A 52,818-nucleotide genomic window follows, 5' to 3' on the forward strand; every position below is an offset into this window, starting at 1 on the left:
CTCCGGGTAATCGTCTGGAGGCACTCAAAGGCAAACGCAAAGGCCAGCATTCGGTCCGCGTCAATGATCAGTGGCGTATCTTTTTTGTGTGGAGCGAGGGAGGTGCGAATGAAGTTGCCATCGTCGACTACCACGACTGACCGCCTGACTAATCCAACGCCCGGAGAAATTCTGGCAGAGGAGTTCCTGAAGCCTATGGGTCTCAGCCAGAATGCGCTGGCACGCGCGCTTGGCGTGCCGCCCCGGCGCATCAATGAGATCGTGCTTGGCAAGCGTGCCGTTAGCGCTGATACCGATCTGAGGCTTGCCCGCTATTTCGGTTTGTCAGACGGTTTTTTTCTTGGTCTTCAGGCTGATTACGATCTGATGGAGCAGCGGCGAAAGATCGGTCCGCAATTGCAGCATATCGTACCGCGCGCGGCCTGAACCCGCCTGCCGCTCACTTTCCGTTCTTGGCAAGCCAGGCCTTCATAAAGGCAATCTCGCTGTCCTGTGCCGCAATCACGGCTTCTGCCAGTTTGCGCAGCTCAGGGTCCTTGCCATAGGTGAGGACGATTTTCGCCATGTCGATGGCGCCTTGATGGTGGGGGATCATGCCGCGTGCAAAATCGACATCCGCATTGCCAGTCAATGGCACGTTCATCTCGGCATGCATCTTGTCGTTGGCTTGGCGGAAGGCTTTGCTTGCGGGTGAATTGTCGGGCGCCGCCGCCCCATGGCCGGCATGCGGGTTTGCGGCAGGAGCCGTCTGGTGGCCGCTGTGCTGGGCGCTCGCCAGACCCGAAAGACCGAGTATGGCGACGATGGCAAGAGTCAGGGGCAATTTCATGGTCCGCGTTCCTTTTTGAATCTCAGGTCATGGGGTACTTCTACCCCTTCTCCCCTTGCGGGAGAAGATGCCGCGCGACAGCGAGGCGGATGAGGGGTAACTGAAGATTATGGCTGGAAGCCGCCCCTCACCCGGCGCTTTGCGCCACCCTCTCCCGCAAGGGGAGAGGGAACGGGGGGTGGTCAATTCACCAGCGAGCCGCCGGAGCTTGACGGGCAGCAGCCTCCCCCCGCATCGTGACCCCTCGCGCTGCGGGGATTCCCATGATCAAGACGCCTGACCACAACACGCTGTTTTATGGCGATAATCTGACAATCCTGCGCGAGCATATCGCCGATGAGAGCGTTGATCTCATCTATCTTGATCCGCCGTTCAACTCCAACGCCTCCTATAATGTGCTGTTCAAGGCGCCGGGCGGCGAACAATCGCAAAGCCAGATCGAGGCGTTTGACGATACGTGGGAATGGGGCGAGGTGGCCGAGCGCGCGTTTGATGAGGTGATGATTTCGGGCAATACGGATGCGGCTGAAATGCTGCGCGCCATGCGCGGTTTCCTGAAGGAAAACGCCATGATGGCCTATCTTGCCATGATGGCGGTGCGCCTCATCGAGCTGCACCGGGTGCTGAAGCCCACGGGGTCGCTTTATTTGCACTGCGATCCGACCGCCAGCCATTATCTCAAGATTTTGCTGGATGCAGTGTTTGGGCCGGTGCACTTTTCAAGCGAGATCATCTGGCGACGAACATCAAGCCACAATTCGGCCAAGCGCTGGGGGCCGGTGCATGACACTATTCTCGCCTATTCAAAATCAGAGCATTTTATCTGGAATGATGTCTTTCAAACGTATGATGATTCTTATCTTGATCGCTTTTATCGATTTGAAGATGAAAAAGGGCGTTTCCGAATCGGCGATTTAACGGGTGCTGGCACAAGAACGGGCGATTCAGGCAAACCTTGGCGTGATATCGATCCAACAGATGCCGGGCGCCACTGGGCAGTTCCAACGGCCATTATTGCCAGGCTAGGTCTCAACGGGACATTTGATCAGCTCTCTGTCCAAAGTAAACTGGATCGCTTGAACGAACTTGGCCTGATCTATTGGCCTCCCAAAGGCAGAGTGCCGCAGTTCAAGCGTTATCTTGAAGCGGATCGTGGTGTCCGCATTCAGGATATGGTCACAGATATTGCTCCGATTTCCTCCCAAGCCCAAGAACGCCTCGGCTATCCCACCCAAAAACCCCTTGCTTTGCTTGAGCGCATCATCGCTGCCTCATCCAATCCGGGCGATGTGGTCCTCGACCCGTTCTGCGGTTGCGGCACGACGGTGCATGCGGCGCAGAAAATGGAGCGGCGCTGGATCGGCATTGACGTCACCCATCTGGCGATCGGCCTCGTCAAGCGCCGCCTGATCGATGCCTTTCCAACCGCGCAGTTCGACATCGTTGGCGTACCTAAGGATTTAGGTGCAGCCGAAGCCCTGGCGGAGGCCGACAAGCATCAGTTCCAGCTCTGGGCGTTGTCGGTCGTCGAGGCGCAGCCTTACAAGGGCGGGCGCAAGGGGGCCGATGGCGGGGTTGACGGCTACATCTATTTCAAGCCCGACGGCAAGACGACCGAGAAGGCGGTGGTCTCGATCAAGGGCGGCAAGAATGTCGGCGTCACCATGATCCGCGATCTCATCGCCACAATCGAGCGCGACAAGGCCAAAGTCGGCATTATGCTGAGCCTTGCTGAACCAACGCGCGAGATGAAAAAGGAAGCCGCCGCTGCCGGTCTTTATAAAACCGGCATGCACGGCGATTTTCCGCGCATCCAGATCCTCACCATCGCCGATCTGTTCGATGGCGACCGCCCGCGCCTGCCCTGGGTTGATGCAAGCGTCTTCAGGAAGGCCAAGCGCGAGAATATTCGCGGCGAGAACAAGACCGATCAGGGCGATCTGGAACTGTGAGACTGGGTTTGCAGCCACCCCTCACCCGGCGCTATCGCGCCACCATCTCCCGCAAGGGGAGAGGGAAGGGGCGCGTGGCGGGGTGATACGGTAATACAATGCGTGGGCGGAAACGTGTGGTGGCCGAACCGCCTCTCTCTTCTTCCTTCTCCCCTTGCGGGAGAAGATGCGGCGCAGCCGGCGGATGAGGGATAACTTATACTACCACCGCTCCGCCGCCTCATCGTCTTCGGTTTTCGCCGCGATCCAGCGCCTCTCTCCGCCTGCCGCCTCCTCGGCCTTCCAGAAGGGGGCGCGCGTTTTCAGGTAATCCATGAGAAAGCTGGCGGCCTCAAACGCGGCATGGCGATGGGCGGAAGCGCAGATGACGAGGACGATATTGTCGCCTGGCTGCAGGCGCCCATGGCGATGGATGATGGTCGAGCCCTGAAGCGGCCAGCGCTGCCGCGCTTCCGCCTCCAGGCGTGATAATTCGGCCAGCGCCATCTCCTCATAGGTCTCAAGCGTCAGGGCGCAGACATCGCGCCCGTCATCTTGCCCGCGACAGATACCGGTGAAGGTGACGACAGCGCCGATATCTGTGCGGCCTGCGGTGAGCGCAGCGATCTCGGCGGCCATGTCGAAATCTCCGGTCCGGACGCTGACCGCCATCGCCTCAGCCGCCGGTCATGGGCGGAAAGAAGGCGATCTCGCGCGCCCCGCCAATGGCGGCATCGAGCGGGGCGTGGCGCTTGTCGAGGGCTGCCCTGACGACGCCCTCGGTTGCAAAGGCGTGATCATATTCCTCGCCCTGGCGCCGGAGATGGGCGATGAGATCAGTCAGAGTGTTGACGCCCGCCGGCAGGATCATGTCTTCCTCAGCCTTGCCCACGCGCTCGCGCAACCAGGCGAAATATTTGATGGTGACGCTCATCCGCTGTCATCCTCGAAGAGGTGGCGTCCGCCAGCGCGGAAATAATCCCAGCCGGTGTAGAGCGTCAGGAGGGCCGCAAGCCAAAGCAACACCAGGCCGATAAATGTGCAGCCGGGCAAGACCCGCTCACCGGCGGGTCCGGCGAGCAAAAAGCCGATAGCGGTGAGCTGCGCCGTCGTTTTCCATTTGGCGAGTTTGGTGACCGGCACCGAGACACGCAACTCGGCCAGAAATTCGCGCAGCCCCGAGACGAGAATTTCACGGCACAGAATGATGACCGCAGCCCACAGGCTCCAGCCGGCAATCGTCGAATCAGCGGCAAGCAGCAGCAGGCAGGCTGCCACCAGAAGCTTGTCGGCGATGGGGTCCAGCATGCGGCCGAGCGCGGTTGCCTGGCTGTAGGTGCGCGCCACCCAGCCATCGGCATAGTCGGTAATCGCTGCAATTGTAAAAATTCCCAGTGAAAACCAGCGCGCCGCGTGGTCATTTGCCGAGAATTCGCCATCCCAGAAGAAACAGGCGACGACGGCCGGCACCGCCGCGCAGCGGCCATAGGTCAACAGGTTCGCGGCATTAAGTGCGCGAGTGACACGACGTGGTCTTTCCATGGGCACCATGGGGGGAGAAAACATGAGGGAGGGGGAAGCGTCAACTGGTGCGATGACTTAAGAGGAAGCGTTGAAATGATTCCAGATCAGCCGGGCGATCACCTCGCTGATGCCAGGAGCCTGCAGCAGATCCTCTAAACTGGCGCGAGAAACGGCTTTCGCCGTGCCGAAATGATGGAGAAGCGCCCGCTTGCGCGAGGGTCCGATGCCTGCAATCTCGTCGAGCGTGCTGATGCCAATCGCCTTCGAGCGCTTCTGGCGGTGGGCACCGATGGCGAAGCGATGGGCTTCATCGCGCAGGCGCTGGACGAAATAGAGCACGGGATCGCGCGGCTCCAATTGTAGCGGCGGGCGCTCACGGCGATGAAAACGCTCGCGTCCGGCATCGCGGTCCGGCCCCTTGGAAATGCCGATCAGGGTAACTTCTTCGGCGATTCCAAGTTCGCTCAGCACCGCGTGGACGGCGTCAAGCTGGCCGCGTCCGCCATCGACAAGCACCAGATCAGGCCAGGCGGGCGGATCATCGCTTGCCGGGGTGTCCTCGCTCTCCTCGCGCCGGCCCTCATCCTTCAAAAGCCTGGCGAAGCGCCTGGTGAAAACCTCGCGCATCATGGCATAGTCATCGCCGGGCGTGAGCGTGCCGGGCGTCATGTTCCATTTGCGATACTGTCCCTTGATGAAGCCCTCCGGGCCGGCGACGATCATGGCGCCAACCGCATGGGCGCCCGCTATATGCGAGTTGTCATAGACCTCGATGCGGCGCGGCGGGGCTGGCAGATTGAAGGTCGTGGCAAGGCTTGCGAGCAGGCGCGACTGCGAGTTGGATTCGGCAAGCCGGCGCCCCAGCGCCTCGCGCGCATTGACCAGCGCGTGGTCGACCAGGTCCTTTTTTTCACCACGTTGAGGAATGGTGACATCGACCTTGAAGCCCTGGCGCAGCGTCAGCGCCTGGGCAAGCAAATCCATGTCCTCAACCGCTTCTGACAACAGGACGAGGCGGGGGCAGGGTTTGTCGTCATAAAACTGGGCGAGGAAGGCTTCCAGCACTTCGCTGCCGGTGAGGGATTTGTCGGCGCGCGGATAATAGGCGCGGTTGCCCCAGTTCTGATAGGTGCGGAAGAAGAAGACCTCGATGCAGGTCTGCCCGCCTTCCTGATGGACGGCAAAGACATCCGCCTCCTCAACCGTTTGCGGATTGATGCCTTGCGTTCCGGTGACGGCGGCAAAGGCGGAGATGCGGTCGCGATAGACGGCGGCCAGTTCGAAATCGAGACGGTCGGAGGCTGCTTCCATCTTGGCGGCCAGGTCCTGGCGGACGGCGGCGCTTTTGCCCGACAAGAAGGCGCGGCCTTCCTGAGCGAGATCGCCATAGGTCTCGAGATCAACGACGCCGGTGCACGGGGCAGCACACCGTTTGATCTGATGAAGCAGGCAGGGCCGGGTGCGACTGTCATAGACCGAATCAGAGCAGGAGCGCAGGAGGAAGGCTTTCTGCAGCGCATTGATTGTGCGGTTGACGGCGCCAGCATTGGCGAAGGGACCGTAATAATCACCCTTGCGGTCGCGGGCGCCACGATGCTTGAGGATGGCGGGAGCGGCATGGTCTTTGGTGATCAGGATATAGGGAAATGATTTGTCATCGCGCATCAGCACGTTGAAGCGCGGGCGCAGGCGCTTGATGAGATTGGCTTCAAGCAGCAGGGCTTCGGTTTCGGTTTCGGTGGTGACAAATTCCATCGCTGCGGTTTCCGCCACCATGCGGGCGATGCGGTGGGGCAATCCGCTGGTGCGGGCGTAGGAGGCGACACGCTTCTTCAGGCTGCGCGCCTTGCCGACATAGAGGACTTCGCTGGCCGCATTCACCATGCGGTAGACACCGGGGCGGTCGGGCAGGCGCTTCAGATAATCGGCGATGACGGCGGCGCCGCGCAACACGCTGACGGGCGCTGACACACTATCTTCGTCGGATCGGGCCTGTGACATCGATGCTTCGCTCATGACAAACCGCAACTATCACAATTCAACTACGCCGGGCACGATTCAATCTGGTGATGTTGCATTGCAGCAACAAACCGAAACCGGTCGTAGCAGAGTGACACACGACGCGTCGTAAACAGCGGTATTTTCATAAAATTCATCGAATTCGGCGAGTTCCGGCGAATGTGGGGCGCCTGATCGTTTTCATGATGGGGCAAGTGGTGTGTCAGCATTGCGGCAACAACACCTTTGAGGCGACGCGCCACAGGTTGGAACCAAAATCGCCGCACTTCGTTTCACTTCCCGACACATTCCAATCGGATACCCCGATCCTACGTTCAACTGGAGAGTTTATCATGTTCAACAAGGGTGTTTTCGCAGTGGTCGCAATTGTTGGTCTGTCGACCGCAGCTCATGCCGCCGATTTGCCAACCACGGTTCCCGCCTCGATCCCGGCGCCAGCCTATTACAACTGGAGCGGGTTTTATATCGGCGCCCAGGTCGGTGGTGCCATCGCCGGCGATAACAGCATTCGCCAGTTTGCCGCACTTGGCGGCGCGACCATCGGCAATCGCAACGCTGATCTGACGGGTGTGATCGGCGGCGTTCATGCCGGCTACAATTTTCAGGTCCATAACTGGGTCTACGGCGTGGAGGCTGATTTTGAAGGCTCCGATGCCAGCTCAGGCCTGCAGACGCTGCAGTCAGGTGATCGCGCCGGCGCGCGTCTTAACTGGCTGGGCTCGGTGCGCGGTCGTCTGGGCTATGCGGTTGACCAATTGCTGATCTACGGCACAGGCGGTCTGGCTTACGGTGAATTCGATAACCGTGTCGTCAACGGTGTGACGGGTGTCGGCCAGACATTTACCGGAACGCGTCTTGGCTGGACGGCAGGAGCCGGGCTTGAATACGCCTTCCAGCCAAACTGGACGGCGCGGATAGAATATCGCTACACCGAATTTGATCGCGCCGGGTTCAACCCGACGGTTGGAACCAGTGTTGTCGGTTCGAGCTTCCGCGATGATCCGAGCTTCCATGCGGTGCGTGCCGGGATCAGCTACAAGTTCTGACATCATCCATCGCGATCAGCGCCATCAGGGCATGTCGGTCAAGGCCGGCATGCCCTTTTTGCTGAAATGCCTTGCACCGGCGACTTATTCGACGAGGCCTGTATTGTCGGCTGTCTGCCAGATCAGGTGTTGACCACCGTCAAGCGCGATCATCTGCCCGGTGAGGGAGCGGGTGGCAACGAGGAAGCGCAGGGCGGCGCTGAAGTCCTCGAGATCAGGTCCCCGCCGCAGGATGGTCGCCTGCTGCTGGCGCAAAAAATCGTCATCGGGCTGGCGGCTGCCTTTGAGTGTCGGGCCGGGCGCGATGGCATTGACGCGGATGCGGGGTGCGAACGCCTGAGCCATTGTTCGGGTCGCCGTCCACAGTGCCGCTTTTGACAGGGTGTAGGAAAAGAATTGCGGTGTCAGTTTCAGCACCCGCTGGTCGATCAGGTTGACGATCAACCCCTCATGTTCAACCGGCAATGCCTTCACCATGGCCTGGGCCAGAAAGAGAGGGGTCGTGAGATTGACCGCCATCTGGCGTTCGTAGTGGGCGCGCGACATGTCGGCAGCCTCGTCTGGCTCGAACTGCGAGGCATTGTTGACGAGCAATCCAAGCGGCCCCAGCCTGGCGACCGCCTGCGGCACTAGCTGGTCGACAGCGGATGCGTCGCCAAGGTCAGCCTGCAGGACGATCGCCGTGCCGCCTCGGCCGGCAATCTCGGCGGCCAGTATCTCGGCATCGCTGCGGGAGCGGTTGCAGTGAATGGCAATCGCAAAACCGTCTTCAGCAAGTCCCAGCGCCAGACGGCGACCGATGCGTTGGGCGGCGCCAGTTATCAAAGCGGTGCGTGGCATCGTGACGGGTGATGGTGCGGGAGAATGATCCATGCGCCTAGCCATGCCAAAGGATGGCGAACCTGTCGAGCCTCCGCCCGATCGCGTGGCCGCCGCAGGCGATGCGCGCAGCGTGATATGCAGTTTAGACGACATGGTAAATATTATATAAATTTAAACATCAGTAATCATAAAATATAGAATTCTGTTATTGCTAAATAAATACGATTAAATTTTTTGAAAATACGATATATATAGACGCAATGCAGATGATAAGTCGGTTTCCAGACTTTTGTCTGGAAAGTTGCGTAAGTGCTGGAGTTTATGATGTCTCTACGGAATTTGCGTGCGGCCGCGATCACCCTTTTTGCGGTGATGAATGCCGGATGCCTGTCAGCGGCGGACCTCTCCTATGGCCAGCAGCCAGCCTATCAGCAGCCGCTTAATCGCGTGGCGTCCGCGTGGCAGGGCTTCTATGTGGGTGCGCATGCCGGCTATAGCTGGGGCAATTTTGATGGCACGCTCAATCCGGGCCCGACGAATCTGGGTTTCAACGGATCGAGCATTTCAGGTGGTCTTTTCACCGGCCTCAACTTTCAGCTGACACCGCAATATCTCGCAGGTGTCGAAGGTGACATCAGCTTTCTTAACCCGCGCAGCGAGCGGACCATTAATGGCGCCCTCTTTCAGGATCGCGCCGATTGGCAGGGGACGGTACGTGTTCGTGGCGGCCTCACGTTTGACAATTATTTTGCCTATCTGACTGGCGGGCTGGCGATCACGGACGTCGAATTGCGTGGCCCGGTTGATCGCCAGAGCCGCACCAAGGTCGGATGGGCCATCGGCGGCGGCCTTGAGGGGCGGCTCAACGATCATGTGTTTACCCGCGGCGAGTATATCTACACCAATTTTGGTAGCGATGATTACGCGTTGGGCGCTCAGCGTATCAATGGCGGGCTTGATACTCATACGCTGCGCCTGGGTATTGGCTATCGCTTCTAGTTTGCGAACGCTCTGCCACCTTATCGCAGAGCGATTGGCGTACTTTAAAATGCCCGGAGCAAACCGGGTGCATTGACCATCCCAGAGTGACCTCCGCGGATGTCCTGGAGCCCGGCCACGTGTCGGGCTCTTTTTTACAAAAATCTCTAATTTACTGATTTTAAATGATAATCTTTTCAAAATCATACAGCAATTAGCCCCATAATTTGTAAAGTATGTTGATGGGGAGAGGGGCATGGCCATGTCAGCCAGACGATTGCCGGGTCGGTTGCTGTTGATCGTGTTGCTGGTGTTGAGCGCTGACGCAGCGAGCCGACGTGCCCTGGCGCAATTCACCACATCCGAGGGGCAGTTCAGCCCGCGCGTACCCATCCTGACCGATTGGAACGGGCCCTATTTTGGCGTGGCGGCGGGCCTGTCGGCAGCGAGTGTCAGCGGCATCAGCTCGCTTGCCAGCATCACCAATACCCAGTCGCGCAATGGTGTGCAGGGCAGCGTGATCGCCGGCGCCAATCTGCAGCTTGGACCGGTCGTCGTCGGCGCCGAGGGTGATGTGACGCTGCAGGACATCAGGAGTGTTCGCAATGAAATCGCCGGCGTTTTTGCCACCAAGGTCGACTGGTCGGCGACGCTGCGCGGGCGGCTTGGTATTCCGTTCGGCAATTTTCTTGCCTATGGGACGGCAGGTTTGGCGCTGACGAATATCGGTGTGCGCTATCAGGGTGTCGGCAATGACAGCCAGCTGCTCAAAGGTTGGGTCGCCGGTGTTGGTCTTGAAGCGGCAATATTCGGCGGATGGCGCCTTCGTGGCGAATATCTGTTCAGCCAGGCCGATTCCAATCGTTTCAGTTTCGGTAGCGGGCCAACCTACAACGCTGATTCCGGCACGCACACGCTGCGCGCCGCTCTCGTCGTGCGCTTCGGCAATTGAGTAAAAGGCGGCTCAAGCCGGGGGTGGTGTGAATTTGGTCGCAGCGAAGGCTGGAACCCTGGCGGCGAAACCATCGAGCCAGGCAACCAGCTTCGGGTATGACGCGCGCCAATCGCCGTTAAAGCGCAGATCCTGGTAGCCAAGGGCGCAGGCGACCGCGGTCCCGCCAATGGAGTGATCGTCAACGGCGGGCGGATGGCGTTCCAGCTCATCAAGGCCGCGCTTGACCTTGTCGGTCTGGTAGTCGGCCCATTTGGCGCTGCGCTCGTTTTCGGCACGAAACCGCAGCTCGTAGACCCGCAGGATGGATGCATCCATGATGCCATCAGCGAGAGCCTGAAGCACGAGTGCCGGATAGCGCGCGGCTCCGGCGGGGATGATCTTGCCGCCACCGGCGAGCTGGTCGAGGTATTCGATGATCACCCGGCTGTCATAGATCGCCATGCCTTCAGCGGTGATGAGGACAGGGATCTTGCCCAGCGGATTTTGCTGGCGCAGCGTGTCGCTTGAATCGTTGGTGTCGGCGGCGACAATGTTGATACGCTGCGACAAACCAAGCAGATCAGCGGCAATCCTGACCTTGCGGCCGAAGGGCGAGGCTGGAGCGTTACGAAGGATCATCATGTCAGGTCTTCCTGCTGGAGCGGGAGTAGGCGTTAAAATGACCGCAGAAACCGTACATTAGCAGCATCTGTGCTCGGGTACAGGTGCCTTGTGGCGCCATTTTGCAGGCGTGAGTTTGAGGCGAGGGCGCGGGTCTGGCGGGCGCGGGTGTTCAGCGGAGCGGTCCGAGATGGAAGCTGCCTTGGTGGTCGCCTGCCAATGTCGAGGCCAGAAACGGCAGCAGCGTCTGCATCTGGGTCTCCAGCAGATGGGGCTGATTGATCACAAGGAGGCCGCAGCCCGTCAGCCCTTCCGCCCCGCTCGGGTGCAGCATCAGTTCAATCCGCAGCGTCTTTGGCAGATCGAGGTCGCGGATCGCTGCCAGAAAGCCGTCCACCGGGGCGCGTAAAGCGGTCACGGGATACCAGACAAGATACACGCCATTGGCAAAACGGCGCAGGGCCTTTTCGAGAGCGGCGGTGAGAATGGAATATTCGTTTGTTGCTTCATAGGGCGGATCAATCAGGATCAGACCGCGACGTTCGGGGGGCGGCAGGCATCGCGACAACTCGCCATAACCATCGCCTTCGATGACGCGCACCCGGCCGTCGCCGGCACAATGCTGACGCAGTCTTGCTGCCTCCTCGCGGTGCGCTTCACAGAATATCGCCCGGTCATGGGGGCGCAGCAGGCCACGCAGAATGGCGGATGACCCCGGATAGGTGCGCAGGTCGTTGCCCTTGTTGAAGCCTGCTAGCAATGCGCGATAAGGCTGCAAAACGATATCCGCGTCCGCGCCGGGACCCGGCGTCTGGATGCGCCCGACGCCCTCTCGCCATTCACCGGTTTTCTGCGCATCTCGCCCCGCAAGATCGTAAACTGCGCGCCCCGCATGGGTATCGAGGAAAAAAAGCGCTGCCTCCTTGCGCTGAAGATATGTGATCACGAGCGCCAGAACACTGTGTTTCAGCACATCAGCGAAATTTCCGGCGTGGAAAGAATGTCGATAATTCATGAGCTTGTGAGCATAGGGCCAAAAAAGATCAAATTCAAATCTATCTCGAAAGTATTGATTCAGACCTGCTGGTTAAGGTGCTTACCACAGAGGCGAATCCGCGCCAAAGAGTTGGATGATGCTGCGGTTGCTGTTCATTACGATGTGCATGTATTGCTGGGGGTCGACAGGCTTTGACGCCTGGCGCCCGTCGATGCTTGAGCGCCCGCTGACACGTTTTACAAATGATGTGAATGTCGTTGCCAACAAGGGCATCGAACTGGCGCGCTATCTGCCCCATTCACCGGTTGCTCGCCAGGCCGTCGTCTACCGCCAGCAGGCGAGCGAGCTGATCTACACCTACTTCAACAAATAAGGTCAGCGCGCGGCTGCGCCCGGTATATCGATGACGCCGGCACGGCAGGCCTGGCGGTCAACCTCTGCGCAACGACGCGGCTGTAATGTCCGTGACAGACAGATCCGCACCTCCTCCAGCCGGCCTCTGGCGCAGGTGACGGCGATACCCTCGCGCGACAGCGCGGGATTTACCTTGAGAAAGGCCTGCTCAATATCGTCCGGCGAGGCGCTGCCGGCAGCCTTGGCGGTGCGCAGCGCCTCGGGAATGGTGATTTGCGAAAACGCGCGGCGGGCGGTGTCGAAATAGCTCTGCGGGTCAAGCCCGGAACAGGTGCCGTGAGTGCGCCATTCATGAATGACCAGACCACGCGAAGGCATGATATCGAGCATGCGCGCGATCGTGCCGTCCGGGACGCGCGGCGGCGATGTGCCGCCGCACGAGCGGGGATAGCCACGCTCATATTGCGGCCACAGCCCATGAAGAACGAAGGCGCGCGGGCGCGAAGACGAACATTGCGCATCGCCGCGATCATTGCCGGTCAACGCGCAAAAGGTTGGCGACCAGGACAGGGCAAGGACATAAAAATCAAAATCAGCTGCGCGCTGCGCCGCTGCCGGGCGGCTGACCATACAAAAGCCCGCGACCAGCAGCAGGGCGAGAGCGCAGCCTCCCCGCATCAGAAAGTCCGCTTCTGGAGACCGGCACAATCGCGCCCATAAACAGAGCCGCGATCAAGCCCGACGATGCAATAGGCAAGGCTGTAGGACAGCCCCAGCCACTCGGCGTTGGAGGCCAGTTCAACCACCAGGCGGCGACGCGAGCCATCGGCGAAGACGGCGGTCCCTGAGCACCAGCGCCGGGCGATCTTGTCGTTCTCACGCTCGCGCGAGGCCTTCTCGGCCAGCCCTTCGACGCTTTGAAGATTATGGAAGCCGCCCCAGTAGACGAATTCGGTCTGATTGAAGCGCCCCAGAAGGTTTGAGACCAGACCAGGATCACCGCAAGACGGAATGCCTTTGAGCGCGCCGACATCCTGTTGATCGGCCAGCGGATACCAGGGAAGCCAGGGGAACGAACCCGACGCGCCGGCCGGCTGCGCCAATACCAGCAGAGACAAGAAAGTGATGGCCGAACATAGCGTACGCAGCATGGCAAACCTCGTTATGAGCTGGTCGCACCATCGCGCCGGTGATCGGCGAAGGCAAGTGAGTTTTGGCGATAATTTAACGCTGATTTATGGGGTGACAGGCAAATTCACGCGCAGATGGCTTGCCGCCATCAATGAACATCGCCAAGGTGCCGGCAATGAATGGGCTGCTCCGACAATTTGCGTCTTTTTTCGGCGTTGGCGTGATCGCGGCTGTCGTCCACTATGGTTTTCTGATCGCGCTTGTCGAATTGTTCCAGATCGGCGCGGTTATCGCCACGCTCATCGGTTATGTCGGCGGTGGTATTGTCTCCTATGTCCTCAACGAGCGGCACACCTATAGCCGCGCCCGCAGCCATGCCGCGGCTGGCTGGCGCTTTGCCCTCGTGGCGGCGGTGGGCTTCGGGCTGACATACGGGCTGATGACGCTGTTCGTCGAGCGCTGGATGATCCCCTATTTGCTTGCCCAGCTCATCACCACCGCTATCGTCCTGGTGTGGAGCTTCTTTGCTCACAAGATCTTCTCGTTTGGCGAAAGGCGCAGTCAGGCCGGTTGAGCGATCAGTGTCATGCGCGCCTGATTATGCCCGAGATTGCGCGTGGCGCGGGTGGCGGCGAAGCCAAAGCGGGAGAGCCTTGCCAGCAGCTCGGCTTCGCGGTGCATGGACAGGCCCAGATTCTTGCGCAGCCGCGCATAGGGTGAGAGCGCGGTGCGCATCAGGCCGAGGAGAGCGGCAGGGAAAAAGCCGTGACGCCAGGCAAGCGACAATAGCGCGCCGATATCGGCCAATGGCGATACATCCGGCTGGACGATATCGGCGAGGACTAGCCTGCCGCCTGCCTTCAGCTTGGTGCGCCACAGAGCAAGAGAAGCATCAAGCTCGTCTGACGACAGGTATTGCAGGACGGAATTGGCAACGACGAGATCAAGGCTGCTGTCGGCGATGGCAGTTGCGTCCTCCGGCGACAGGACCGCGACGCCCGGAAAGGACCCCAGACGCGCCGATAGTTTGGCGCGCACACTTGGCGCTGCGTCAACCAGATAAAGGCGGCCGCAGGCAGATGCCACCCGCTCGGCCTCGAGCGCTTCTCCGCAGCCATGATCGAGGAGTGCGGGTGCGGTTTCTCCCGCCAGGGCGATCAGTTCGTCAGCGATGAGGCGGTAATGAACGATGCGATGGCGCTCGCTGACATAGATGGCGTTGGGCTGGTCCCAGAAGCTTTTCCAGTCCATGCCGGGCGCCCGCTTTCAGGCCGCGCGGTTGCGGCGCGCATCGATGAGCGCGGCAAAGCGATCGAAGAGGTAATGGCTGTCGCGCGGGCCGGGTGAGGCTTCGGGGTGGTACTGGACCGAAAAGACCGGCCGGCTCTTCGAGCGGATGCCGGTGTTTGAGCCGTCAAACAGCGACACATGCGTTTCCTCAATGTCGCCCGGCAGGCTAGAACTGTCCACCGCAAAGCCGTGGTTCATCGACGTGATCTCGACCTTGCCTGTCGTCAGATCCTTGACCGGATGATTGGCGCCGTGGTGGCCCTGCGCCATCTTGACGGTGGTGCCGCCAAGGGCCAGCGCCAGCATCTGATGACCGAGGCAGATGCCGAAAATCGGCACATTCCTGTCGATCAGCGCCTTGATGACGGGCACGGCATAAACGCCGGTGGCGGCCGGGTCGCCAGGGCCGTTTGACAGAAAAACGCCATCGGGCTTGAGCGCCATGATGTCGTCCAGGGATGCGGTGGCCGGCACCACGCTGACGCGATTTCCAGCCCGCACCAGCTGGCGCAGGATGTTGCGCTTGACGCCGTAATCAATGGCAACGATGTGCCGCCCGTGATGGTCCTGCCGGCGATAGCCTTCGCCCCAGCGCCATTCGCTCTCATCCCAGCTATAGCGCTGGGTAGCGGTCACGTCAGGCACCAGATCCATGCCAACGAGGCCCGGCCAGTCGCGCGCCTGCTTCTTCAGTGCCTCATAGTCGAATGTGCCGTCAGGATGATGGGCAATCACGCCGTTTGGCATGCTATGGTCGCGGATGAAGGCGGTCAGAGCGCGTGTATCGATCCCTGACAGGGCGATGATGCCGCGTGATTTCAACCAGTCGGAGAGGTGGCGCGTGGCGCGGTAATTGGAGGGATGGGTGACGTCGGCGCGCAGGATCGCCCCGCGCACGCCGGCACTTGCTGCGAGGTTCACCGTCTCGATGTCTTCCTCATTCGTCCCGACATTGCCGATATGGGGGAAGGTGAAGGTAATGATCTGTCCGGCGTAGGAGGGATCGGTCAGGATTTCCTGATAGCCGGTCATCGCAGTGTTGAAGCACACTTCACCCACCGCCTCGCCTTCGCCGCCCAGGCCGATACCATGGAAGATGGTGCCATCCGCCAGAACCAGACAGGCGGTGGCGCGCATTTCATCGGCGTCGAAGGACGGGGTTGCTTGCATCATCGCCTTGTCCCTTGTATCCGGCACCAGGGCTTGGTGGTTCAGGACTAAGTCCTGAGGTCCGCCAGCGCTGCGGGCGCCCGTTCACGATCGGTACCGGGAGGCGACAGGTAAAGGCGCGATCTGGGGCCGTCAACCCCGCGCGGTGCCGATGAAAAGGAATGCAGACATGCGCGAACAGCTGAAGCTTGATCTCAATGCGGCGATGAAAGCGCGCGACGCGTTGAAGGTGGCGACCCTTCGTCTGGTCAACGACGCGGTCAAGAACAAGGATATCGAGGCGCGCGGACTGGGCAAGGGGCCGTTGAGCGATGAGGATATCCTCAACGTACTGCAAAAGCTGATCAAGCAGCGCCAGGAAAGCGCCGAGATTTACGAAAAGGCCGGGCGACAGGAGCTGGCAGCGCAGGAGCGTGGCGAAATCGCCATTATCGCTGCCTATCTGCCGCAACAGGTGACGGATGACGACATGCGCACCATCATTGCCCGGATGATTGGCGAGACGCAGGCCGCCGGCCTCAAGGATATGGGAAAAGTAATGAGCGCCTTGCGCGCCGGCTATGCCGGCAAGATGGATTTTGCCAAAGCCAGCGCCGCCCTCAAGGACATGCTCAAGGGTTGATTCCGGCAGGCCTGCTACATGGCGGATGATTTCGCTCTTGCCGAATCAAGGCTGAAAGCGCCGCCGCCGGCAACCGCGAGATAAAGAAACACAAAGCAGAACAGAATGGCGAGGTTGCCGCCGTTAGTGAGCGGAACGAACCCGCGGGGAAAATGCGACATGAAATAACCAATCGCCATTTCACCGCTGCACAGGAACGCGACCAGTCGCGTGCCGAAGCCCACGGTGATCAGTGCGCCACCGATCAGTTCCATCATGCCGGCAAACCAGATGAGCGATAAAAAGGCCGGTTGACCGCTAGGCCAGGGCAGAATGCCGAGGATCTTGGCGCAGCCGAACTGGAGGAACAGCAGCCCGGTCATGATGCGCAGCAAGCCAAGCACTTGCGGTTGATAGGCCTGCAGGCGGTCGAAAAATCCCAACATCAGCGCTACTCCCGAGGCAAAAACGTTTGCCAAAAAACGTGGCACGACAACGTAGTTGGGCGGTGGATCGACTTGAAATCACGGAATCGTGATTGATTGTGCGTGAAGGTACCTCGGCTTGCAAGCGCAGCGTGAGGGACCAGCGGGCCGGTGGTGCGGGTGCTGCCGCCAAAGTCTTGCCGGGATCGGTCAAACCTCTGCTATAAGATGCCATGCGTTTCCCGCCCGACTTCCTTGACGATATCCGTGCCCGGCTGCCGCTTTCGGCGGTTGTCGCGCGGCGCGTCAAGTTGAAGAAGCAGGGGCGCGAATGGCGCGGCCTGTCGCCGTTCAACGCCGAGAAGACGCCGTCTTTTTACGTCAACGATCAAAAGGGCTTCTACCATTGCTTTTCTTCGGGAAAGCATGGCGACCAGTTCTCCTTCATCATGGAGACGGAAGGGTTGAGCTTTCCCGAAGCCGTCGAGCGGCTTGCCGGCGAGGCGGGTCTCAAGATGCCAGCGGTATCGGCACAAGCGTCGGACGCCAGCGACAAGCGGCGGGGCCTTTATGATGTCCTTGAACTCGCGGCGCGGTTTTTTGCAGAAAATCTTCAAGGCAGACAGGGTGCGGCAGCAAGAGGTTATGTGGCTGACCGGGGCTTGAGTGACGAAACCATTGCCGAGTTCCGCATCGGCTACGCCTCTTCCTCGCGCGAAGCGTTGCGCCAGCACTTGATCGCCAAGGGAGTGTCGCTCGAGGACATGATTGCGGGCGGTCTGCTCATTCACGGCGAGGATATTCCTGTTGCCTACGACCGGTTCCGCGAACGTGTGATGTTTCCGATCGAAGACCATCGCGGGCGGGTCGTGGCCTTTGGCGGACGGGCGTTGGCAGCCGATGCGCCGGCCAAATACCTGAATTCGCCCGAGACCGCGCTCTTCCACAAGGGGTCGATCGTCTTCAACGCAGCGCGGGCGCGCAAGGCCGCCCATCAGACCGGACGGCTTGTGGTGGTGGAAGGTTATGTCGATGCCATCATGCTCACCCAGGCCGGGATCGGGGAAACGGTGGCGCCGCTCGGCACCGCGCTCACCGAGGATCAGCTGGGATTATGCTGGCGGATGGCCGATGAGCCGATTCTGTGTTTTGACGGAGACAAGGCGGGTCTGCGTGCCGCTTATCGGGCGATCGAACTGGCGTTGCCGCGCATCAGTGCCGAAAAAACCATCAGATTCGCTTTGCTGCCCGCTGGCCTTGACCCTGACGATCTCGTTCGACAGCGCGGCCGTGCGGCCATGGAGGACGTGCTGAACAGCGCCCGTCCGCTGGTTGACATGCTGTGGGAGCGGGAAACGGCAGCCATCGACATCACGACGCCGGAGCGCCGTGCCGGGCTCGAGCGCCGGGTCGGTGCGCTCGCCGCGAGTATTGCCGATGCAAGCGTGCGCCGCCATTACGAGGATGAATTGCGCCGGCGCATGCGACGGCTTCTGGGGCAGGACGGGGAGAGTGGGCAGCGTGCTCCGCGCGGGTCTTACCGACGCACGGGCCAAGGGCAGGCCGACTGGCAGGCCGGGCGTGCGGGCAAGGGCGGGCGGCGCCGAGCACCGGCTGAGGCCGGCCCCATCGTCGTATCGGAAGCCCTGCGGCGCAGCCCGCTGCTGCGCGGGCAAAACAGTGACTGGCCGCAGCGCGAGGCCCTGCTGATGGTGGGCGCGCTCAATCACCCGCTTCTTGTATCGCGGCATGCGGAAATGTTCTCCCAGCTTGAATTTTCCGATGCCGTTCTGACGCGCCTGCAGAAGGCGCTCGCCGCGCAGGTGGTGAATGAGGGCATTGACACGTCCGATGCCCTGTCATCGGCGTTGACGGGGCTCGGATTTTCCCGCGAGTTGCAGCGCCTTGGCGTTTTCATGCGCCAGGGTGGCCTGTGGTTTGTCAGTGTCGAGGCTGATATCAGCGATGCGGAGACGAGTTGGCTGCAGATGGCGGCCTTGCATCGGCGCGCACGCAACATACATAGGGAATTGAAGCTCGCAGAAGCGGCGTTCGCTGCTGAGCCCAATGCAGAAAACGACCGTCGTCTGATGTCACTGTGGCGCGAATTCTCGCTGCTTGATGGGGCGGAAGCGTTGGTTGAGGGGTATGGGGAGCTTTCGGGCCGCGTCGAGAGGAATGTATAAGCTGGCAAAACGCTGTAATCTGGCTGCCACGACTTGCAGACAGGGCAGGGATTGCGGCATTCTGGTGTGGATTATTTGTTGGAACCGGACCCGCATTTCAAGTGTGGTTAACGGGACGTATACTGTTTCCGGGCTAGCGCATAGAATGAAGACAGGCCTTGGTGGCGGTTTTTTGGCGCCCGCCCGTGGTCTTTAGGGGTCGGAGGAGCCATGGCGCGCAAGGAATTGGTCGAAAAACCCATGGCCCAGAAAATGTCAGGCAGCAAGAAGCCGGTTGGCAAAGACAGCCCCCGTACTGCCGCATCCGCTCGCAGCGAAACCCTACGGTCAAAGGCGCAGAATATGGGTAAATCAGCAACACATGCGCCATCCAAAGCAAAAACGCCTGTGAAATCAACAGCCGCCAAGGGCGGATCAGCGCCTCAATCGGTTAAAGCCAAGGCTGTGCCGGCATCCGCTGCGGCGCCGGGCAAGCGGGCGGAGAAAAAAACAGGGTTGCCAAAAAGCGAAACATCAAAGACGAAGGCGCCGGAGCGCGATGGCGCGCTTGAGACGAAAAAATCTCCGCCTGCCGCCAGCCGATCAGCTTCTGCTGCCGCAGCCCCGGGCGGAGCGAAGGCTTCCGGCAAGCTTGCGGCCTCGGACAAGGCCGCGACGATAGCAAAAAAAGCCACCAAGGGTAGCGCCCGCGACGAATTACTTCGCAAGGAATCGAGTTTAAACGGCATGGCAAAAGCGGCGACCGCGACCAAGGATGAAGCACAAGTCGAGGAAAAAGAGGGCCCCGATGGTCCCCTGCTCGATCTGACGGATGCTTCTGTTCGCAAGATGATCAAGCTCGCCAAGAAGCGCGGCTTTGTCACTTATGAAGAACTGAACGAGGTGCTGACGGCGGAAGCAATCGATTCCGAGCGGATCGAGGACGTTCTGGCAATGCTCAACGAGATGGGCATCAACGTTGTCGAGGCGGAAGAGGCGGAAGCGGGCGAGGGCGAGGCTGCCGCCGAAACGGCGGAAGAAGAGGAAGAGGGCGGCGAGCTTGTCGAGGCAACGCCGCGCGCCATCGTCAAATCCGAGACGACGAAAGAGCCGAGCGAGCGGACCGATGACCCGGTGCGCATGTATCTTCGCGAGATGGGGTCTGTCGAGCTGTTGTCGCGCGAGGGCGAAATCGCCATTGCCAAGCGCATCGAGGCCGGCCGTGAGGCGATGATCGCCGGCCTGTGCGAGAGCCCGCTGACCTTCCAGGCCATCATCATCTGGCACGATGAATTATTGCAGGGGAAAATCCTGCTGCGCGACATCATCGATCTTGAAGCGACCTATGCCGGACCCGATGCCAAATTACCGCCAGCACCCGACATGGTGATGGGCGAAGGCGGCATTCCGGTGGCGGTCATGCCGGGAGCCCCGGTGGCGGCGCCTGTCGCGCCGGCTGCTGCGGCGCCTGCCGCCCGCGCGCCGGGTGAGGTTGATCCGGAGACCGGCGAGTTCGTCCCGCCCACCGGCGAGGATGACAGTGATTTCGACGATGATGAAAACGCCCTGTCGCTGGCTGCCATGGAAGCGGAGCTGAAGCCGCGCGTCATCGAAACCTTCGAGATGGTGGCGTCATCCTACAAGAAGCTGCGCCGCCTGCAGGATCAGGATATTCAGGGGCAGTTGTCCAATGAGCGCCTGTCGCGCCCGCAGGAGCGGCGCTACAAGAAGCTCAAGGACGAGATCGTCGCTGAAGTGAAATTGCTGCGCCTCAATAATGCGCGCATCGAATCGCTCATCGATCAGCTTTACGAGATCAACCGCCGCCTCATCGGCTCGGAGGGGCGCCTGATGCGCCTTGCCGAGAGCTACGGCGTGACGCGCGAGGATTTTCTCAAGCAGTATCAGGGCGCGGAACTTGATCCCAACTGGATCCGCCGTATCGCCAATCTCTCCTCGCGCGGCTGGAAGGTGTTCGTCGGCCACGACAAGGACACGATCAAGCAGATACGGGGCGATATCCAGATGCTGGCCCATGAGACCGGGCTCGACATTCCGGAATTCCGCCGCATCGTCCAGCTCGTCCAGAAGGGCGAGAAGGAAGCCCGCCAGGCGAAGAAGGAGATGGTGGAAGCCAATCTCCGCCTCGTCATCTCGATTGCCAAGAAATACACCAATCGCGGGCTGCAATTCCTCGATCTCATCCAGGAAGGCAATATCGGCCTGATGAAGGCGGTCGACAAATTCGAATATCGCCGCGGCTATAAATTCTCCACCTACGCGACGTGGTGGATCAGGCAGGCGATCACCCGCTCGATTGCTGACCAGGCGCGCACCATCCGCATTCCCGTGCACATGATCGAGACGATCAACAAGATCGTGCGCACCTCACGCCAGATGCTGCATGAGATCGGCCGCGAGCCGACGCCGGAAGAACTCGCCGAAAAGCTCGGCATGCCGCTCGAGAAAGTGCGCAAGGTTCTGAAAATCGCCAAGGAGCCGATCTCGCTCGAGACGCCGATTGGTGACGAGGAAGATTCGCATCTGGGCGATTTCATCGAGGACAAGAACGCGATTCTTCCCATCGATGCGGCGATCCAGTCCAATCTGCGCGAGACAACGACGCGGGTTCTCGCCTCGCTCACCCCGCGTGAGGAGCGCGTCTTGCGCATGCGCTTTGGCATCGGCATGAACACCGATCACACCCTGGAAGAAGTCGGCCAGCAATTCTCGGTGACGCGCGAGCGCATCCGCCAGATCGAGGCGAAGGCGCTCAGGAAACTCAAGCACCCGTCGCGCTCAAGGAAGCTCAGGAGCTTCCTCGATAATTGATCTGTGCTGCTTGACGTTCGCTCTTTGTTCTGATACTGGTTTGCCAGTTCGGAGAGGCTTGAGATGGCGTTGATGAGTTCGGAAGTCTATGACGCGTTTGTCTCTGCCGGTACGCCGGAAGACAAGGCCCGCAAGGCTGCCGAGGCCATAGCCAATTTCGACAATCGCTTCACGAAGATTGATGGCGAGATCGCTGTCCTCAAATGGATGACCGGCTTTGGCCTTGCGGTAAGCTTGGCGATCCTGACCAAGCTTTTCACGGGCTGAGTGGGCTTTACGTCCCTCACCCCTCCACCACCATCCCGACAATGCGCCGCACCAGCGGCAGGACAAGGATCAGCGTGGGGAAGGCCACCATCCAGGAGAGCGCCCAGGCCTGCATCCACAGGCGAAGAAAATCGGGCGTCAGGCCAACGCCGCGCAGCGTTGAGACGCCCGAGATGATGAAGGTCATGATGATGGAGAGCACCAGCGGCATGACGAAGCGGGCGTAGCGGGCGGGCAGTTTGCGGCGTGTCATCGTCGGTGTCGTCCTGCCGAGGCTTTCGCAAGGTGATAGACAGGAACGTTGTCGTAAATGACTCGCGGCGCGATGGCGAGACGGGTCTCACCACTCCTTCGCCACCTCCACCAATTGGTCCAGCGCTGTTCCCCAGCCCTGATGGAAGCCCATCGCCTCGTGGCGCTCGCGGTCGGCCTCGCTCTTATGTAGAACGACGGCGCGGTAGCGTGTGCCGGCGCCCATGGGTGAGAGCAGGAGGCAGCCGGTCATGGCGATGAAGCCGCCATCGCCTGGACGGTAATCGGGCCCGAGCATGCTCGTCCAGATGAGGCGCCGGTTTTTGACGATCTCCAGATAGCAGCCCTCGCCCTCATGGCTCTCGCCGTCTGGTCCTTCCATGCGGGTGAAGAAGCGCCCGCCGGGGCGCAGATCAATATCGCATTCGCTGACGCGCCATGGGCGGGGGCAGAACCATTTCCTGAGGTCGACGGGTTTTGTCCAGGCGCGCCAGACGAGGGCTGGCGGCACATCGACGACGCGCTCCAGCATGAGGTCGAAACGCGGGTTGAAGGGGGTTGGCAAGTCGCTGGTCACGGGCTCTCCTGTCCTCGGCGCAAGACGGGCGGCGATGATTTGCTGGCGGCCGGCAGGCGATACAGCGCCCGGCGCCGCGAGCCTCGCTGATCCGGCCAGGATATGCCTGAACTCGTGGTTGAGGCAAAAAATCGGCCGCACCTCAGTGCGGCCGATTGCGTGGTGCCCAGATCACGGGGAGGCGCGGCTCAGCCTGCCTTGAGATGCTTGAACATGACGGCGCGGGCTTCATCATCGACCTCGGCCTTGAAAGCGAACGTGTCTTTCAGCGCCAGCGCCTTCTGGGCTGCCGGGCGGGCCATGATCTCGTCATGCAGGCGCTTGACGTTCGGCAGCTCGGCCCAGGCTTCCTCGCCGAGGATGAAGGGGATCATGCGGGCCCAGCCCCAGACATCCATGTCGATGATCGAATAGGTTTCGCCCACCATGTATTTATGCTTGGCGAGATGGGCATCGAGGATCTTGAAATGGCGCATGGATTCATACTGGTAGCGCGTGTGGGCGTACGGCACTTTCTCAGGCGAGAAATGCTTGAAATGAACCGCCTGGCCGGAGAAGGGGCCGACGCCGGTTGCAACAAACATCAGCCATGACAGCATCTCACCGCGCACCGGGCTGCCGATCTTCTCGGCGCCGGGCGGCAGGAACTTGCCGGACTTCTCGGCGAGGAAAAGGAGGATGGCGTTTGAATCGAACATCACCACATCGCCATCGACGATGGCCGGCACCTTGCCATTGGGGTTAACGGCGAGGAAGGACGGCTCGAACTGGTGGCCGCGGCGGGTGTCGATGGGCATACCTTCATAGGCAATGCCGGCTTCTTCCAGCAGGAGTGCTACCTTCGACGGGTTCGGAGATGCATTGAAGTAGAATTTCAACATGGTAAGTCCTCTTTGTTGGCGTCACCTGCGATCCGGTCTTGCAAAACCGGGCGCAATCCGGACACTCTTTAGTGAATCATCGGCTTCGACGCGATAGGACGCGTGGGTGTTTCGTATCACAATCAAATGACGGTGCGTTCGGAATTGGCACTGGCCAGCCTTCCTTGATTTGTATAATGAATTCAAAATCGGGCGTCGGAGATCAATCGGCGCCTCGTCGCTGTCTAGGGAGATATCTATATGACTGGACCACTCAACATTCTGATCCTCGGCGCGTCCTACGGATCGCTGCTGGGCACCAAGATCCTGATGGGCGGGCATAATGTCCATCTCATCTGTCTGCCGGCGGAAGCTGAGCTCTTCAACAGCGACGGGGCGATCGTCCGCACGCCGATCAAGGGCCGGGACGGTCTGGTCGAGATCCGCAGCAAGGATTTGCCCGGCAAGCTGACTGCGTCGGGACCAGGTGACGTCGATCCCGCCACATTCGATCTTATTGCGCTTGCCATGCAGGAGCCGCAATACCGCTCCGACGGGGTGCGGCAGCTTCTGGAGAAAGTAGCCAAAAGCGGCAAGCCCTGCATGTCGATCATGAACATGCCGCCGCTGCCTTATCTGGCGCGCATTCCCGGCCTTGATGTCGCCGGCCTGCGTGGCTGCTTCACCGACGCCACGGTGTGGGACAGCTTCGATATCGAAAAAATGACGCTGTGCAGCCCTGATCCGCAAGCCTTCCGTCCGCCGGAGGAAACGCTCAACGTTCTTCAGGTGCGCCTGCCCACCAATTTCAAGGCCGCGCGTTTCAAATCCGATGCCGATACGGCGATCATGAAGCGTCTTGAGGTCGATATCGAAGCAGCGCGTTTTGCCGTTGGCAGCGAAGCCCTGCAAATCCCGGTGAAGCTCAAGGTTTATGACTCGATTTTTGTGCCGATGGCCAAATGGGCGATGCTGATTGCCGGCAATTATCGCTGCGTGAAGCGTGACGGCATTGTCGCGACAAGGGATGCGGTGCACGCGAATATCGAGGAGTCGCGGGAAATCTATGAGTGGGTGGAACAGTTGTGCATTTCACTTGGTGCTGATCCCTCCGACATGGTGCCGTTCGAGAAATACGCCAATGCGGCGCTGTCGCTGCTCACACCAGCCTCGGCGGCGCGCGCGCTGGCCAATGGCGCGATGAATATCGAGCGTGTCGATCTGATGGTCAAAACGGTCGCGGCGCAGCGGGGCAAGAATCTTCCGGCAGTGGATGAGATCGTCGCGACGGTTGAATCCTGGCTTGCCAAAAATCGTGCGAAGCCCGCGTGATCGACCGGTTATCATAACCCGGCTCACCGTCAGGCGAGCTGGGGAAGCATCGGCAGGGGGGTGGGGCCATGGATACGAATGCCGATGATCCGCGCGGCCGTCTCACCTTGCGGATCTCGGCCATGCCGGCTGACACCAATGCCAATGGTGATATCTTCGGTGGCTGGGTGATGGCGCGCATGGATCAGGCGGGGGGCATCGCCGGCGTTGAATTCGCTCATGGCCGGGTTGTGACTGTGAAGGTCGATGCCATGACCTTCCTGAAGCCGATGAAAGTCGGCGACGTCCTGTGTGTCTACACCGATATCGGTCGCGTCGGTCGCACCTCGTTTGCAATCCATATCGAAGCGTGGGCGCAGCGCTTCATGACGGTCAACATGGAGAAGGTGACGGAAGCCGATTTCACCTTCGTGGCGGTTGACGAGGATGGCAGGCCGCGCCCGGTGATGCCGGGCTGAGGGGCTTGACAGTGTGGCGGCCTTCGCGGCTGTCACCAATTTGTCTTACAAACGCCATTGCCGGTTCACGCCGACGCGCCACACCACTGGTGATGTGCCCATGCGGGCACGCGTGAACAGGGCAGGCGGAGAGAGATCATGAGAACACCTATCCTTCTGGCAGCGCTGACGGGTGCGCTGTTGTCGTTTGGTGCCCAGGCGCAGGAAAAAACGCTCGATGGCAAGCCGCCGCTGGTCATCGGCCATCGCGGGGCAGCCGGCTACCTGCCCGACCACACGATGGAAGGCTACAAGCGCGCCATCGAGATGGGGGTTGATTTCATCGAGCCTGATCTGGTGTCAACCAAGGATGGTGTACTGATTGCCCGTCACGAACCGATGCTGGGCGGCACGACTGATGTCGCAACGAAGCCCGAATTTGCCGCGCGCAAGCGCAAGGTGAAGGTCGACGGGGTCGACACCGAGGATTTCTTTGCCTTCGATTTCACTCTTGCTGAAATCAAGACGCTGCGGGCCATCCAGCCGCTGAAGGAGCGTGACCAGAGCCATAATGGCAAATATGCCATCCCGACGTTCCAGGAGATCATCGATCTGGCGAAGTCGGAGAGCCTCAGAGCGGGGCGGACGATCGGCGTTTATCCTGAAACCAAGCACCCGACGTTGCATGCGGCGCTTGGACTGCCGCTGGAGGATCGCCTGCTCGATCTGCTGAAGGCTGCCGGCTGGACGGAGAAAACCTCGCCGGTCATCATCCAGAGCTTTGAGACCGGCAACCTCAAATACATGCGCAAGAAGACCAATGTCCGGATCATTCAGCTGGTGGATGCCGATGATGTCGACAAGGATGGCAAGGTCGTACTCGCCGCGCCCTTCGACAAACCCTATGATTTTGTGGTGACGGGTGACGCGCGCACTTTCGCGGACCTGGTGACCAAGGAAGGGCTGGCGGAGATCAAGACCTACGCTGATGGGGTGGGGCCATGGAAGCCCTATCTGATGAGCGCCAGGCAGGAGATCGGGGTCGACGGCAAGCCGAAGGACCTCAATGGTGATGGCAAGATCGATGAGCAGGATCGCATCCTGCTGCCACCCACCGACGTGGTGAAGAATGCCCATGCATTGGGCTTGTTCGTCCACACCTGGACATTCCGCTCCGAGCCGCGCCGCCTTGCCTCGAATTTCAAGGGCGACCCGCAGGCAGAATACAAGGCCTATTTCGCGCTCGGCATTGACGGATTGTTCAGCGATTTCGGTGATCAGGCCGTCAAGGCGCGCTAAGCGGCAGGAAAGCGGCGAGCGCGCGGGAGCGTTCGCCGCTGATCCTTTAGCCGATCACGCTGCGCAGGACCGGCAAACCGCTGATCTCAACTTCCACGACGTCGCCTTTTTTAAGGAAACGTCCCGAGCCAAAGCCAACACCTGGCGGCGTGCCGGTGGCGATGATATCGCCCGGGCTGAGGCGGACACGGGTTGAAATGAAGGAAACGATCTGCGGGATGTCGAACACCATGTCGGCGATCGCTGCATTCTGCCGCTCCTCGCCATTGACGCGGGTCATCACCCGGGTGCGCCTGGCCTTGAGGTCATCAGCGATGTGAGCGACGGGGACAAAACGGCCAACCGGCGTGGAGCGGTCAAGGCTTTTTGCCGAGAACCAGTCGAGATGGGTGCGCTGGCCGGCTTTCACGTCCTGCAGGTCGCGTGCGGTTGTGTCATTGAAGGCTGCAACGCCCGCCACATGGTCCCACGCCTTGTCAACGGAAACGGCGAGCGCTTCCTTGCCGATCATGATCGCCAGCTCTCCCTCATAATCGAGCTTGCTGTAGATGGCCGGTGGCGCGATCAAGGCGGTTGGCGCGATCATCGCCTCCTGGCTTTTGAAGAACAGGAGCGGCGATTCCGGCACGGGCTGTTTGGCCTCGGCGGCATGGTTCACGTAGTTCAGGGCCATGCACAGGATTTTGGCGTTGGCGTCGACGTTGGGCAGGATGTCAGCTGAAGCAAGGGGAATTGTTGTTGTCTTTGCCTGACCTTTGCCAGTCAAGGCGTCGGCAAGGCTGGTGCTTGACCACAGTGTGGCCTTGTCGCCATCGATCCGTGCGATGGCCGGTTTGCCTTGATGGGAGATGCGAACAAACTGCGTCGGTGCATGGGATGTCGGCGCGGTCTGTGCCTGCACCCGATCAACCAGGATGGCGGCGCCTGCGACCGCAACGAATGAACGGCGTGATAGCATTGGAAATCCTCCGGTTGTCTGCGTCCCTTCGGCGTGTCCGCATTGACGGAGAGGAGGCTAATTGCGGCTCAGGATCGGATAAATCCGTCGATTGCCACGATAATAATGCACTGACTGCATGAATGCACCGAAGTGGCGCTGCGGGGGCACGGCGCGCAGCGCGAGGGGACATTGCCTTGAGCTGCGTCCCCTGTCACTCTTCAGCGAAGGGATGTGGACCACAGCGCGCGAGCCTGACATGGAGGCAGCAAGGCTTGATACCAAGCCAGGCGCCATTGAGACCAAGTGGCTGGTGCCGTGACGCGAAACGAATGTGATGTCAACAGGTCGAGGTAGGGATGGGCTGGCTCAGCAAGCTTTTTGCAGGCGGTGGGAAGCGCGACAGTGCGCGCGAGGCGCCGCCGGTTGACTACAAGGGCTTTGTCATCCGCCCGGCGCCTTACAGTGAAAACGGCCAGTTCCAGACGGCGGGCTTCATCGACAAGGTGATCGGCGATGAAACGAAGACGCACCGCTTTGTGCGCGCCGACCGGCAGGCTGATTTTGACGGGGCGGTGGCCTTCACGACGATGAAGGCGCGCCAGCTCATCGACGAGCAGGGCGATCGCCTCTTCACCTGAGGAAACGTCATGCAGGCGCGGCGTGTCATCCAGGTTGTCGGCTGCCATGCCGAGGGCGAAATCGGCGATGTCATCGTTGGCGGCATCCTGCCGCCGCCCGGTGACAGCGTGTTTGCCATGATGCAGGCTTTCGCACGCGAGCAGGACGGGCTGCGGCGCTTTCTATTGTGCGAGCCGCGTGGTTCGGTGGCGCGTCACATCAATCTGATTGTCCCGGCAAAACGCCCTGACTGTGCAGCCGGCGCCATCATCATGGAACCCACCGAATATCCGCCGATGTCGGGTTCAAACACCATCTGCATTGCGACCGTCCTGCTTGAAACCGGCATGGTGGCGATGGTGGAGCCCGAGACACGCTTTCGTCTCGATATGCCGGGCGGACCGGTCGATGTGGTGGCCCGTTGCCAGAACGGCAAATGCCGATCGGTGATACTGCGCAATGTCGCCTGTCAGGCCCTGCTTCTTGACCAGAAGCTGCGGCTCGGCGATGGCCGTGAGATCGTGATCGATATCGCTTATGGGGGCATGATCTACGCGCTGGTCGATGCGACGCGGCTTGGTTTGCGTTTGGAGGCTGGCGAAGCGCGGGCGCTGGCTGAACTGGGCGAAGCAGTGCGGGTGGCAGCGCGCGCGCAGTTTCCCGATGTTGCGCATCCGGAGAACCCGGCTATTCGTGGCGTGTCGATTGTCCAGCTCAACGCGCCGTTTGCAGGACCGGGAACGGTGGCGCGCAACACCTGCATCGTTGCACCTGGACGCTCGGATCGCAGCCCGACGGGAACCGGGTTGTCGGCAAGGCTTGCTGTCCTTCACGCGCGCGGCGAGATGACACTTGGCGATAGTCTCGTCCATGAATCGCTCATCGGTTCGCGCTTTCGCGGTGTCATCGAGGAAGAAGCACAGCTTGGCGGGCGTCCAGCCATCATCCCCAGCATCGAGGGACGGGGCTGGATCACCGGATTTCATCACTACGTGCTTGACCCGAGCGATCCTTATCCCGAGGGCTATGTTCTGTCGGATACATGGGGCGTTGGCGATGGTGGCAGAACGATGCTCAGTCAGGAGTGACGCTCACCCTGCCGACTGCATGACTGCATCGCGGCCGGGGCGATTGACTTCACGAGGGCGGCTGATGATGGTGCTGCCATGATGATGGCGCGTTCCGAAGCTCTGCCCGATAGCCCCTACGCCTATTGGCGTCTCCTGCTGGCGCTGGTGATCTCGACGATTTCGGGCGTTGGCATGTGGGCGATCATCGTGGTCCTGCCAGCGGTTCAGGCCGAGTTTGGCATCGCTCGTGGCCAGGCATCTCTCCCCTATACGCTGACGATGGTTGGATTTGCCTTCGGCACCATCGTGCTTGGCCGCCTGTCGGACCGGTTTGGAATTGTCCTGCCGATTGCCATTGCCAGTCTTGCCTCGGGCACGGGTTTCGTTCTGGCAGGGCTTGTCCCGGGGGTGACCGGATTTTCTGTGCTGCATATCCTCATTGGTATCGGCGCTGGCGCCGGGTTTGCGCCGATGATGGCTGATATCTCGCACTGGTTTGTCAGGAAGCGCGGGCTTGCTGTCGTCATCGTCGCCTCCGGCAATTACCTTGCCGGCACGGTGTGGCCGCTGATCATAACGGCCTCAATTCCGCATTTCGGTTGGCGCGGCACCTATATCGGCATCGGTATCGCGGTTGCGGCGCTCATCCTGCCGCTGTCATGGCTGGTGCGCCGGCGACCGTCGCAGCGCGTGATGGATGAGGCAAGGGCTGCCACGGAAGCGGCGCGGGCTGATCTGGGCGTTTCGCCGCGCGCGCTGCAGATCCTGCTGATGATTGCCGGCTTTTCCTGTTGTGTCGCCATGTCGATGCCGCAAGTGCATATTGTCGCCTATTGCGGAGACCTCGGTTACGGCGTGGCGCGTGGCGCTGAAATGCTGTCGCTGATGCTTTTTCTTGGCATTTTCTCGCGCATCGCCTCAGGTATTCTTGCTGACCGTATCGGCGGCTCGACGACGCTTGTCATCGGATCGCTGATGCAGGGCATCGCCCTTGTCCTCTACCTCTATTTCGATGGACTGACCTCGCTTTATGTCATCTCCGGCATTTTCGGCCTGTTTCAGGGCGGCATCGTGCCGATGTATGCGGTCATCTGCCGGGAGTTCCTGCCGCCGCAGGAGGCCGGGCAGCGCATCGGCTTCGTCATTTCGGCGACCATCGCCGGCATGGCGGTCGGCGGCTATATGTCGGGCGTTATTTTCGACCTGACGTTTTCCTACCGGCTGGCCTTTCTCAACGGGGCGGCGTGGAACGGCGTCAATCTCGCTATCGTCGCCTGGCTGCTGTGGCGCCGCCGGCAGGCTACCCAATTGCAGACAGCCTGAGGTCGGCTCAGCGCCAGCGGTAATTGAAGCTGATGGAGATGCGCTCGGCGCTCGCGCGGTTGGGGCGCACCTCATGGCGCAGCCAGCTTTCCCACAGCAGCAATGAGCCTGGTCTGGGCTCGCGCTCGATGAAGCTTCGCATGTCAGTGCCGGCGTCCTTGCGGCGCGGCGGGGCCGCCATCATCGCCGGCAGGCGCGGGTCCTCGAAACGGATCGTGCCGGCGCCTTCTGGCGATGTGACATAAAACGTGCCGCTGACGACAGAATTCGGATGAATATGGCCGGCATGGAAGCCGCCGGGATCAAGAACATTCACCCACAGGCTGTCGAGGACGAGCGGGTGCTCGCCCAGATCAAAACCGACCTCATCAGCAAACCGCGCCACGTGACGATCAAGCGAACGCACCAGCGATTTCACCACAGAAAAGCGCCATGGCAGATCGTTCAGCGACCCGTAAGAGGTGTAGCCCGGATAGGCGTGAGCCAGGCACCACGCCCGCCCCGCCTCGTCATCTACGGCGAGCTGGCGACAGGCTGTTTCAAGATCAGCCAGGGTGGCGGCTGAACCAGAGCGGGCCGCATAGAGTTTGGTGACGAAGAGCGTATCGGTTTTTGGCATGGGGCACCCGCTGCAAGCTTGCAGCGGTAATCCCGCGACGCCCCGCTGTCAAAGCGCCTCGTACGCGATTTTCGCAGTGCCGCGGGCGATAAAGCCGAGTTGGCGGGCGGCGGCCTCGCTCACATCAAGCACGCGGCGGCGCACGAAGGGGCCGCGATCATTGATGCGCACGACGACGCTTTTGCCGTTTGACAGGTTGGTGACACGCAATTGGGTCCCGAAGGGCAGGGTGCGATGGGCAGCCGTCATGGCGTGGCGGTTGAAACGGGCGCCCGAGGCGGTCCGATGCCCATGAAGCTCGGCGCCATAGTAGGAGGCAACGCCAACCTGTTTTGCTTGAGAGGCAAAAGAAAACATCGAGCAACTGGTGGCAAGCAAAATACCGAGTGCGCGCAAGGTAGCGCGATTAGGATATGTCATCTGGAAATGTCCTGGAGAGGAGAGGGAAGGTATTGATCTAACAGTTGATCCAACCTTGATGAATACGATTATTGTGCAGCGCAATATGGCAAAATTCAGGGGATGGCAAGTCCCTTCTATGGTAATATCTGGCGCTGATGAGTGCTATATTGACAGGAAAACTCGATTGTCAGCCTATTGAGGCGGCAGGATTTCCCAATCGACGCTGACATTTGCGGAAATCGTGCTTTCGCCGGCCTCGATGGGGGGAGGGGCGGGCGAAGCGGCAGCGCGCACTTCGGCTGATAAGGGGCGGGCGCGGGCAAAAGTTTCACCCTCACGGACCATCAACACACGCCCAAGGCGAAAACCCAACCCTTCAGCGTAGAGTCTAGCGCGCGCGAGGGCATCCGCCATTGCTGCCTTGCGCGCCTCGTTGCGTTTCATCTCCGGGTCGGCCAACGAAAAATTCGGCCCGCTGACGGTATTGGCGCCGAGCGAAACGGCCCGCTCGAGCAGGTCGCCTACCTTGGTGAGATCGCGTATCTGCACGATGAGCGTGTTGGTGGCGCGATAGCTGGCGATGCGCGGCGTGGTGGAGCGGTTGGGATCAGACGTATAGAGAGGCTGAATGGTATAATTCGAGGTTTGCAAATCACGCGCCTCGATACCGCCAGCCTTGAGGCTGTTGACGGCCTCGTTCATGGCGCGGTTGTTGGCCTGGGCGGCGTCACGGGCGTTGGCTCCCTGGGTCACGACGCCGATGGTAATGGTGGCGATGTCGGGCGTGGCATGCGCTTCGCCCCGGCCTGTCAATGACAGGCGGGCCGGTTCGGCGCCATCGGCGGCGTGGAGAGATGTGGTGGAGCAAGCGGCTGCGATCGCCAAAGCGATCATCAGCATGAAGCGGGTGCGCAGTTCTGAAAAGTTTGCCATCATCGTCTCCGCTGCGCCGGGTTCGGGCGCATTGATAGAGGCTGGAAGGTGTTATGGGCGGTATGATGGCGCGAAAATGGCGCTGCAAGGAGGAAAGAATGCGGGTCTTGTGGCTGGCGCTCGGGTTGATCGCGGCGGCTATACCGGCGGCGCGGGCTGATTCAGCCCTGCTCGATGAGATTATTGCGCGAGGCACGCTCAAAGTCGGCATGACGGGGGATTACAAGCCCTTCAGCGAAAAGAGCAAGACCAGCGGCGCATATGAAGGGCTCGATGTCGATATGGCTGAGGCGCTGGCCAAGGCGCTTGGCGTCAAGCTGGAGATCGTGCCCACGGCCTGGGGCAAGATGCTGGCAGACCTGGAAGCGGGCGCCTTCGATATTGCGGTGGGCGGGGTGTCGATCACGCTTGATCGCCAGAAGAAGGCCTATTTCTCGACCCCCTTGCTGCGTGATGGCAAAACGCCGATTGCGCGCTGCGTCGACAAGGAGCGCTTCGCCGAAATCAAGGATATCGACAAGCCGGAAGTGCGGGTGGTCGTCAATCCCGGGGGCACTAATGAACGCTTCGCGCGCGCCAACATCAAGACGGCGCCCATCCGTGTGCACCCCGACAATACGACAATCTTCGATGAGATCGTGCAGGGTCGGGCCGATGTGATGATCACGGATGCGGTGGAGACGAGGCTACAGCAGAAGCTGCGTCCCGAGCTCTGCGCCCTCCATCCCGACAAGCCGTTCGATTTTTCCGAGAAGGCCTACATGATGCGACGCGATTATGCGCTGAAGCTCTTTGTCGATCAGTGGCTGCATCAGATGCGCGAGATGGGAGCCTACGCGAAGCTCTTTTCCAAATGGGTGGAATGAGGGGTCATGGTTGATGGTGCGCCCGGCCTTGTCGTCACGCCGTCGATCCTTCTCGACGAGGCTGAGCTTGTGTTTACCCCCTTGCGCGCGGCAGCCGGGCCGGGTGGGCAGAATGTCAACAAGGTGGCAACGGCCATCGAGTTGCGGTTCGATGCGCGGCGCTCGCGCAGCCTGACCAACGATGTCTCGATCCGCCTGCAGAAACTGGCCGGCAGTCGGCTCACCAATGACGGTGTCGTGGTCATTCGGGCACACAGCTATCGTAGCCAGGAACGCAACCGGCAGGATGCGATCGACAGGCTTTTGGAGTTGATCGGCAAGGCAGCGGTCGCGCCCAAGCGGCGCAGGCCCACCAAAGTGCCGAAGGGAGCGAAGGAAGAGCGCATCCGCACCAAGCAGCAGCGCGGGTCGGTCAAGAGCCTGCGCGGCAAGGTGCGGGGGGAATAAGCGTGCGTCAAATCGCGCAGGGCGGATAGGACATCCCTACTGTCTTGACCGCAGATGAAGAGAGGGCGCAGCCTGCGTGCAACTCGACATAAAGCGGGAGGATAGCATGCAGTGGTCGCGCCGGGACTTTCTCGCCCATTCAACAGCTTCAATCGCCGCCATCGGCGTTGGTGGGGCCGCCCGCGCGGCGATCGGACCAAACGACAAATTCGATCTCATCGTCAAAGGCGGCGATGTGCTCGACCCCAGCCAGAATCTCAAAGGCAAACGCGATATCGGTATCCGCTATGGGGTGATCGAAGCGATCGAGGCATCCATTCCCGCCGAGCGCGCGCTCAAGGTGATGGATGTCTCGGGCAAGCTCGTCATCCCTGGCCTGATCGATCTCCACGCCCATGTCTATCCCTATGGCTCGGCGATCGGCATTCCGGCTGACGAACTCATCCCGTTTCAGGCAACGACCACGATGGTGTCGGCGGGCGATGCGGGCGCCAATAATTTCGCGGCCTTCCGTCGCTATGTCGTACCGCAGACGCGCACCAGGCTTTATGCCTTCGTCCACATCGCCAATGTTGGCCTCACTCCGTTTCCGGTGGCAGAACTTTACAATATCGATTTCGCGCAGGTCGATGCCTGCGCCAAGACGGTGGCTGAAAACGCTGATATCGCGCTTGGGGTTAAAGTGCGCATGTCGGAAAATGTCATCGCCAAGCATGGTACCGAGCCGCTGAAGCGGGCGATGCTTGCCTGTGAGCGTTCCGGCACGCCGGCCAGGATCATGTGCCATATCGGCGGGGTCGATACCGCTCAGCTGATGTCGGATATTCTTGATCTGCTGCGTCCTGGCGACGTGCTGACGCATTCCTATTCGGGTGCGCCGAACCTGTCGAACGTCTTCACCAATATCGTGCAAGACGGCAAGCTGTTGCCGGCAGCCCTTGCTGCCAAGCAGCGCGGCGTCATCTTTGATGTCGGTCATGGTGGCGGCAGTTTCGATTATACGGTCGCCGACATTGCCATTCAGGGCGGTGCGGGCCCCGATACGATTTCATCCGACGCGCATGTTTTTTCAGCCAACACGCCCGGCATGCCTTACCTCACCTGGGTCATGAGCAAATTCCTCAATCTGGGATTTTCGCTGGAACAGGTGGTGACGATGGCAACCGCCAGGCCGGCCGCTATCATCAATCGCACCGCAAAGCTTGGTACTCTTCAGATCGGCGCGCCCGGTGATGTCTCGGTGCTGGAGATGGTCGAGGGGCCGGTTGAGTTCGTTGATACGCGCAACAACAAACGGCAGGGCAAGGTGCAGCTCAAGCCGGTGACCGTGGTGATCGGCGGGGTTCCTTACGGGCGGCCTTATCAATCCCCCTTCTCGGTACGGTGAGGGCAAGTCTGGCGCGTGTATTATTTCCATTATAGAAATAATATCGGCATTTTTATCCCACTAATCATCAGAAGGGATATGACCTATTGTCTGGTCATGCGCCTCCCTGGTGAGGCGTCTGCCCTTTCAGGAGTTCATGTCATGTCGATATCGCAACAGGCCATAGCGGCAATGCTTCTTCGCCTCACTCTTGGCGTTACTTTCCTGGCGCATGGTTTGCTCAAACTGTTCGTTTTCACCGTGCCCGGTACGGTCGGGTTCTTCGAGAGCATTGGTTTTCCCGGTGCGCTTGCCTATTACGCCATCGCCATCGAGGTGGTGGGCGGTGTTATGCTGATCGCCGGCCTTTATGTGCGCTACGTGGCGCTTGCCGCATTGCCGCTGCTCGTCGGTGCGACCATGGTTCATTCCAGCAATGGCTGGCTCTTCTCGAATGCCAATGGCGGCTGGGAGTTTCCACTGTTCTGGACGATGGCCTTGATTGTCCAGGCGATGCTCGGCAATGGCGCTTATGCCTTGCAGGATGTTGTGAGCGCTTCCGGATCGCTGCGTAAAGTGGCAGCCTGAGCGCACCAGCAGGGAGCACGGCGCGTGATCGCTGCGCTCCTTGCTTTGGTATTTTCGCCCAACCAAGGTCAATCGTCATGCTTCAATCGCATCAGTCGCCGCTTCACATCGGCGCCGTTACCTTCAATGCCAAAGACGCGCCTCGACTTGCTGATTACTACCAGCAGATCATCGGTCTTGAGCTTGTTGACAGGCATGATGGACGCATATCGCTGGGATCGGGCGGCGAGGCCTATCTCCATCTCAACCATAGCCCGAGGGCGACACCGGAATCGCCGCGCTCAGCCGGGCTGTTCCATACGGCTTTCCTGTTGCCATCGCGGGCTGCCCTTGGCCGCTGGTTTGCGGGCGTGCACGGGCGAGGGGCGGAATTTTCGGGCGCGTCCGATCACGGGGTGAGCGAGGCTTTTTACCTCGATGATCCCGAGGGCAATGGCATCGAGGTCTATGCCGATCGACCGCGCGATGAGTGGCCAAGACGCGATGGCGGCGTCAACATGACGACCGAGCGCATGGATGTCGAAGGGGTGATTTCAGCTGGCGCGGTTGCTGAGGCCCATCGCGGTTTTCCGCCTGAAGCGCGCATCGGCCATGTGCATTTGCGGGTTGGCGATATCAACGCGGTCCGCAGCTTTTATGTTGATCAGCTCGGACTACAGGAAATGGACCGGCGGCCGGGCGGGGTTTTCTATTCTGCTGGCGGCTATCACCACCACATCGCCACCAATCAATGGCAGTCGGCAGGCGCGCCGGCGCGGTCGTCGGGCATGACCGGTCTGGCCGAGGTCGAGATCAGGGTGAGTGACAAGGCTGTCATGGCTGCCTTCCAGGCAAGGTCCAAGGCTGACGCCGATGGCCTCATCCGCCTCAAGGATCCAGCCGGGCTGGCCTTTGCGATCAGTTCGCCAAGCCCATGATGGCGCGCGCTTCGGCAACGCTTGCCGGATGACGGCCATATTGGGCGCACAGGTCGGCCACCCGTTTGACGAGCGCCGCGTTGGAGGGGGCCAGCGTGTCGCGATCCATGCGCACATTATCCTCGAGCCCGGTGCGGCAATGGCCGCCGGCGGCGAGCGACCAGTGATTGAGCGTCAGCTGGTCCTTGCCGATGCCAGCCCCTGTCCAGGTGGCCTCAGGCGCCAGCCGCTTCAGTGTTGATATGAAGAAATCGAACGAGGCGCGATCAACCGGCATGGCATTTTTTACCCCCATGACGAATTGCACGTGGAGCCGACCGGGGATGGCGCCTGACCGGCTCATTTCAACCGCCTTGAAGATCATCGACAGGTCAAAGGCTTCGATCTCCGGTTTGACGTTGTAGGTTTTCATCTCGGCGGCGAGCCAGTCGACAAGCTCGGGGCTGTTTTCGTAAACGCGGGTCGGAAAATTGACCGAGCCGGTGGAGAGAGAGGCCATGTCGGGTTGCAGTGGCAGCATGCCGCCGCGCTCGCGGCCTGCGCCCGAGCGCCCGCCGGTCGAGAACTGGATGATGATGCCGGGGCAGTGCTTCTTCAGACCCTCCTGCAGGCGGGCGAAGCGCTCGGGGTCGGAGGTCGGCGTCTGGTCGTCATTGCGCACATGGGCGTGAACAAGCGTGGCGCCGGCCTCGAAGGCAGCGTGGGTCGAGTCAATCTGTTCGGCGACCGAAATGGGGACGGCGGGATTGTCCTTCTTGGTTGGCAGCGAGCCGGTGATGGCGACGGTGATGATGCAGGGTGTCGTCATCGGCTGGTCCCTCAGGTGCTGGTCGTTGCGGTAAAATCACAGGTCAAAAAAGACAGTTTCCTGAGGCCCCTGCATGTGAATGTCAAAGCGATACTTGCCCGCCGCATGGTGATCGGCAATCAGGGTTGACCGGCGCCCGGCGGGCACGAGAGCCAGAACCGGATCATGGGCATTGGCTTTCACCTCGTCGGAAAAATAGATGCGGGTGAAGGCATGCAGCAGCAGACCGCGCATCATGACGGTGACATTGATAAAGGGAGCATCATCGGGTCGGGCGATGCCGGGCTTGATGGTATCGAAAAAGAACCCGCCATCAGCGTTGGTTCCGCAGCGCCCGAAGCCGGTGAAGCGGTTATTGACCCCGTCTGTGCCCGGATATCGCCCTGTGGCGTCAGCCTGCCATAATTCGATCATGGCGTCGTTGACCGGTTTTGCAGCCCCGTCGAAGACGCAGCCAGCGATATGTATATGCGTCCCTTCCACCTCCGGCCCGGCCATACAGGGGGTGACGATGCTCGCAAAATCGTAGCCATATTGCTGCGGCGTCAACCCGTAGGCAAAGTAAGGCCCAACGGTTTGTGACGGCGTCTGTCCAAGCTTCCCTCTGGTGCTCATCAGGCTTTTTCCCATACCGATGAATGGGTGCCGCGCAGGACGATGTCGAAGACAAAGCCTAGCGCGAAGCCTTCCTCGGTAACATCCAGCGAAAAGCTCGACACCATCCGGGTGCGGACGTTTTCGGGCGAACTGTTGTAGATCGGATCGAAGGTCAGCAGGGGGTCGCCGGGAAAATACATCTGCGTCACCAGTCGGGTGGCGAACTGCCTGCCGAAGACGGAAAAATGGATGTGGTTGGGGCGCCAGGCATTCGGGTGATTGCCCCAAGGATAGGCGCCAGGCTTGATGGTGAGAAAGCGATAGCGGCCCTCACTATCGGTCAGGCAGCGGCCACCACCGAAGAAATTTGGGTCCAGGGGGGCTGGATGCTGGTCTACCTTATGAATATAGCGGCCGGCGGCGTTGGCCTGCCAGATTTCAATCAATGCGCCCGGTACCGGACGCTTGTCTTCGTCCAGCAGACGGCCGGTGACGATGATGCGCTCACCCAGCGGCGCGCCATTGCGCTGACCGTTGCGCGTGAGATCGCCGTCAAGCGCACCGATCATCTCGTGGCCGAAAACCGGGCCATCGAGTGCGGCCAACGCAGGTTTGAGCGGTATCAGCGGTCTGGTCGGGCCGCGCAACGCGGTTGAGCGATAGCCGCTGTCGATATAGGCTGGCTGGGATGACCAATCGCGCGGGTTCAGATCGAGCATGGAATATCCTTGGTCATGTGGTCGGGCGGCCAGTCAACAATTTCGCTATGCCAACCGGTAAATGACCGGATGATAACCGTTTCAACTGCCGTCTCAAGGAATTTTGCCGGAGCGTCGCATGGATCGGTCGGGCATGCCCGGCATTGTTCTGGCGTATATGAGACAGGTCGAGGGTGAGAGCGGATCCGATGCGGCTGTTGCGGATGGTCTCCTGGACCAGCATGATGCTGCTTCCCTTCATCGCCAGCGCGCAAATCGCGCCCCAGCCTCTGCCACGCCCTGACGCGGTTCGGCCTGATCCCGTCCCGCCGGCAAGCCCTGCAGCGCCATTGCCTGACGAGGCGGCGGATTGTCTTGCCCGGCTCAAGCGGCAAAAGGTACGGTTCAACGTGACCGGCCGCAGCGAGCGTGGTTCCTGCAGCGTGGATAACACCGTCGAGATCGAGGCGGTGGACACGCCTTTCGGCTTGGTATCGTTTCCTGACAAGCCGGTCCTTGCCTGCGATTTTGCGGCAACGCTGACATCCTTTGTGCAGGATATCGCTGCGCCCCTGGCACGTGCCAGATTTTCTGCGCCTCTATCCCACGTAGCGACGGGCCCTGGATATGTCTGTCGCAACCGCAACAACCAGTCTGACACCAAACCAAGCGAGCATGCGCGGGCGGCGGCGGCGGACGTGACGATGTTTACTCTGGGCGATGGCCGGCAGATCGCGGTTCATCCGGATGATGGCAAGGACGATGCCGCCACACTTGCCTTTATCCGGGGCCTCAGACATGCGGCCTGCGGCTATTTCACAACTGTCCTTGGCCCAGGCTCCAACGCCGAACACGGCAATCATTTTCATTTCGATACGGCGCTGCATGGACGCACCGCCAATTACCGCATCTGCGAGTAGATGGCGGTCTGATCACGACGCGCTTGTTTCCACCAGAGGGAACGATTGCCCGCCGATCGCGTTTCATGGTCGTCAAGTTTGTCATCAAAATCGAAAAGTGGAGTTACCACTCATGACCAGGTCAGGTTTTACAGCCCTATTGTTTGCCGGTCTTTTATCCACGTCGTCAATTGCCCAGGCGGACAGCATCCCGATTCCCCAGCCGCGCCCAACCGAACTGGCGCAGGCAGTCATCGTGACAACGCCTGGCAACGTTTATTCAGGCAGAAGGATTGTGCGAGGCGAGCGTGTCGAGCGGCGCGGCAGCGAATGGAACCGCGGGCGTCACTATGGCTGGCGCAACTCTTATCGCGGTCGCGTTGCGAAGCGCACGGTTGTCCGCCACCCGGATGGTCGCGTGACAACAACCACGGAGGTGCGCCGCAACCGGCGTTACTGAGCTTCGATCACCTATCATCCCTTAATCGTCATCAAGCGGTGCAAGGTTGCGGCCTTGCGCCGCTTTTGCATTCGCGGTCTGGTATGGCTGGGGACAGGATCGGAGAGATGATGAACACCAATGACAGTTTCGCTATTGCCGTCTTGCCTGGTGATGGTGTCGGACATGAAGTGATGGCGCCTTGCCTCGCGGTTCTTGAAGCGGCGGCGGCCCGGATCGGCGGGCTTTCGTTTCGCTTCGAGACGCATCAGGCGGGCGCGCTGCACTATCGCGACCATGGCGTGGCGTTACCTGAATCAGCCCTTGAGGCGGCGCGCCACGCGGATGCGATTTTGCTCGGCGCCATGGGCTGGCCTGACATCCGCTACCCCGATGGCACCGAGATCGCCCCGCAGCTTGATCTGCGTTTCGAGTTTGGCCTGTTCGCCGGCGTGCGCCCGGTGCGCACCCTTCCGGGATTGACGCCGATCCTCAGCGATCCGCGCGCGGCGATGCTCGATTTCATCGTCATTCGTGAATCGACCGAAGGGCTGTTTGTGTCGCGTGGCAAGGGCAGGGTGATTGATGATCGCGAGGCGCATGACACACTGACGATCACGCGCGCGGTATGCGAGAAGCTGTTTGACAGCGCCTTTGCGCTTGCCCGCCAGCGCAAGGCGCGGGGCGGCAAGGGTCTTGTCACCTGCGTCGACAAGGCGAACATCTTCGCGTCCTATGCCTTCTTCCGCAAGATTTTCGATGAGCGGGCAGCGCTTAATCCCGACATTGCGGCAAACCATCTCTATGTCGATGCGGCAGCCCTCGACATGGTGCGCCGGCCCTGGACACTTGATGTCATGGTGATGGAAAACATGTTCGGCGATATTCTCTCCGATCTCGGCGCCGGGCTGATGGGCGGCATGGGCTTTGCTCCTTCCGCCGATATCGGGCTCCAGCACGCCGTCTTCCAGCCCTGCCACGGCACGGCGCCTGACATCGCGGGTCAGGGAAAAGCCAATCCGACGGCAATGATCCTCTCGGGCGCCATGATGCTCGACTGGCTTGGGGAAAAACATGGCAGACCCCAGGCCCTGCGGGCAGCAAGCCTTATCCGCGAGGCGGTGGACAGCATCTATCGCGAGGGGACGCAGCCCTGCGAAATCGGCGGCGGCGCAGGAACGGCGGAGATCGGAAGAAGGGTGCTCGCGGCGCTGGGCAGTCTGCCGATGACTGTTTGAAATCATAGACCAACTGGTCTTTGATGCCCGGTGTAAGGGCGTTTTTACACTTTTCTGCCATCTGTGAGCGTTATGGCAGAGTTATCCGAACCGTCGACGAGCATGCAGGGTGCAGCTCCCGCAATGCCGCGGGCAAGCTTTGCCGATACGGCCCGTGGCATCTGCATCATCATGGTGGTAATGATGCATTCAGCGCTTGGTGTCGGTGTGGCGATGAACGGGACGGGCTTCGTTCACGACATAATCGCCTTTGCCAAGCCGTTCCGGATGCCGGATTTCTTTATGGTGTCCGGGCTTTTCATCGCTGGCTCGCTGACGCTGCCATGGCGGCAATTCCTTGATCGTAAAGTTGTCCACTTTGCCTATTTCTACGGGTTGTGGCTGCTGATCATTCTGCTCGTCAAGGCTGGTGAGCTGCGCCTGTTGTCACCCGGCGCGTTTCTCGAGGCCTATGCGGCGGGTCTGGTTGAACCCTTCAGCACGCTGTGGTTCATCCATCTGCTGCCGTTCTTCTTCCTCTTTGCCAGATTGACGCGCGGGCTTGCGCCGTTTGCCGTCCTGTTCCTCGCCGTGGCGCTTCACCTTCTCGCCGCGTCCTGGCCGGGAGACGATCCTTATGCGATGGGGTCGACGCTGACGCGCTCGACAATGGTCAACAGCTTCTGCCTTTATCTCATCTATTTTCTGATCGGCCATCATTTCCGCGCGCGTATTTTTGCGTTCGCAAGGTTGGTCAGTGCGCGACCCAAGGTGGCAATCTTTGGGCTCATCTTTTGGGCGTTGGAACAGGCGATAGGGGTGAGGACGGGGCTTGCCGATATTCCGGGGTTTACCCTGTTCTATGCCATCTTCGGTGTGCTCGCGGTGGTGACGCTGGCAAGCCTGCTGGAGCGCTGGCGTTGCTTCGACTGGCTGGCGATATGTGGGCGGCACTCACTGACCATCTACCTGTCATTTGTATTGCCGATGGCGGCTGGCCGTCTGGTCCTGGTCAAATCTCAGCTGTTCGACAGTGTCGGTCTGGTGTCAGCGCTGGTGACGGCGGGTGCGATCATGGCGTCGCTGGCGCTGGGTGCTGCGGTCCGGGGCATGTGGCTTGGTTTCCTGTTTCGCCGGCCGGCATGGGCGCATCTGGCGTCAAACAGCGCGGGTGCCACATCTCCGCCGGCCCGCTTGCCGGTTTGATCGACAGCAAACAGCCTTGGCCGGCTGGCAGTTACGCCAGCGCGGTTCCACGGTTCAAATAGCGACCGGCCCAGCCAGCGATCAGTTCGGCGGCGTAATCGGCATCCTCCTTGCGCGAGACGAAATGATCAGCGTCATCCAGCGACACGAAGCTCTTGGGATGTTTCGCGGCAAGGAAAATGGCTGACGCATTCTCGATGCCGACGACTGAATCAGTTGGCGCGTGGAGGACAAGCAAGGCCCGCTTCAGCCCGGCGATCCGTTCGCGCTGGGGCTGGTCGCGGATGTCATCGAGCAAAGCGCGGCCGATGCGGAAGGTCTGTTTGCCCAGACGCACGTCAGCCTCGCCCTCGCTTTCGATGACCTCGACTGCGGCGGCGAAGTTATGCTCGACATGCGCGGTATCAGCAGGCGCACCGATGGTGACGATGGCGCGTACTTCCGCAATGCGTTCGGCAGCAGCGATAACGGCCGCCCCGCCCAGGCTGTGGCCAACCAGCAACCCCGGGGCGGCGAAGGTCGAGCGCAGATGATCGGCGGCGCTGATCAGATCATCGACACTTGAGGAAAAGGTCTGCTCAACGAAGGTGCCGCCACTTTGGCCGATGCCGGCAAAATCAAAGCGCAGCGTGGCAATCCCGCGCGCCGCAAGTGCTCGCGAGACGCGGACGGCCGCGCTTGAATCCTTGCCGCAGGCAAAGCAATGGGCAAAAAGGGCATAAGCCGAAGGGGTCCCCGTGGGGCGTTCAAGCCGCGCGGATAACTGGACGCCCGTCCTTGAGGTGAAGGTAACCGGTTGTGTATCCATGGGCCTCTATCCGTTCGATCCACCGGGGCATGCGGGCGATCATTATAGCAGCGCGCGGCGGCGCGCCGGAAGACAGAAATGGTGGGCCCGGCAGGACTCGAACCTGCAACCAAGCGGTTATGAGCCGCCGGCTCTGACCATTGAGCTACGGGCCCCCGCGCCGGAGGCGCTTCCAGTTAGCCTGTTTGCGGCTGCAGGTGAAGCTTCCAGTTGAACCTTGGTTCAACACCCGATTGCGAGTCATTTCAAATGCTTGTGTCAGACGCCTGAGATGACAAGGGCTTAACGATCAGTTAACATCAGCATGTCGGCAGCGTGTCCGCGAGGGTTTTTCGCGGAATTGCGGAGGATCAGAGCAATGCGTCGTGTGGTTGGAATGGCAGTGATGGCAGGGAGCCTTGTGTTCGCCTGGCCGGCTTTGGCCCAAAGCCCCTATGGCTATGTCGGCAGCAGCAATTCAGCGCCCTATCTTGGCTTTGTCGGCGGTGGTGGCGGACCCTATGTGGTCAATTACGGCACCTTTGTCATCGGCGTGCCGCAGCCCGTCATCCGGGTTGTGCAGCCGGCGCCCGTCATTGTCATCAACCAGATCAGCCAGCAGCGGCGCCCCCGCCAGCGTGCAGCGCATGATGCCTGCGCGCCGGTCGTGCTGACAGTACCCGACGGCCCGTTCAAACCCTTCGCTGCCTGCCCGCCGGGTGGAGAATCGCCCCAGCTGCTGCGCCAGACGCCAGGCGCCAAGATCATCCGCATCACCGATAACTGAACCCGACGACGCGGACATTGCTTGAGGGCCGGGGCTGGGCTACAAGCCAGACCTCGTCGCGACCAAACGCGACCCCCATCCCTTGAGCACGGACCGACGACAGCCATGGCGCGGCAGTTCATCTATCATATGAAGGGTCTGAAGAAGACCTATACCGGGGGCAAGACCGTCCTCGACAACATCCACCTGCAATTTTATCCCGACGCCAAGATCGGCGTGCTTGGCATCAACGGTTCGGGCAAATCGACGCTTTTGCGCATCATGGCCGGGCTCGACACGGAATGGACGGGTGAAGCCTGGGTGGCGGAGGGAGCGCGGGTCGGCTATCTGCCGCAGGAGCCGCAGCTTGATCCCAGCAAGACGGTGCGCGAGAACGTCAAGATCGGGGTTGCTGCCAAACAGGCGGTGCTCGATGAGTATAACGCGCTGATGATGGATTACACGGACGAGAACGCCGAGAAGGCATCCGCGCTGCAGGACATCATCGATGCGCAGAATTTGTGGGACCTCGACAGCAAGGTCGATCAGGCGATGGACGCGCTGCGCTGTCCGCCCGATGACTGGGCGGTCGACAAGCTGTCAGGCGGCGAACGACGCCGGGTCGCGCTCTGCCAGTTGCTGCTGAGCCAACCGGAATTGCTCCTGCTTGACGAGCCGACGAACCATCTGGATGCGGAGACGGTCGCCTGGCTCGAAAACCATTTACGCGACTATCCCGGCGCCATCCTGATCGTCACCCATGACCGCTATTTCCTCGACAATGTGACGGGGTGGATCCTCGAGCTCGATCGCGGGCGCGGCATTCCCTATGAAGGCAATTATTCGTCGTGGCTGCAGCAAAAGCAGAAGCGCCTCGAGCAGGAAGGGCGCGAGGAAGCCTCGCGGCAGAAAACCATCGAGCGCGAACGTGAGTGGATTTCATCCTCGCCGAAGGCCCGCCAGTCGAAATCAAAGGCGCGCTATGAGCGCTACGATGAACTGGTCAAGAAGGCCGCCGACAGTGGACCGACAACCGCGCAGATCATCATTCCGGTCGCCGAGCGGCTGGGACAGAACGTCATCGACTTTAGCGGCCTGCGCAAGGGCTATGGTGACAAGCTGCTGATTGATAATCTCTCCTTCCGCCTGCCGCCGGGCGGGATCGTCGGTGTCATCGGCCCCAACGGCGCGGGCAAGACGACGCTCTTTCGCATGATCAGCGGTGATGACACGCCCGACGCCGGGACGATCACGATCGGGGACAGCGTGCAGCTGGGCTATGTCGATCAGTCGCGTGACAGCCTCGATGGCAAGAAGACCGTGTGGGAGGAGGTGTCCGGGGGTAACGACATCCTCTATCTGGGCAAACGCGAGATCAATTCGCGCGCTTATTGCGGTGCCTTCAATTTCAAGGGGGGCGACCAGCAGAAAAAAGTAGGCCAGCTGTCAGGCGGCGAGCGCAACCGCGTTCATCTGGCGAAGATCCTGCAGAAGGGCGCCAACGTCCTGATGCTCGACGAGCCGACGAATGATCTTGATGTCGAGACGCTGCGGGCGCTGGAAGAAGCGCTGGAAGATTTCGCTGGCTGTGCCGTCGTCATCAGCCATGACCGCATGTTCCTTGACCGCATCGCCACGCACATCCTCGCCTTTGAAGGCGACAGCCATGTCGAATGGTTCGAGGGCAATTTCCAGGATTACGAGGAAGATAAAAAACGCCGCCTTGGGGCTGACGCGGTCAATCCGAGGCGCATCAAATACAAGCAATTCGCGAGGTAGGGAGTAGGGAGTAGGGTTTGCGATGTGATCGCCCTCTTTTTTCCCTCTCCCCTTGCAGGAGAGGGCGGCCCGCAGGGCCGGGTGAGGGGAACTCCCGCAAAGGACACCGCTCAGATCAGCCTCAACTCAACACACCGGCGCGTCATCCTGGCGTTTTTCGACGAGGTCGAAAAACGGTCTGAGCCGGATGCCAATCGCACTGCCGAGGATACCGGCGGGCACCCAGACGAAGCCTGCAAGATCGCCGGCGGCGACGGCGCTGAAATAGGCGCCGATATTGCAGCCGTTTGACAGGCGGGCGCCATAGCCCATGAGGATGCCGCCGATGAGGGCGCCGATCCAGGCGAGGTTCGAGCCGCCGCGGCGCGCGTCAAAGCGCCCGGCGCTGGCAGCGGCAAAAGCAGCGCCGAGGATGATCGCTAGATCCATGACGGAGGCCTTGTCGGCGAAGATGCTGGCCGTGAGCTGATCGGCCTGTCCGGTCAACACCCAGTAATCCCAGTGCGATGGGTCGATACCGACGGCTTGCACGATCTTGCCGCCCCACAGCATGAAGGCGGAGGTCTCGCTCCACGGAAAGCCGCCGATGATGAGGGTGGCGACGTTGAGAAGGGCAAGGCCGATGCCGCCCCAGATGAGTGGCCATGGCCCGATCAGCAATGTCTGCCACGACAAGCGGGCGGTGAGATCAAGCTCCGAGAGGCGGGCGCGGCGGCGGGCAAAGACAAACATCGCCGCGAGCAGCACCAGCTGAACCGCAAGGCCCGCCTGCCAGCCGAAGACACCCATCATGGTGGTGGCGGGGAGCGCCGGCAGGCCCCACCAGAAGCCGATATGGGTGGCGACGATGGTGGAGCCGATGACGAAGCCGGCGAGCGTCGACAGGAGTTTTCCGTTGCCGCCACCCAGTGCGAAGAGCGTGCCGGAGGCGCATCCGCCACCGATCTGCATGCCGATGCCGAAGAGGATCGCGCCAAAGATATGGGTGATGCCGATCGGCGTTGCCGGGCCGCCGATGGGCTGGCCGAGAAAACTGCCGATCCCGATCAGTGGAAAGAAAAACACGCTCGTCAGCGCCAGCATGATGGCGTGGGCGGCAAGGCCAGTACCGTCACGGTTCTCGAGGAGCAGGCGGAAGGCGTTGGAGAAGCCAAACGAGGCGCGATAAAGGACGATACCAAGGAGCGCGCCCACCAGTGTCAGCGCGGCCAGCCGCCAGCTGCCGCCGTCCACCGTGACAGCGTTGAGCGCGACAGCAACGAGCGCGCCGACAGAGGCAACCAGCACCAGCCGGTTGATGTCAGAGCGTGGAGCGGGGCTGGTGTTGTTCAAAACGACGCGGTCGACAAGGCTCATGATGAATTGCGTCTCCAACCCTTTGACGAGCTTCTGTCTAGAATATTATCGAGGAAAAAGCCGCCCCAGACATTGGTCTTAACGGTGAATTGATCCTGCCACGATCCGGCAAGGCCTCTTGCTTTTTATCAGCGCTTCACCGAGTTTCGTATCTCCTGATGCAAGGTCGTTCAAGGTCACATGATGTCGCCAAAATCTCCGTCTGCCGTGCTTCCCCTCCTCAAGCGCATCGAGGAAGGGCAGACCACAGCGAACGTTGCCTTCGACGGTTACGCGCAGGCGATCTCTGCCAGCGAGCCCGTGATCAAGGCCTTCGCTCACCTTGATATCGAAAGCGCACGCCGCCAGGTGAGCGCTTCTTCGCGGCAGCCGCTCAAGGGATTACCGGTCGCCATCAAGGACGTGTTCGAAACGGCTGATATGCCGACAGCCTTTGGCAGCGAGATCTATGCCGCCAACCGTCCGCCGGCCGATGCGGCGATTGTCATGATGGCGCGCAAGGCGGGCGGGACGATCATCGGCAAGACAACGACGACAGCCTTCGCCCATCTCGATCCGACAATGACCGAAAACCCTGTGGCGCCAGGTCATACGCCGGGTGGCTCGTCGGCTGGCAGCGCTGCGGCGGTTGCGGGTGGCATGGTGCCGTTTGCGGTTGGCACGCAGACCGGCGGCTCGGTGGTGCGTCCGGCATCCTATTGCGGCATTGCTGGCTACAAGCCGAGCTATCGCCTGCTGCCGACGGTTGGCCTCAAGCATTTCTCGTGGTTTCTCGATACCGTAGGACTTTTCGCGCCGACGGTCGCTGACACAGCCTTCTTCGCCGGCGCGCTCACCGGCCGTCCCTTGCGTGTTGATGGCGTCAATGCCTTGCCACCATCGCTCGGGATCATCGACGTTCCGGATTGGGGGATGGCCGACAAAAGCATTGGCGAGGCGGTGATGGCGGTGGTGCAGGCTGCCGAGCGCGCCGGTTCAAAGATTGTCGCGGTCGGGAATGTCGCTGTTCTGCACGAAGCGTGGGAGGCGCATGCGGCCATCCAGATGTTTGAATCGGCCATGGCGCTTGCCTTTGAATATGAGCGCTACCGTGAGCGCTTGCCGCCGCTTGTGCGCGGTGAGCTGGACGCGGCGCAGAAGATCGGGTTTGCCGAATATGACGAGGCTCGCGCGATTGCCTCGCGGGCGCGGCGGGAGATGAAGCGGATTTTCGGCACCCTTGATGTGCTGGTTCAACCTGCCGCACCCGGGCCGCCGCCGGCAACGCTTGCCTCGACGGGGCGGGCTGTCTTCAATCGCCTGTGGACGATGACAGGCGATCCGGCGATTTCGGTGCCCGGCATGCGCGACAGTGCCGGATTACCGCTCGGTGTTCAGGTGATCGGCCCGTTTGGCGAGGACCACAAGACGCTCGCCGCCGCCCATTTCATCGAAGGTGTCATCGCGCGCCTTCACTGACCATGTTCAACGCCAGCGCGACCCCTCGCCGTGGCGCTCGCCAATGCGGGCGCGCTCGGCTGCCGGCAATTGGCTGACGCTGGTCAGAATGGTTTCCTGGGCCTGCTCCTGCAGTTTGACCGTGAGCTCACGCACGTCGCGCATCAGGCCGCGCACCTGATTGACGTCAATGACGGGAGAGCGGAAGGCTGCGGCGATTTCCTGCCTCTTGCTGCGGATGGCATCGACCGAGGCGCGGATCGCGTCACGATCCTGCCGCAGCTGGCGACCAATGGTGCGGCGCAGATCGGGTGGAAAATCCTCCAGCATGCCGGCAATAGGAGGGCCACTGCGGAAAAAGTGCGGCCATGGACTGCCGCGCACCAGAAAACCCAACATGAAAAAATTAACGCCAAGCGACAGGAACATGACGATCAGAACGGCCCAGGCCCAGCGTCCTTTAATCAGCATTGCCGTATCTCCCCTCAATTTCCCGTAATCAGCGACGTCGTGCCCAACGCCATTTCGGCATAGGCGAGTACATCACTCTCGCCAGTTGTCAGCAGCTGGCTTGCGACGAGGCCGGCGATCATGGCTGCGACAGCCCAGCTTCCGCCGAAGGCCAGCGTCAGCCGTGCGACCTTCCGGTGCCGGCGTTCGCCCATCAGCGACAGCGTGCGTGCGGCCATGCCGCTGCCATAGGCGATCGGTGCCGGCGGCACCTCCATGCTGCTGGCGATCAGCCCTTCGAGGCGGGTCATATCATCCCACGCGGCGGCGAAACTGGGATCGGTGGCGCGGGTCTGTTCCATCACCTTGAGGAGCGCCGGTGGCCAGCGCGCCGAATTGGCGCCGTAACGCTCAAGCGCGGTGAAGAGGTCGTGATCGACGCTCATTTTCTTTCTCCTCTGTCATCCATCCGCTCTCGCGAAGCTGGTCACGCAAACTGATGCGCGCTCGTGTCAGTGCAGCCTCGACGGCCTCGATGGTAATGCCAATCATGCCGGCCACTTCGGCGTTGCTCAACCCTTCGCCGTAGGTCAGCACGACCACCTGGCGCTGGCGCTCGGGCAAGTTGCTGATTGCCTTGTTGACCGCCTGGCGTCGCTCGTTTTCATTCATGTTGTCCAGTGCATCGGGGCGCTCATCAATCGGCTCGGCAACAGCATCGAGCGCTACCAGGCGGCGTGTCTTAAGGCGCCGCGAGCGGTCGAAAGCGAGATTGGTGACCACCCGGTAGAGCCAGGTCGAGAAGCGAATGCCTTCGTGCCGCCATGTCTTTGCCTGAACGAAGGCGCGGCAAAACGCCTCCTGCACCAGATCATCGGCATCGGCACTGTTACCGGTCAGGCGGAAGGCGAGCCCGCGCAATTTATCGGCATGGCGCGATACCAGCAGCGCAAACGCGCGCTCCTCGCCACGCGTTGTGGCGGCGAGGAGATCATCGTCGCTCTGGTCGCTCTCAGCCATGGGCAGGTAGGATAAGCGCATGCTCGTCCCGCCGTCAGCCCTTATCCGCGCAAAGCCGGGGCCATGCGCCGCGCCACGTTGAAATATTGTTCAACGTCCTTGCGCGTCACTTTGCCATCACCGGCGCGGTTGATGTAGGTGAAGACATCCATGTAGGCCTCGACAAATTCGGCTTTTGTCACCTGTCCGTCAGCCGGCTTGCCGAAGCTTTCCATGAAGCGGGCGATGAAGCGGTCGATCATCACCTCGCGGTCGCGCCCACCGTGGCCGAAGCGGGGGAAGTCGCCGGCCCCGCGTGCCTTTATGTCCGCTGCCGTGATGACGCCTTTCCTGGTGTGGTCGATGCGATCAAAACGGTTCTCGATCATGCTTTTGAATTCGGCAGTCTCGATCACCCCGTCATAATTGCGGTCGAGGCGGTCAAAAATGCCGTCGATGAGGCGCTGGGGGTTCATGAGGGCGCCGCCATGCCGCCCGCCGAAGTCCGGCCCCGTATCGCCAGCGCCTTGCGCCGCGCCGTGTGGTGGACCGCCATGGCCACGGTTTTGTGCCACCGCCATGCCGGCCAGGGTAGCCATCGTCAGAAAAACTGCTCCACCAAGAGCAACCAGCATATGTGACCTTGCCATCATCATCTCCTGTTTCGGCCAGTTGCAGTAAGTGCGCTGCAGCCGTACAGGGAGTAAACGTGCCAGCCTGCTGCATCCGACGCGGGTGGCCGTTGAGGAGCGCACATTCATGAGTTGCTGGATGATCACGGGCGCCGGTCGCGGCATCGGTCTTGGCATCGCCAAGAAGATTCTCGGGCGAGGTGATGACGTCATCGCGCTTGTGCGTGATCCTTTGAAATGCGACGCGTTGCGGGCGATCGAGGGCGCACGTACACGCCTCAAGCTGCTGGCGGCCGATGTCGCGGACGCGGCTTCACTTAGTGCTGCCCGCGCTGCGCTCAGTCAGGAGCGGATCGATGTTCTGGTCAATAATGCCGGTATCTATCGTGATCGTGGGCGTGGCATTCTGACGGCTGACCTGGATGCCTTTGCCGAAACCATGATGGTCAATACGGTCGCGCCGCTGCGTGTTTTGCAGAATTTCGCACCGCTGATGGGCAAAGGCGGGCAAGTTTCCAAGGTGGCGACGATTTCATCGGCCATGGGGTCGTTTCAACGGGGTGATGGACAATTCTCCTACCGCGCGTCCAAAGCCGGTATCAACAAAGCCATCCAATCGGTAGCAGCCGAGCTGCTGCAGGAGAACATCATCGCGTTTGTCATGCACCCGGGCTGGGTGCGCACCGACATGGGCGGGGCAGGCGCTGATATCAGTGTGGAACAATCCGCAACCGGGATCATTCGGACGATCGACAGCGCCGGGTGCGAGGCTGCCGGAACGTTCCTCAATTATGATGGAACAACGATCCCGTGGTGAGGCCGGATTAAAGTTCATCGCCAATGGCAGGGGCGGGTATCGATTGTCCACAGGTTAACGGAATATGAACAAGACCTTCACATAAGCGTCGCGATGAGCTATAGTGCACTGGCTGAAGGGGACGAATATCAAACGCAGGGAGAGCAATCCATGACAGCATTGAGCCGTATCAATGTGCTGGTGGTGTGTGCCGCTTTCGTGTTCGTCGGCGCCATCGTGATCGGTGCTTTCTGAATTTCACTGATCGTCGTCAGAAATTTTAATTGGCAGGCAAAGGAGGTCGGTTATCCGGCCTTTTTTGTTTAATTTTGTAGAAATCAGACGGTAAAACAATATGTAAGCTGATGTCCGCTCATCGAAATACATGAGCGTAATCAGCCACATTTACCAACAATTAGGCGTGATCGGCGACAAGAATTGTCCGATCACCAAGGTTGTTGCGCATGTTCAAACGTTTCCTGTCGAAAAGGCAACTGGCAGAGTCACCGCTGCGTCCAGACCCCGCCCCGTCGCCGATCCTGCCGGGAAATGTGCACGAAACGGACATCCTGGGCGAAGTTGTCGAGCTTCTCGAAAGTGATCTCAGGAGGGCTGCCGGCCGGATGGATGCGGCTGGGTCCGACATGCGCGCGCGCATCGGCGACAGCGCCAGCGTGATCGAGGGGATTGGTCGCGATACGCAGGCGCTTGCCGCAACAACGGTCGATGCGCTGGAGCGTACGCAGAAACTACGTCTGGCATTCACCGATCTCACGCAATCGAGCCAGCAGATCGAACATCAGGCGGGTCTGTCTGCGGCGCTCGCTGAAAGTGCGCAGTCGATCGCCGGCGAGGCAGCGGTATCGGTCGATGAATTGTCGAAGGCCATCGAGCAAATCGAGCGTGTGGTCTCGGTGATTTCGGACATCGCCGGGCAAACCAATTTGCTGGCGCTCAACGCCACCATCGAGGCGGCGCGGGCGGGGGCTGCCGGCAAGGGGTTTGCGGTGGTGGCCTCTGAAGTGAAGGCGCTTTCGGTTGAAACACGGACCGCAACCGGTGAAATTGCCGCGACGATTGCCCGCCTCAAGGCAACGGCCTCAACCAACATCAACGCTGTCAATCGCATCATCAAGAGCATCGACGAGATCAAGCCGTCCTTTGCGCTTG

The 52,818-nt window shown here is 60.7% G+C and carries 63 protein-coding genes and 1 tRNA gene (2 of these 64 cut by a window edge); 34 read left to right on the plus strand and 30 right to left on the minus strand.

All coding sequences use genetic code 11. From position 1 onward, the window contains the following. Together ACINK1_RS06210 and ACINK1_RS06215 are read left to right on the plus strand one after the other, a co-directional pair. Positions 1 to 140 carry the 3' end of a type II toxin-antitoxin system RelE/ParE family toxin gene (locus ACINK1_RS06210; RefSeq protein ID WP_376801476.1) on the plus strand. It extends 145 nt beyond the left edge of the window, so only the last 140 of its 285 coding nucleotides appear in the window; its start codon lies off the left edge, out of view; its stop codon occupies positions 138 to 140. Continuing rightward, a complete protein-coding gene (locus tag ACINK1_RS06215; RefSeq protein ID WP_376801475.1) occupies positions 109 to 426 on the plus strand; it encodes a HigA family addiction module antitoxin in 318 nt (105 codons plus the stop codon). Before ACINK1_RS06210 ends, ACINK1_RS06215 begins: the two co-directional genes overlap by 32 nt. Positions 427 to 439: 13 nt before the next feature. On the opposite strand, the gene ACINK1_RS06220 is transcribed toward ACINK1_RS06215, so the two are convergent. Then, positions 440 to 829: a DUF305 domain-containing protein gene (locus tag ACINK1_RS06220; RefSeq protein ID WP_376803716.1), complete on the minus strand. Its 390-nt coding sequence runs from the start codon at positions 827 to 829 to the stop codon at positions 440 to 442. 263 nt (positions 830 to 1,092) lie between these two features. Between ACINK1_RS06220 and ACINK1_RS06225 the strand changes: the two genes are divergently transcribed. Next, positions 1,093 to 2,781 (plus strand): DNA methyltransferase, encoded by a 1,689-nt coding sequence (locus ACINK1_RS06225; protein ID WP_376801474.1) that lies wholly within the window; start codon positions 1,093 to 1,095, stop codon positions 2,779 to 2,781. A 201-nt stretch (positions 2,782 to 2,982) separates the two neighbouring features. On the opposite strand, the gene ACINK1_RS06230 is transcribed toward ACINK1_RS06225, so the two are convergent. The 4 genes from ACINK1_RS06230 to uvrC are packed head-to-tail and all read right to left on the minus strand — an operon-like array spanning position 2,983 to position 6,285. Then, on the minus strand, positions 2,983 to 3,432 hold the full coding sequence (locus ACINK1_RS06230) for a molybdenum cofactor biosynthesis protein MoaE (protein ID WP_376801473.1): 450 nt from the start codon (positions 3,430 to 3,432) through the stop codon (positions 2,983 to 2,985). 4 nt (positions 3,433 to 3,436) lie between these two features. After that, positions 3,437 to 3,694, minus strand: coding sequence for a molybdopterin converting factor subunit 1 (gene moaD / locus ACINK1_RS06235; RefSeq protein WP_376801472.1), 258 nt, complete (start codon positions 3,692 to 3,694; stop codon positions 3,437 to 3,439). Continuing rightward, positions 3,691 to 4,302: a CDP-diacylglycerol--glycerol-3-phosphate 3-phosphatidyltransferase gene (pgsA, locus tag ACINK1_RS06240; RefSeq protein ID WP_376801471.1), complete on the minus strand. Its 612-nt coding sequence runs from the start codon at positions 4,300 to 4,302 to the stop codon at positions 3,691 to 3,693. The genes moaD and pgsA overlap by 4 nt, the downstream gene beginning before the upstream one ends. Before the next feature lie 57 nt (positions 4,303 to 4,359). Then, positions 4,360 to 6,285: an excinuclease ABC subunit UvrC gene (uvrC, locus tag ACINK1_RS06245; RefSeq protein WP_376801528.1), complete on the minus strand. Its 1,926-nt coding sequence runs from the start codon at positions 6,283 to 6,285 to the stop codon at positions 4,360 to 4,362. 350 nt (positions 6,286 to 6,635) lie between these two features. Here uvrC and ACINK1_RS06250 point away from each other — a divergent pair, with 350 nt between their 5' ends. Next, positions 6,636 to 7,349, plus strand: a complete 714-nt coding sequence (locus ACINK1_RS06250) for an outer membrane protein (RefSeq protein ID WP_376801470.1) — start codon at positions 6,636 to 6,638, stop codon at positions 7,347 to 7,349. Positions 7,350 to 7,433: 84 nt separating this feature from the next. Here ACINK1_RS06250 and ACINK1_RS06255 read toward each other — a convergent pair whose 3' ends face one another. Continuing rightward, positions 7,434 to 8,324, minus strand: coding sequence for an SDR family oxidoreductase (locus ACINK1_RS06255; protein ID WP_376801469.1), 891 nt, complete (start codon positions 8,322 to 8,324; stop codon positions 7,434 to 7,436). Between the two features lie 171 nt (positions 8,325 to 8,495). On the opposite strand from ACINK1_RS06255, the gene ACINK1_RS06260 reads away from it, so the two are divergent. Both ACINK1_RS06260 and ACINK1_RS06265 read left to right on the plus strand, forming a co-directional pair. Continuing rightward, on the plus strand, positions 8,496 to 9,170 hold the full coding sequence (locus tag ACINK1_RS06260; RefSeq protein ID WP_376801468.1) for an outer membrane protein: 675 nt from the start codon (positions 8,496 to 8,498) through the stop codon (positions 9,168 to 9,170). A gap of 235 nt (positions 9,171 to 9,405) precedes the next feature. Further along, positions 9,406 to 10,101 (plus strand): outer membrane protein, encoded by a 696-nt coding sequence (locus tag ACINK1_RS06265; protein WP_376801467.1) that lies wholly within the window; start codon positions 9,406 to 9,408, stop codon positions 10,099 to 10,101. 12 nt (positions 10,102 to 10,113) lie between these two features. On the opposite strand, the gene ACINK1_RS06270 is transcribed toward ACINK1_RS06265, so the two are convergent. Together ACINK1_RS06270 and ACINK1_RS06275 are read right to left on the minus strand one after the other, a co-directional pair. After that, entirely contained in the window at positions 10,114 to 10,725 is a 612-nt protein-coding gene (locus ACINK1_RS06270) for a glutathione S-transferase family protein (protein WP_376801466.1), read from the minus strand. A gap of 151 nt (positions 10,726 to 10,876) precedes the next feature. Then, complete coding sequence (locus ACINK1_RS06275) at positions 10,877 to 11,719, minus strand: 23S rRNA (adenine(2030)-N(6))-methyltransferase RlmJ (RefSeq protein WP_376801465.1); 843 nt, start codon at positions 11,717 to 11,719, stop codon at positions 10,877 to 10,879. A gap of 115 nt (positions 11,720 to 11,834) precedes the next feature. On the opposite strand from ACINK1_RS06275, the gene ACINK1_RS06280 reads away from it, so the two are divergent. After that, positions 11,835 to 12,074 carry a hypothetical protein gene (locus ACINK1_RS06280; RefSeq protein WP_395760035.1) on the plus strand — a complete coding sequence of 80 codons (240 nt, stop codon included), beginning with the start codon at positions 11,835 to 11,837 and terminating at the stop codon, positions 12,072 to 12,074. Between the two features lie 2 nt (positions 12,075 to 12,076). On the opposite strand, the gene ACINK1_RS06285 is transcribed toward ACINK1_RS06280, so the two are convergent. Together ACINK1_RS06285 and ACINK1_RS06290 are read right to left on the minus strand one after the other, a co-directional pair. Beyond that, positions 12,077 to 12,733 carry a ribonuclease T gene (locus ACINK1_RS06285; RefSeq protein WP_376801463.1) on the minus strand — a complete coding sequence of 219 codons (657 nt, stop codon included), beginning with the start codon at positions 12,731 to 12,733 and terminating at the stop codon, positions 12,077 to 12,079. Beyond that, positions 12,733 to 13,206, minus strand: a complete 474-nt coding sequence (locus ACINK1_RS06290; RefSeq protein ID WP_376801462.1) for a hypothetical protein — start codon at positions 13,204 to 13,206, stop codon at positions 12,733 to 12,735. Before ACINK1_RS06290 ends, ACINK1_RS06285 begins: the two co-directional genes overlap by 1 nt. Before the next feature lie 155 nt (positions 13,207 to 13,361). On the opposite strand from ACINK1_RS06290, the gene ACINK1_RS06295 reads away from it, so the two are divergent. Further along, complete coding sequence (locus ACINK1_RS06295) at positions 13,362 to 13,760, plus strand: GtrA family protein (RefSeq protein WP_376802952.1); 399 nt, start codon at positions 13,362 to 13,364, stop codon at positions 13,758 to 13,760. On the opposite strand, the gene ACINK1_RS06300 is transcribed toward ACINK1_RS06295, so the two are convergent. Together ACINK1_RS06300 and carA are read right to left on the minus strand one after the other, a co-directional pair. Continuing rightward, positions 13,748 to 14,437 (minus strand): class I SAM-dependent methyltransferase, encoded by a 690-nt coding sequence (locus ACINK1_RS06300; RefSeq protein ID WP_376801460.1) that lies wholly within the window; start codon positions 14,435 to 14,437, stop codon positions 13,748 to 13,750. The two genes, ACINK1_RS06295 and ACINK1_RS06300, sit on opposite strands and share 13 nt — an antisense overlap. 15 nt (positions 14,438 to 14,452) lie before the next feature. Further along, positions 14,453 to 15,649 carry a glutamine-hydrolyzing carbamoyl-phosphate synthase small subunit gene (gene carA / locus ACINK1_RS06305; protein WP_376801459.1) on the minus strand — a complete coding sequence of 399 codons (1,197 nt, stop codon included), beginning with the start codon at positions 15,647 to 15,649 and terminating at the stop codon, positions 14,453 to 14,455. A gap of 166 nt (positions 15,650 to 15,815) precedes the next feature. Between carA and ACINK1_RS06310 the strand changes: the two genes are divergently transcribed. Continuing rightward, a complete protein-coding gene (locus ACINK1_RS06310; protein WP_376801458.1) occupies positions 15,816 to 16,268 on the plus strand; it encodes a GatB/YqeY domain-containing protein in 453 nt (150 codons plus the stop codon). 14 nt (positions 16,269 to 16,282) lie between these two features. Here the strand turns inward: ACINK1_RS06310 and ACINK1_RS06315 are convergent, their stop codons facing one another. Beyond that, positions 16,283 to 16,690, minus strand: a complete 408-nt coding sequence (locus ACINK1_RS06315; RefSeq protein WP_376801527.1) for a DoxX family protein — start codon at positions 16,688 to 16,690, stop codon at positions 16,283 to 16,285. A 215-nt stretch (positions 16,691 to 16,905) separates the two neighbouring features. Between ACINK1_RS06315 and dnaG the strand changes: the two genes are divergently transcribed. The 3 genes from dnaG to ACINK1_RS06330 all read left to right on the plus strand — a co-directional run bounded on the left by dnaG (position 16,906) and on the right by ACINK1_RS06330 (position 21,936). After that, entirely contained in the window at positions 16,906 to 18,858 is a 1,953-nt protein-coding gene (gene dnaG, locus ACINK1_RS06320) for a DNA primase (RefSeq protein ID WP_376801457.1), read from the plus strand. A 726-nt stretch (positions 18,859 to 19,584) separates the two neighbouring features. Then, on the plus strand, positions 19,585 to 21,669 hold the full coding sequence (rpoD, locus tag ACINK1_RS06325; protein WP_395760041.1) for an RNA polymerase sigma factor RpoD: 2,085 nt from the start codon (positions 19,585 to 19,587) through the stop codon (positions 21,667 to 21,669). Positions 21,670 to 21,732: 63 nt separating this feature from the next. After that, positions 21,733 to 21,936 (plus strand): integrase, encoded by a 204-nt coding sequence (locus ACINK1_RS06330; RefSeq protein ID WP_376801456.1) that lies wholly within the window; start codon positions 21,733 to 21,735, stop codon positions 21,934 to 21,936. 16 nt (positions 21,937 to 21,952) lie between these two features. Here the strand turns inward: ACINK1_RS06330 and ACINK1_RS06335 are convergent, their stop codons facing one another. The 3 genes from ACINK1_RS06335 to ACINK1_RS06345 all read right to left on the minus strand — a co-directional run bounded on the left by ACINK1_RS06335 (position 21,953) and on the right by ACINK1_RS06345 (position 23,646). Beyond that, a complete protein-coding gene (locus tag ACINK1_RS06335) occupies positions 21,953 to 22,189 on the minus strand; it encodes a DUF2798 domain-containing protein (RefSeq protein ID WP_376801455.1) in 237 nt (78 codons plus the stop codon). Between the two features lie 87 nt (positions 22,190 to 22,276). After that, positions 22,277 to 22,765 carry an SRPBCC family protein gene (locus tag ACINK1_RS06340; RefSeq protein ID WP_376801454.1) on the minus strand — a complete coding sequence of 163 codons (489 nt, stop codon included), beginning with the start codon at positions 22,763 to 22,765 and terminating at the stop codon, positions 22,277 to 22,279. Positions 22,766 to 22,953: 188 nt separating this feature from the next. Continuing rightward, positions 22,954 to 23,646, minus strand: a complete 693-nt coding sequence (locus tag ACINK1_RS06345; RefSeq protein WP_376801453.1) for a glutathione S-transferase family protein — start codon at positions 23,644 to 23,646, stop codon at positions 22,954 to 22,956. A 240-nt stretch (positions 23,647 to 23,886) separates the two neighbouring features. Here ACINK1_RS06345 and ACINK1_RS06350 point away from each other — a divergent pair, with 240 nt between their 5' ends. From ACINK1_RS06350 to ACINK1_RS06360, 3 genes are all read left to right on the plus strand, one after another. Beyond that, on the plus strand, positions 23,887 to 24,957 hold the full coding sequence (locus ACINK1_RS06350) for a hypothetical protein (RefSeq protein ID WP_395760036.1): 1,071 nt from the start codon (positions 23,887 to 23,889) through the stop codon (positions 24,955 to 24,957). 68 nt (positions 24,958 to 25,025) lie between these two features. Next, positions 25,026 to 25,415 (plus strand): acyl-CoA thioesterase, encoded by a 390-nt coding sequence (locus ACINK1_RS06355; protein WP_376801451.1) that lies wholly within the window; start codon positions 25,026 to 25,028, stop codon positions 25,413 to 25,415. Between the two features lie 138 nt (positions 25,416 to 25,553). Beyond that, positions 25,554 to 26,693: a glycerophosphodiester phosphodiesterase gene (locus tag ACINK1_RS06360; protein WP_376801450.1), complete on the plus strand. Its 1,140-nt coding sequence runs from the start codon at positions 25,554 to 25,556 to the stop codon at positions 26,691 to 26,693. A 46-nt stretch (positions 26,694 to 26,739) separates the two neighbouring features. On the opposite strand, the gene ACINK1_RS06365 is transcribed toward ACINK1_RS06360, so the two are convergent. After that, the gene (locus ACINK1_RS06365; RefSeq protein ID WP_376801449.1) at positions 26,740 to 27,651 is read right to left on the minus strand and encodes a fumarylacetoacetate hydrolase family protein; all 912 of its coding nucleotides are present in this window, start codon (positions 27,649 to 27,651) and stop codon (positions 26,740 to 26,742) included. Positions 27,652 to 27,769: 118 nt separating this feature from the next. Here ACINK1_RS06365 and ACINK1_RS06370 point away from each other — a divergent pair, with 118 nt between their 5' ends. The 4 genes from ACINK1_RS06370 (at position 27,770) to ACINK1_RS06385 (ending at position 30,644) form a co-directional block, all read left to right on the plus strand. Further along, a complete protein-coding gene (locus tag ACINK1_RS06370) occupies positions 27,770 to 27,952 on the plus strand; it encodes a hypothetical protein (RefSeq protein WP_376801448.1) in 183 nt (60 codons plus the stop codon). A gap of 37 nt (positions 27,953 to 27,989) precedes the next feature. Further along, complete coding sequence (locus ACINK1_RS06375; RefSeq protein ID WP_376801447.1) at positions 27,990 to 28,271, plus strand: HlyU family transcriptional regulator; 282 nt, start codon at positions 27,990 to 27,992, stop codon at positions 28,269 to 28,271. A 9-nt stretch (positions 28,272 to 28,280) separates the two neighbouring features. Continuing rightward, positions 28,281 to 29,339: a proline racemase family protein gene (locus ACINK1_RS06380; protein WP_376801446.1), complete on the plus strand. Its 1,059-nt coding sequence runs from the start codon at positions 28,281 to 28,283 to the stop codon at positions 29,337 to 29,339. Between the two features lie 78 nt (positions 29,340 to 29,417). Beyond that, the gene (locus tag ACINK1_RS06385) at positions 29,418 to 30,644 is read left to right on the plus strand and encodes an MFS transporter (RefSeq protein WP_376801445.1); all 1,227 of its coding nucleotides are present in this window, start codon (positions 29,418 to 29,420) and stop codon (positions 30,642 to 30,644) included. 7 nt (positions 30,645 to 30,651) lie between these two features. Here the strand turns inward: ACINK1_RS06385 and ACINK1_RS06390 are convergent, their stop codons facing one another. The 3 genes from ACINK1_RS06390 to ACINK1_RS06400 all read right to left on the minus strand — a co-directional run bounded on the left by ACINK1_RS06390 (position 30,652) and on the right by ACINK1_RS06400 (position 32,598). Continuing rightward, entirely contained in the window at positions 30,652 to 31,263 is a 612-nt protein-coding gene (locus ACINK1_RS06390; protein WP_376801444.1) for a TIGR02466 family protein, read from the minus strand. A 48-nt stretch (positions 31,264 to 31,311) separates the two neighbouring features. Next, complete coding sequence (locus ACINK1_RS06395; protein ID WP_376801443.1) at positions 31,312 to 31,683, minus strand: septal ring lytic transglycosylase RlpA family protein; 372 nt, start codon at positions 31,681 to 31,683, stop codon at positions 31,312 to 31,314. Between the two features lie 174 nt (positions 31,684 to 31,857). Continuing rightward, positions 31,858 to 32,598, minus strand: a complete 741-nt coding sequence (locus ACINK1_RS06400) for an SIMPL domain-containing protein (RefSeq protein WP_376801442.1) — start codon at positions 32,596 to 32,598, stop codon at positions 31,858 to 31,860. Positions 32,599 to 32,696: 98 nt separating this feature from the next. Between ACINK1_RS06400 and ACINK1_RS06405 the strand changes: the two genes are divergently transcribed. From ACINK1_RS06405 to ACINK1_RS06425, 5 genes are all read left to right on the plus strand, one after another. Then, positions 32,697 to 33,464, plus strand: coding sequence for a transporter substrate-binding domain-containing protein (locus ACINK1_RS06405; RefSeq protein ID WP_376801441.1), 768 nt, complete (start codon positions 32,697 to 32,699; stop codon positions 33,462 to 33,464). A gap of 6 nt (positions 33,465 to 33,470) precedes the next feature. After that, the gene (arfB, locus tag ACINK1_RS06410) at positions 33,471 to 33,911 is read left to right on the plus strand and encodes an alternative ribosome rescue aminoacyl-tRNA hydrolase ArfB (RefSeq protein WP_376801440.1); all 441 of its coding nucleotides are present in this window, start codon (positions 33,471 to 33,473) and stop codon (positions 33,909 to 33,911) included. 106 nt (positions 33,912 to 34,017) lie between these two features. After that, entirely contained in the window at positions 34,018 to 35,298 is a 1,281-nt protein-coding gene (locus ACINK1_RS06415) for a twin-arginine translocation signal domain-containing protein (protein WP_376801439.1), read from the plus strand. A gap of 141 nt (positions 35,299 to 35,439) precedes the next feature. After that, positions 35,440 to 35,865, plus strand: coding sequence for a DoxX family protein (locus ACINK1_RS06420; RefSeq protein WP_376801438.1), 426 nt, complete (start codon positions 35,440 to 35,442; stop codon positions 35,863 to 35,865). A 77-nt stretch (positions 35,866 to 35,942) separates the two neighbouring features. Further along, complete coding sequence (locus ACINK1_RS06425) at positions 35,943 to 36,782, plus strand: VOC family protein (protein WP_376801437.1); 840 nt, start codon at positions 35,943 to 35,945, stop codon at positions 36,780 to 36,782. Here the strand turns inward: ACINK1_RS06425 and ACINK1_RS06430 are convergent. From ACINK1_RS06430 to pcaH, 3 genes are read right to left on the minus strand one after another with little or no spacing between them, the layout of a single operon-like run. Then, positions 36,763 to 37,590 (minus strand): 3-keto-5-aminohexanoate cleavage protein, encoded by an 828-nt coding sequence (locus tag ACINK1_RS06430; protein WP_395760037.1) that lies wholly within the window; start codon positions 37,588 to 37,590, stop codon positions 36,763 to 36,765. The genes ACINK1_RS06425 and ACINK1_RS06430 overlap by 20 nt on opposite strands. 36 nt (positions 37,591 to 37,626) lie before the next feature. Continuing rightward, entirely contained in the window at positions 37,627 to 38,205 is a 579-nt protein-coding gene (gene pcaG, locus ACINK1_RS06435; RefSeq protein ID WP_376801435.1) for a protocatechuate 3,4-dioxygenase subunit alpha, read from the minus strand. Continuing rightward, positions 38,205 to 38,906: a protocatechuate 3,4-dioxygenase subunit beta gene (gene pcaH, locus ACINK1_RS06440; protein WP_376801434.1), complete on the minus strand. Its 702-nt coding sequence runs from the start codon at positions 38,904 to 38,906 to the stop codon at positions 38,205 to 38,207. The genes pcaG and pcaH overlap by 1 nt, the downstream gene beginning before the upstream one ends. A 221-nt stretch (positions 38,907 to 39,127) precedes the next feature. On the opposite strand from pcaH, the gene ACINK1_RS06445 reads away from it, so the two are divergent. The 4 genes from ACINK1_RS06445 (at position 39,128) to ACINK1_RS06460 (ending at position 42,646) form a co-directional block, all read left to right on the plus strand. Beyond that, positions 39,128 to 39,805, plus strand: a complete 678-nt coding sequence (locus tag ACINK1_RS06445) for an extensin family protein (protein ID WP_395760038.1) — start codon at positions 39,128 to 39,130, stop codon at positions 39,803 to 39,805. A 112-nt stretch (positions 39,806 to 39,917) separates the two neighbouring features. Next, positions 39,918 to 40,244 carry a hypothetical protein gene (locus tag ACINK1_RS06450; protein WP_376801432.1) on the plus strand — a complete coding sequence of 109 codons (327 nt, stop codon included), beginning with the start codon at positions 39,918 to 39,920 and terminating at the stop codon, positions 40,242 to 40,244. Positions 40,245 to 40,354: 110 nt separating this feature from the next. Beyond that, positions 40,355 to 41,461: an isocitrate/isopropylmalate dehydrogenase family protein gene (locus tag ACINK1_RS06455; protein WP_376801525.1), complete on the plus strand. Its 1,107-nt coding sequence runs from the start codon at positions 40,355 to 40,357 to the stop codon at positions 41,459 to 41,461. A 102-nt stretch (positions 41,462 to 41,563) separates the two neighbouring features. Next, positions 41,564 to 42,646: an acyltransferase family protein gene (locus ACINK1_RS06460; RefSeq protein ID WP_376803372.1), complete on the plus strand. Its 1,083-nt coding sequence runs from the start codon at positions 41,564 to 41,566 to the stop codon at positions 42,644 to 42,646. Positions 42,647 to 42,677: 31 nt separating this feature from the next. Here ACINK1_RS06460 and ACINK1_RS06465 read toward each other — a convergent pair whose 3' ends face one another. Continuing rightward, a complete protein-coding gene (locus ACINK1_RS06465; RefSeq protein ID WP_376801430.1) occupies positions 42,678 to 43,454 on the minus strand; it encodes a S9 family peptidase in 777 nt (258 codons plus the stop codon). A 79-nt stretch (positions 43,455 to 43,533) separates the two neighbouring features. Beyond that, positions 43,534 to 43,609, minus strand: a tRNA-Ile gene (locus ACINK1_RS06470). Positions 43,610 to 43,812: 203 nt separating this feature from the next. On the opposite strand from ACINK1_RS06470, the gene ACINK1_RS06475 reads away from it, so the two are divergent. Further along, complete coding sequence (locus ACINK1_RS06475) at positions 43,813 to 44,220, plus strand: hypothetical protein (protein WP_376801429.1); 408 nt, start codon at positions 43,813 to 43,815, stop codon at positions 44,218 to 44,220. Between the two features lie 105 nt (positions 44,221 to 44,325). Continuing rightward, the gene (gene ettA, locus ACINK1_RS06480; protein WP_376801428.1) at positions 44,326 to 45,978 is read left to right on the plus strand and encodes an energy-dependent translational throttle protein EttA; all 1,653 of its coding nucleotides are present in this window, start codon (positions 44,326 to 44,328) and stop codon (positions 45,976 to 45,978) included. Between the two features lie 126 nt (positions 45,979 to 46,104). Here ettA and ACINK1_RS06485 read toward each other — a convergent pair whose 3' ends face one another. Next, complete coding sequence (locus ACINK1_RS06485; protein ID WP_376801427.1) at positions 46,105 to 47,334, minus strand: YeeE/YedE family protein; 1,230 nt, start codon at positions 47,332 to 47,334, stop codon at positions 46,105 to 46,107. A 180-nt stretch (positions 47,335 to 47,514) separates the two neighbouring features. Here ACINK1_RS06485 and ACINK1_RS06490 point away from each other — a divergent pair, with 180 nt between their 5' ends. Beyond that, the gene (locus ACINK1_RS06490; protein ID WP_376801426.1) at positions 47,515 to 48,792 is read left to right on the plus strand and encodes an amidase; all 1,278 of its coding nucleotides are present in this window, start codon (positions 47,515 to 47,517) and stop codon (positions 48,790 to 48,792) included. Between the two features lie 6 nt (positions 48,793 to 48,798). Here the strand turns inward: ACINK1_RS06490 and ACINK1_RS06495 are convergent, their stop codons facing one another. The 4 genes from ACINK1_RS06495 to ACINK1_RS06510 are packed head-to-tail and all read right to left on the minus strand — an operon-like array spanning position 48,799 to position 50,870. Then, positions 48,799 to 49,242 (minus strand): periplasmic heavy metal sensor, encoded by a 444-nt coding sequence (locus tag ACINK1_RS06495; RefSeq protein WP_376801425.1) that lies wholly within the window; start codon positions 49,240 to 49,242, stop codon positions 48,799 to 48,801. Between the two features lie 14 nt (positions 49,243 to 49,256). After that, positions 49,257 to 49,667, minus strand: coding sequence for a hypothetical protein (locus ACINK1_RS06500; protein ID WP_376801424.1), 411 nt, complete (start codon positions 49,665 to 49,667; stop codon positions 49,257 to 49,259). After that, complete coding sequence (locus tag ACINK1_RS06505) at positions 49,633 to 50,241, minus strand: sigma-70 family RNA polymerase sigma factor (protein ID WP_376801423.1); 609 nt, start codon at positions 50,239 to 50,241, stop codon at positions 49,633 to 49,635. Before ACINK1_RS06505 ends, ACINK1_RS06500 begins: the two co-directional genes overlap by 35 nt. A gap of 41 nt (positions 50,242 to 50,282) precedes the next feature. Continuing rightward, positions 50,283 to 50,870 (minus strand): hypothetical protein, encoded by a 588-nt coding sequence (locus ACINK1_RS06510; protein ID WP_376801422.1) that lies wholly within the window; start codon positions 50,868 to 50,870, stop codon positions 50,283 to 50,285. A gap of 109 nt (positions 50,871 to 50,979) precedes the next feature. Here ACINK1_RS06510 and ACINK1_RS06515 point away from each other — a divergent pair, with 109 nt between their 5' ends. The 3 genes from ACINK1_RS06515 to ACINK1_RS06525 all read left to right on the plus strand — a co-directional run. Continuing rightward, complete coding sequence (locus ACINK1_RS06515) at positions 50,980 to 51,669, plus strand: SDR family oxidoreductase (RefSeq protein WP_395760039.1); 690 nt, start codon at positions 50,980 to 50,982, stop codon at positions 51,667 to 51,669. 93 nt (positions 51,670 to 51,762) lie between these two features. Next, positions 51,763 to 51,903, plus strand: a complete 141-nt coding sequence (locus ACINK1_RS06520) for a hypothetical protein (protein ID WP_376801420.1) — start codon at positions 51,763 to 51,765, stop codon at positions 51,901 to 51,903. A gap of 209 nt (positions 51,904 to 52,112) precedes the next feature. Beyond that, positions 52,113 to 52,818, plus strand: the start of a protein-coding gene (locus tag ACINK1_RS06525; protein ID WP_376801419.1) for a methyl-accepting chemotaxis protein. 1,040 nt of this gene lie beyond the right edge of the window; only the first 706 of its 1,746 coding nucleotides appear in the window; it begins with the start codon at positions 52,113 to 52,115; its stop codon lies beyond the right edge, outside the window.

The organism is Raskinella chloraquaticus (SeqCode) (assembly GCF_021731865.1).
Classification (GTDB): Bacteria; Pseudomonadota; Alphaproteobacteria; order Rhizobiales; family UBA4765; genus Raskinella; species Raskinella chloraquaticus.

Coding starts and splice junctions, on each gene's coding strand:
- ACINK1_RS06215 (WP_376801475.1), top strand. CDS start 109: ATGAAGTTGCCATCGTCGACTACCACGACTGACCGCCTGACTAATCCA.
- ACINK1_RS06220 (WP_376803716.1), bottom strand. CDS start 829: ATGAAATTGCCCCTGACTCTTGCCATCGTCGCCATACTCGGTCTTTCG.
- ACINK1_RS06225 (WP_376801474.1), top strand. CDS start 1,093: ATGATCAAGACGCCTGACCACAACACGCTGTTTTATGGCGATAATCTG.
- ACINK1_RS06230 (WP_376801473.1), bottom strand. CDS start 3,432: ATGGCGGTCAGCGTCCGGACCGGAGATTTCGACATGGCCGCCGAGATC.
- moaD (WP_376801472.1), bottom strand. CDS start 3,694: ATGAGCGTCACCATCAAATATTTCGCCTGGTTGCGCGAGCGCGTGGGC.
- pgsA (WP_376801471.1), bottom strand. CDS start 4,302: ATGGAAAGACCACGTCGTGTCACTCGCGCACTTAATGCCGCGAACCTG.
- uvrC (WP_376801528.1), bottom strand. CDS start 6,285: ATGTCACAGGCCCGATCCGACGAAGATAGTGTGTCAGCGCCCGTCAGC.
- ACINK1_RS06250 (WP_376801470.1), top strand. CDS start 6,636: ATGTTCAACAAGGGTGTTTTCGCAGTGGTCGCAATTGTTGGTCTGTCG.
- ACINK1_RS06255 (WP_376801469.1), bottom strand. CDS start 8,324: ATGTCGTCTAAACTGCATATCACGCTGCGCGCATCGCCTGCGGCGGCC.
- ACINK1_RS06260 (WP_376801468.1), top strand. CDS start 8,496: ATGTCTCTACGGAATTTGCGTGCGGCCGCGATCACCCTTTTTGCGGTG.
- ACINK1_RS06265 (WP_376801467.1), top strand. CDS start 9,406: ATGGCCATGTCAGCCAGACGATTGCCGGGTCGGTTGCTGTTGATCGTG.
- ACINK1_RS06270 (WP_376801466.1), bottom strand. CDS start 10,725: ATGATGATCCTTCGTAACGCTCCAGCCTCGCCCTTCGGCCGCAAGGTC.
- ACINK1_RS06275 (WP_376801465.1), bottom strand. CDS start 11,719: ATGAATTATCGACATTCTTTCCACGCCGGAAATTTCGCTGATGTGCTG.
- ACINK1_RS06280 (WP_395760035.1), top strand. CDS start 11,835: ATGATGCTGCGGTTGCTGTTCATTACGATGTGCATGTATTGCTGGGGG.
- ACINK1_RS06285 (WP_376801463.1), bottom strand. CDS start 12,733: ATGCGGGGAGGCTGCGCTCTCGCCCTGCTGCTGGTCGCGGGCTTTTGT.
- ACINK1_RS06290 (WP_376801462.1), bottom strand. CDS start 13,206: ATGCTGCGTACGCTATGTTCGGCCATCACTTTCTTGTCTCTGCTGGTA.
- ACINK1_RS06295 (WP_376802952.1), top strand. CDS start 13,362: ATGAATGGGCTGCTCCGACAATTTGCGTCTTTTTTCGGCGTTGGCGTG.
- ACINK1_RS06300 (WP_376801460.1), bottom strand. CDS start 14,437: ATGGACTGGAAAAGCTTCTGGGACCAGCCCAACGCCATCTATGTCAGC.
- carA (WP_376801459.1), bottom strand. CDS start 15,649: ATGATGCAAGCAACCCCGTCCTTCGACGCCGATGAAATGCGCGCCACC.
- ACINK1_RS06310 (WP_376801458.1), top strand. CDS start 15,816: ATGCGCGAACAGCTGAAGCTTGATCTCAATGCGGCGATGAAAGCGCGC.
- dnaG (WP_376801457.1), top strand. CDS start 16,906: ATGCGTTTCCCGCCCGACTTCCTTGACGATATCCGTGCCCGGCTGCCG.
- rpoD (WP_395760041.1), top strand. CDS start 19,585: ATGGCAAAAGCGGCGACCGCGACCAAGGATGAAGCACAAGTCGAGGAA.
- ACINK1_RS06330 (WP_376801456.1), top strand. CDS start 21,733: ATGGCGTTGATGAGTTCGGAAGTCTATGACGCGTTTGTCTCTGCCGGT.
- ACINK1_RS06335 (WP_376801455.1), bottom strand. CDS start 22,189: ATGACACGCCGCAAACTGCCCGCCCGCTACGCCCGCTTCGTCATGCCG.
- ACINK1_RS06345 (WP_376801453.1), bottom strand. CDS start 23,646: ATGTTGAAATTCTACTTCAATGCATCTCCGAACCCGTCGAAGGTAGCA.
- ACINK1_RS06350 (WP_395760036.1), top strand. CDS start 23,887: ATGACTGGACCACTCAACATTCTGATCCTCGGCGCGTCCTACGGATCG.
- ACINK1_RS06355 (WP_376801451.1), top strand. CDS start 25,026: ATGGATACGAATGCCGATGATCCGCGCGGCCGTCTCACCTTGCGGATC.
- ACINK1_RS06360 (WP_376801450.1), top strand. CDS start 25,554: ATGAGAACACCTATCCTTCTGGCAGCGCTGACGGGTGCGCTGTTGTCG.
- ACINK1_RS06365 (WP_376801449.1), bottom strand. CDS start 27,651: ATGCTATCACGCCGTTCATTCGTTGCGGTCGCAGGCGCCGCCATCCTG.
- ACINK1_RS06370 (WP_376801448.1), top strand. CDS start 27,770: ATGAATGCACCGAAGTGGCGCTGCGGGGGCACGGCGCGCAGCGCGAGG.
- ACINK1_RS06375 (WP_376801447.1), top strand. CDS start 27,990: ATGGGCTGGCTCAGCAAGCTTTTTGCAGGCGGTGGGAAGCGCGACAGT.
- ACINK1_RS06380 (WP_376801446.1), top strand. CDS start 28,281: ATGCAGGCGCGGCGTGTCATCCAGGTTGTCGGCTGCCATGCCGAGGGC.
- ACINK1_RS06385 (WP_376801445.1), top strand. CDS start 29,418: ATGATGATGGCGCGTTCCGAAGCTCTGCCCGATAGCCCCTACGCCTAT.
- ACINK1_RS06390 (WP_376801444.1), bottom strand. CDS start 31,263: ATGCCAAAAACCGATACGCTCTTCGTCACCAAACTCTATGCGGCCCGC.
- ACINK1_RS06395 (WP_376801443.1), bottom strand. CDS start 31,683: ATGACATATCCTAATCGCGCTACCTTGCGCGCACTCGGTATTTTGCTT.
- ACINK1_RS06400 (WP_376801442.1), bottom strand. CDS start 32,598: ATGGCAAACTTTTCAGAACTGCGCACCCGCTTCATGCTGATGATCGCT.
- ACINK1_RS06405 (WP_376801441.1), top strand. CDS start 32,697: ATGCGGGTCTTGTGGCTGGCGCTCGGGTTGATCGCGGCGGCTATACCG.
- arfB (WP_376801440.1), top strand. CDS start 33,471: ATGGTTGATGGTGCGCCCGGCCTTGTCGTCACGCCGTCGATCCTTCTC.
- ACINK1_RS06415 (WP_376801439.1), top strand. CDS start 34,018: ATGCAGTGGTCGCGCCGGGACTTTCTCGCCCATTCAACAGCTTCAATC.
- ACINK1_RS06420 (WP_376801438.1), top strand. CDS start 35,440: ATGTCGATATCGCAACAGGCCATAGCGGCAATGCTTCTTCGCCTCACT.
- ACINK1_RS06425 (WP_376801437.1), top strand. CDS start 35,943: ATGCTTCAATCGCATCAGTCGCCGCTTCACATCGGCGCCGTTACCTTC.
- ACINK1_RS06430 (WP_395760037.1), bottom strand. CDS start 37,590: ATGACGACACCCTGCATCATCACCGTCGCCATCACCGGCTCGCTGCCA.
- pcaG (WP_376801435.1), bottom strand. CDS start 38,205: ATGAGCACCAGAGGGAAGCTTGGACAGACGCCGTCACAAACCGTTGGG.
- pcaH (WP_376801434.1), bottom strand. CDS start 38,906: ATGCTCGATCTGAACCCGCGCGATTGGTCATCCCAGCCAGCCTATATC.
- ACINK1_RS06445 (WP_395760038.1), top strand. CDS start 39,128: ATGATGCTGCTTCCCTTCATCGCCAGCGCGCAAATCGCGCCCCAGCCT.
- ACINK1_RS06450 (WP_376801432.1), top strand. CDS start 39,918: ATGACCAGGTCAGGTTTTACAGCCCTATTGTTTGCCGGTCTTTTATCC.
- ACINK1_RS06455 (WP_376801525.1), top strand. CDS start 40,355: ATGAACACCAATGACAGTTTCGCTATTGCCGTCTTGCCTGGTGATGGT.
- ACINK1_RS06460 (WP_376803372.1), top strand. CDS start 41,564: ATGCAGGGTGCAGCTCCCGCAATGCCGCGGGCAAGCTTTGCCGATACG.
- ACINK1_RS06465 (WP_376801430.1), bottom strand. CDS start 43,454: ATGGATACACAACCGGTTACCTTCACCTCAAGGACGGGCGTCCAGTTA.
- ACINK1_RS06475 (WP_376801429.1), top strand. CDS start 43,813: ATGCGTCGTGTGGTTGGAATGGCAGTGATGGCAGGGAGCCTTGTGTTC.
- ettA (WP_376801428.1), top strand. CDS start 44,326: ATGGCGCGGCAGTTCATCTATCATATGAAGGGTCTGAAGAAGACCTAT.
- ACINK1_RS06485 (WP_376801427.1), bottom strand. CDS start 47,334: ATGAGCCTTGTCGACCGCGTCGTTTTGAACAACACCAGCCCCGCTCCA.
- ACINK1_RS06490 (WP_376801426.1), top strand. CDS start 47,515: ATGATGTCGCCAAAATCTCCGTCTGCCGTGCTTCCCCTCCTCAAGCGC.
- ACINK1_RS06495 (WP_376801425.1), bottom strand. CDS start 49,242: ATGCTGATTAAAGGACGCTGGGCCTGGGCCGTTCTGATCGTCATGTTC.
- ACINK1_RS06500 (WP_376801424.1), bottom strand. CDS start 49,667: ATGAGCGTCGATCACGACCTCTTCACCGCGCTTGAGCGTTACGGCGCC.
- ACINK1_RS06505 (WP_376801423.1), bottom strand. CDS start 50,241: ATGGCTGAGAGCGACCAGAGCGACGATGATCTCCTCGCCGCCACAACG.
- ACINK1_RS06510 (WP_376801422.1), bottom strand. CDS start 50,870: ATGGCAAGGTCACATATGCTGGTTGCTCTTGGTGGAGCAGTTTTTCTG.
- ACINK1_RS06515 (WP_395760039.1), top strand. CDS start 50,980: ATGAGTTGCTGGATGATCACGGGCGCCGGTCGCGGCATCGGTCTTGGC.
- ACINK1_RS06520 (WP_376801420.1), top strand. CDS start 51,763: ATGAGCTATAGTGCACTGGCTGAAGGGGACGAATATCAAACGCAGGGA.